The 57,373-nt window shown below is 59.8% G+C and carries 49 protein-coding genes and 1 pseudogene (2 of these 50 cut by a window edge); 16 read left to right on the top strand and 34 right to left on the bottom strand.

What is annotated here, in order from left to right:
* From PSH80_RS12775 to PSH80_RS12735, 9 genes are all read right to left on the bottom strand, one after another.
* Window positions 1-531 carry the start of an autotransporter domain-containing protein gene (locus PSH80_RS12775; protein ID WP_198799256.1) on the bottom strand. 2,601 nt of this gene lie to the left of the window's left edge, so the window shows 531 of its 3,132 coding nt (coding positions 1-531); the start codon lies at window positions 529-531; its stop codon lies beyond the left edge, outside the window.
* A gap of 31 nt (window positions 532-562) precedes the next feature.
* The gene (locus PSH80_RS12770; RefSeq protein WP_305420578.1) at window positions 563-3,487 is read right to left on the bottom strand and encodes an autotransporter serine protease; all 2,925 of its coding nucleotides are present in this window, start codon (window positions 3,485-3,487) and stop codon (window positions 563-565) included.
* Window positions 3,488-3,553: 66 nt separating this feature from the next.
* The gene (locus PSH80_RS12765; protein WP_198817355.1) at window positions 3,554-4,891 is read right to left on the bottom strand and encodes a TolC family outer membrane protein; all 1,338 of its coding nucleotides are present in this window, start codon (window positions 4,889-4,891) and stop codon (window positions 3,554-3,556) included.
* Window positions 4,892-4,893: 2 nt separating this feature from the next.
* Window positions 4,894-6,216 (bottom strand): HlyD family type I secretion periplasmic adaptor subunit, encoded by a 1,323-nt coding sequence (locus PSH80_RS12760; protein WP_305420433.1) that lies wholly within the window; start codon window positions 6,214-6,216, stop codon window positions 4,894-4,896.
* Complete coding sequence (locus tag PSH80_RS12755) at window positions 6,213-7,964, bottom strand: type I secretion system permease/ATPase (RefSeq protein ID WP_305420431.1); 1,752 nt, start codon at window positions 7,962-7,964, stop codon at window positions 6,213-6,215. Before PSH80_RS12755 ends, PSH80_RS12760 begins: the two co-directional genes overlap by 4 nt.
* Window positions 7,965-8,141: 177 nt before the next feature.
* On the bottom strand, window positions 8,142-8,510 hold the full coding sequence (locus PSH80_RS12750) for an AprI/Inh family metalloprotease inhibitor (protein WP_081044256.1): 369 nt from the start codon (window positions 8,508-8,510) through the stop codon (window positions 8,142-8,144).
* Window positions 8,511-8,582: 72 nt separating this feature from the next.
* Window positions 8,583-10,031 carry a serralysin family metalloprotease gene (locus PSH80_RS12745; protein ID WP_057438454.1) on the bottom strand — a complete coding sequence of 483 codons (1,449 nt, stop codon included), beginning with the start codon at window positions 10,029-10,031 and terminating at the stop codon, window positions 8,583-8,585.
* A gap of 428 nt (window positions 10,032-10,459) precedes the next feature.
* Window positions 10,460-11,557 carry a P1 family peptidase gene (locus PSH80_RS12740; RefSeq protein ID WP_057438453.1) on the bottom strand — a complete coding sequence of 366 codons (1,098 nt, stop codon included), beginning with the start codon at window positions 11,555-11,557 and terminating at the stop codon, window positions 10,460-10,462.
* Window positions 11,558-11,566: 9 nt separating this feature from the next.
* On the bottom strand, window positions 11,567-12,931 hold the full coding sequence (locus PSH80_RS12735) for an APC family permease (protein WP_057444785.1): 1,365 nt from the start codon (window positions 12,929-12,931) through the stop codon (window positions 11,567-11,569).
* A 212-nt stretch (window positions 12,932-13,143) separates the two neighbouring features.
* Between PSH80_RS12735 and PSH80_RS12730 the strand changes: the two genes are divergently transcribed.
* Complete coding sequence (locus PSH80_RS12730; protein ID WP_057959676.1) at window positions 13,144-13,938, top strand: helix-turn-helix transcriptional regulator; 795 nt, start codon at window positions 13,144-13,146, stop codon at window positions 13,936-13,938.
* A gap of 200 nt (window positions 13,939-14,138) precedes the next feature.
* Here the strand turns inward: PSH80_RS12730 and PSH80_RS12725 are convergent, their stop codons facing one another.
* Genes PSH80_RS12725 through PSH80_RS12710 form a run of 4 tightly spaced genes read right to left on the bottom strand, consistent with a single transcriptional unit; the run spans window position 14,139 to window position 17,927 of the window.
* The gene (locus tag PSH80_RS12725; protein ID WP_186625748.1) at window positions 14,139-15,218 is read right to left on the bottom strand and encodes a polyamine ABC transporter substrate-binding protein; all 1,080 of its coding nucleotides are present in this window, start codon (window positions 15,216-15,218) and stop codon (window positions 14,139-14,141) included.
* Between the two features lie 60 nt (window positions 15,219-15,278).
* Complete coding sequence (locus tag PSH80_RS12720; protein WP_057438450.1) at window positions 15,279-15,620, bottom strand: cupin domain-containing protein; 342 nt, start codon at window positions 15,618-15,620, stop codon at window positions 15,279-15,281.
* 27 nt (window positions 15,621-15,647) lie between these two features.
* Entirely contained in the window at window positions 15,648-17,054 is a 1,407-nt protein-coding gene (locus PSH80_RS12715) for an FAD-binding oxidoreductase (protein WP_305420424.1), read from the bottom strand.
* Window positions 17,055-17,102: 48 nt separating this feature from the next.
* On the bottom strand, window positions 17,103-17,927 hold the full coding sequence (locus PSH80_RS12710; protein WP_057438449.1) for an AraC family transcriptional regulator: 825 nt from the start codon (window positions 17,925-17,927) through the stop codon (window positions 17,103-17,105).
* A gap of 257 nt (window positions 17,928-18,184) precedes the next feature.
* Between PSH80_RS12710 and PSH80_RS12705 the strand changes: the two genes are divergently transcribed.
* Window positions 18,185-18,457: a DUF1652 domain-containing protein gene (locus tag PSH80_RS12705; RefSeq protein ID WP_057438448.1), complete on the top strand. Its 273-nt coding sequence runs from the start codon at window positions 18,185-18,187 to the stop codon at window positions 18,455-18,457.
* A 47-nt stretch (window positions 18,458-18,504) separates the two neighbouring features.
* On the opposite strand, the gene PSH80_RS12700 is transcribed toward PSH80_RS12705, so the two are convergent.
* A complete protein-coding gene (locus tag PSH80_RS12700; protein WP_305420422.1) occupies window positions 18,505-20,970 on the bottom strand; it encodes a UvrD-helicase domain-containing protein in 2,466 nt (821 codons plus the stop codon).
* A 227-nt stretch (window positions 20,971-21,197) separates the two neighbouring features.
* Here PSH80_RS12700 and PSH80_RS12695 point away from each other — a divergent pair, with 227 nt between their 5' ends.
* A complete protein-coding gene (locus PSH80_RS12695; protein WP_057959680.1) occupies window positions 21,198-21,893 on the top strand; it encodes a pirin family protein in 696 nt (231 codons plus the stop codon).
* A gap of 130 nt (window positions 21,894-22,023) precedes the next feature.
* Here PSH80_RS12695 and pgm read toward each other — a convergent pair whose 3' ends face one another.
* The 4 genes from pgm to PSH80_RS12675 form a co-directional block, all read right to left on the bottom strand.
* Entirely contained in the window at window positions 22,024-23,670 is a 1,647-nt protein-coding gene (pgm, locus tag PSH80_RS12690) for a phosphoglucomutase (alpha-D-glucose-1,6-bisphosphate-dependent) (protein ID WP_057959681.1), read from the bottom strand.
* Between the two features lie 114 nt (window positions 23,671-23,784).
* Window positions 23,785-25,191, bottom strand: a complete 1,407-nt coding sequence (locus PSH80_RS12685; RefSeq protein ID WP_120733068.1) for a PLP-dependent aminotransferase family protein — start codon at window positions 25,189-25,191, stop codon at window positions 23,785-23,787.
* A gap of 37 nt (window positions 25,192-25,228) precedes the next feature.
* Window positions 25,229-26,638 (bottom strand): hypothetical protein, encoded by a 1,410-nt coding sequence (locus tag PSH80_RS12680; RefSeq protein ID WP_305420419.1) that lies wholly within the window; start codon window positions 26,636-26,638, stop codon window positions 25,229-25,231.
* A 701-nt stretch (window positions 26,639-27,339) separates the two neighbouring features.
* The gene (locus PSH80_RS12675) at window positions 27,340-28,362 is read right to left on the bottom strand and encodes a zinc-dependent alcohol dehydrogenase family protein (protein WP_057438444.1); all 1,023 of its coding nucleotides are present in this window, start codon (window positions 28,360-28,362) and stop codon (window positions 27,340-27,342) included.
* Window positions 28,363-28,609: 247 nt separating this feature from the next.
* Here PSH80_RS12675 and PSH80_RS12670 point away from each other — a divergent pair, with 247 nt between their 5' ends.
* Entirely contained in the window at window positions 28,610-29,524 is a 915-nt protein-coding gene (locus PSH80_RS12670; protein WP_057959684.1) for a LysR family transcriptional regulator, read from the top strand.
* A gap of 313 nt (window positions 29,525-29,837) precedes the next feature.
* Here PSH80_RS12670 and PSH80_RS12665 read toward each other — a convergent pair whose 3' ends face one another.
* Entirely contained in the window at window positions 29,838-30,743 is a 906-nt protein-coding gene (locus PSH80_RS12665) for a LysR family transcriptional regulator (protein ID WP_120733062.1), read from the bottom strand.
* A gap of 130 nt (window positions 30,744-30,873) precedes the next feature.
* On the opposite strand from PSH80_RS12665, the gene PSH80_RS12660 reads away from it, so the two are divergent.
* The 3 genes and pseudogenes from PSH80_RS12660 to PSH80_RS12650 all read left to right on the top strand — a co-directional run.
* The gene (locus PSH80_RS12660; protein WP_186625738.1) at window positions 30,874-31,704 is read left to right on the top strand and encodes an oxidoreductase; all 831 of its coding nucleotides are present in this window, start codon (window positions 30,874-30,876) and stop codon (window positions 31,702-31,704) included.
* A gap of 79 nt (window positions 31,705-31,783) precedes the next feature.
* Window positions 31,784-32,785: an aldo/keto reductase gene (locus PSH80_RS12655; RefSeq protein WP_057959686.1), complete on the top strand. Its 1,002-nt coding sequence runs from the start codon at window positions 31,784-31,786 to the stop codon at window positions 32,783-32,785.
* Between the two features lie 107 nt (window positions 32,786-32,892).
* Window positions 32,893-33,081 (top strand): annotated as a pseudogene (locus PSH80_RS12650) (transposase); the annotation flags it as partial.
* A 41-nt stretch (window positions 33,082-33,122) separates the two neighbouring features.
* Here PSH80_RS12650 and PSH80_RS12645 read toward each other — a convergent pair.
* The 8 genes from PSH80_RS12645 to PSH80_RS12615 all read right to left on the bottom strand — a co-directional run bounded on the left by PSH80_RS12645 (window position 33,123) and on the right by PSH80_RS12615 (window position 40,230).
* Entirely contained in the window at window positions 33,123-33,710 is a 588-nt protein-coding gene (locus PSH80_RS12645) for a hypothetical protein (protein ID WP_057959687.1), read from the bottom strand.
* A 95-nt stretch (window positions 33,711-33,805) separates the two neighbouring features.
* Entirely contained in the window at window positions 33,806-33,976 is a 171-nt protein-coding gene (locus PSH80_RS12640; protein WP_120733054.1) for a ribbon-helix-helix protein, CopG family, read from the bottom strand.
* Window positions 33,977-34,444: 468 nt separating this feature from the next.
* Window positions 34,445-34,801, bottom strand: coding sequence for an NTP transferase domain-containing protein (locus PSH80_RS27370; RefSeq protein WP_057959688.1), 357 nt, complete (start codon window positions 34,799-34,801; stop codon window positions 34,445-34,447).
* A 54-nt stretch (window positions 34,802-34,855) separates the two neighbouring features.
* On the bottom strand, window positions 34,856-35,836 hold the full coding sequence (locus PSH80_RS12635) for a GTP 3',8-cyclase MoaA (RefSeq protein ID WP_305420414.1): 981 nt from the start codon (window positions 35,834-35,836) through the stop codon (window positions 34,856-34,858).
* Window positions 35,826-36,809, bottom strand: a complete 984-nt coding sequence (locus tag PSH80_RS12630) for an XdhC family protein (protein WP_120733050.1) — start codon at window positions 36,807-36,809, stop codon at window positions 35,826-35,828. Before PSH80_RS12630 ends, PSH80_RS12635 begins: the two co-directional genes overlap by 11 nt.
* 2 nt (window positions 36,810-36,811) lie before the next feature.
* Entirely contained in the window at window positions 36,812-38,998 is a 2,187-nt protein-coding gene (locus PSH80_RS12625; protein ID WP_198817441.1) for a xanthine dehydrogenase family protein molybdopterin-binding subunit, read from the bottom strand.
* 11 nt (window positions 38,999-39,009) lie between these two features.
* Window positions 39,010-39,468 carry a (2Fe-2S)-binding protein gene (locus PSH80_RS12620; protein WP_029290699.1) on the bottom strand — a complete coding sequence of 153 codons (459 nt, stop codon included), beginning with the start codon at window positions 39,466-39,468 and terminating at the stop codon, window positions 39,010-39,012.
* 144 nt (window positions 39,469-39,612) lie between these two features.
* Complete coding sequence (locus tag PSH80_RS12615; RefSeq protein WP_120733046.1) at window positions 39,613-40,230, bottom strand: hypothetical protein; 618 nt, start codon at window positions 40,228-40,230, stop codon at window positions 39,613-39,615.
* 479 nt (window positions 40,231-40,709) lie between these two features.
* On the opposite strand from PSH80_RS12615, the gene PSH80_RS12610 reads away from it, so the two are divergent.
* The 4 genes from PSH80_RS12610 to PSH80_RS12595 all read left to right on the top strand — a co-directional run bounded on the left by PSH80_RS12610 (window position 40,710) and on the right by PSH80_RS12595 (window position 45,764).
* Complete coding sequence (locus PSH80_RS12610) at window positions 40,710-41,636, top strand: AraC family transcriptional regulator (protein ID WP_169990119.1); 927 nt, start codon at window positions 40,710-40,712, stop codon at window positions 41,634-41,636.
* A gap of 126 nt (window positions 41,637-41,762) precedes the next feature.
* On the top strand, window positions 41,763-43,028 hold the full coding sequence (locus tag PSH80_RS12605; RefSeq protein WP_198799250.1) for a low temperature requirement protein A: 1,266 nt from the start codon (window positions 41,763-41,765) through the stop codon (window positions 43,026-43,028).
* A gap of 931 nt (window positions 43,029-43,959) precedes the next feature.
* Window positions 43,960-44,796 (top strand): oxidoreductase, encoded by an 837-nt coding sequence (locus tag PSH80_RS12600; protein WP_305420409.1) that lies wholly within the window; start codon window positions 43,960-43,962, stop codon window positions 44,794-44,796.
* 26 nt (window positions 44,797-44,822) lie between these two features.
* Window positions 44,823-45,764 carry an AraC family transcriptional regulator gene (locus PSH80_RS12595; protein WP_057959773.1) on the top strand — a complete coding sequence of 314 codons (942 nt, stop codon included), beginning with the start codon at window positions 44,823-44,825 and terminating at the stop codon, window positions 45,762-45,764.
* A 408-nt stretch (window positions 45,765-46,172) separates the two neighbouring features.
* Here PSH80_RS12595 and PSH80_RS12590 read toward each other — a convergent pair whose 3' ends face one another.
* Entirely contained in the window at window positions 46,173-46,799 is a 627-nt protein-coding gene (locus PSH80_RS12590; protein ID WP_305420407.1) for a hypothetical protein, read from the bottom strand.
* Window positions 46,783-47,562, bottom strand: coding sequence for a helix-turn-helix domain-containing protein (locus PSH80_RS12585; RefSeq protein ID WP_305420405.1), 780 nt, complete (start codon window positions 47,560-47,562; stop codon window positions 46,783-46,785). The genes PSH80_RS12590 and PSH80_RS12585 overlap by 17 nt, the downstream gene beginning before the upstream one ends.
* Window positions 47,563-47,660: 98 nt before the next feature.
* On the opposite strand from PSH80_RS12585, the gene PSH80_RS12580 reads away from it, so the two are divergent.
* Together PSH80_RS12580 and PSH80_RS12575 are read left to right on the top strand one after the other, a co-directional pair.
* The gene (locus tag PSH80_RS12580; protein ID WP_057438437.1) at window positions 47,661-47,912 is read left to right on the top strand and encodes a hypothetical protein; all 252 of its coding nucleotides are present in this window, start codon (window positions 47,661-47,663) and stop codon (window positions 47,910-47,912) included.
* A 141-nt stretch (window positions 47,913-48,053) separates the two neighbouring features.
* Entirely contained in the window at window positions 48,054-49,544 is a 1,491-nt protein-coding gene (locus PSH80_RS12575) for an MFS transporter (RefSeq protein ID WP_305420403.1), read from the top strand.
* 29 nt (window positions 49,545-49,573) lie between these two features.
* On the opposite strand, the gene PSH80_RS12570 is transcribed toward PSH80_RS12575, so the two are convergent.
* Entirely contained in the window at window positions 49,574-50,188 is a 615-nt protein-coding gene (locus PSH80_RS12570) for a helix-turn-helix domain-containing protein (RefSeq protein WP_057959698.1), read from the bottom strand.
* Window positions 50,189-50,333: 145 nt separating this feature from the next.
* Here PSH80_RS12570 and PSH80_RS12565 point away from each other — a divergent pair, with 145 nt between their 5' ends.
* The 3 genes from PSH80_RS12565 to PSH80_RS12555 all read left to right on the top strand — a co-directional run bounded on the left by PSH80_RS12565 (window position 50,334) and on the right by PSH80_RS12555 (window position 53,077).
* Window positions 50,334-51,506, top strand: coding sequence for an FAD-dependent oxidoreductase (locus PSH80_RS12565; RefSeq protein ID WP_233093254.1), 1,173 nt, complete (start codon window positions 50,334-50,336; stop codon window positions 51,504-51,506).
* A 26-nt stretch (window positions 51,507-51,532) separates the two neighbouring features.
* A complete protein-coding gene (locus PSH80_RS12560) occupies window positions 51,533-51,913 on the top strand; it encodes a RidA family protein (RefSeq protein WP_057959700.1) in 381 nt (126 codons plus the stop codon).
* Window positions 51,914-52,009: 96 nt separating this feature from the next.
* Complete coding sequence (locus tag PSH80_RS12555) at window positions 52,010-53,077, top strand: hypothetical protein (protein ID WP_120733031.1); 1,068 nt, start codon at window positions 52,010-52,012, stop codon at window positions 53,075-53,077.
* A gap of 66 nt (window positions 53,078-53,143) precedes the next feature.
* Here the strand turns inward: PSH80_RS12555 and PSH80_RS12550 are convergent, their stop codons facing one another.
* The 4 genes in view from PSH80_RS12550 to benC are tightly spaced (at most 53 nt apart) and all read right to left on the bottom strand, a layout consistent with a single transcriptional unit that may run on beyond the window.
* A complete protein-coding gene (locus PSH80_RS12550) occupies window positions 53,144-54,391 on the bottom strand; it encodes an OprD family porin (RefSeq protein ID WP_305420400.1) in 1,248 nt (415 codons plus the stop codon).
* 39 nt (window positions 54,392-54,430) lie between these two features.
* Entirely contained in the window at window positions 54,431-55,765 is a 1,335-nt protein-coding gene (locus PSH80_RS12545; protein WP_169960289.1) for an MFS transporter, read from the bottom strand.
* A gap of 53 nt (window positions 55,766-55,818) precedes the next feature.
* Window positions 55,819-56,580, bottom strand: coding sequence for a 1,6-dihydroxycyclohexa-2,4-diene-1-carboxylate dehydrogenase (locus PSH80_RS12540; RefSeq protein ID WP_057959704.1), 762 nt, complete (start codon window positions 56,578-56,580; stop codon window positions 55,819-55,821).
* A gap of 10 nt (window positions 56,581-56,590) precedes the next feature.
* Window positions 56,591-57,373: the 3' portion of a benzoate 1,2-dioxygenase electron transfer component BenC gene (benC, locus tag PSH80_RS12535; protein ID WP_120733027.1), read on the bottom strand. The gene runs 240 nt beyond the window's last position; the window shows 783 of its 1,023 coding nt (coding positions 241-1,023); its start codon lies beyond the right edge, outside the window; its stop codon occupies window positions 56,591-56,593.

Below are 57,373 nucleotides of genomic sequence, written 5' to 3'. Positions count from 1 at the left end.
CACGCCGTGCATCGGCCCACCGTTACGGTCGCCGGCGGCAATGCCACCGACATGGGTGCCGTGGTCGCCCAGCTTGCCATTGGAGCCCTGGGACGGTGTGCCGTCATAGCGGAACGGGTCACCGGCCTTTACCGGGATGTACGGGTCGGTGTACTGGCGGATCCCTTCAGTGACCAGGGTCTGCACCTTGCCCGGGCTGGAGAACTCAGGGTGCAAGGCGTACACCGGCTGGTCGAAAATCCCCAGCTTCACGCCCTTGCCGCTGTAACCGGCGGCATACGCCACATCGGCATTCACCGCCCCCAGGCCCCAGTCGGCCTTGAACTCATTGCTGCGCCAACTGGCGACATCCCCCAGCTTGCCGGTTTCGACGTAGGGTGCGGCCTGGGCGGTACCCAGGCTGGCCAGGCAACACAGCAACGCGCCGTATGGCACGCGACTCAGGGCCTTGAGCGGGTAGCCCGGGCCTGTTGGGATGGCGGAGTGAAACCCTCGTTGTTTTACGTTCACGGTGACCTTCCTTAGTTTCATTGCGTTTGTTGTTCTTTTTGTTGGCGCCGCTTCAGAACTGCCAGTCGAGGCTCAGGCCCACGCCCTGGTTGTTCTCCTTCGCACCCAATTGGCCGCTGTAATCGAGGTTGACCCGCGTGGTCTCGCTCAATGCCAGGCTGGCCTTCAAGCCCACCAGCGCGGCGTTGCGCTGCAACGGCGTGCTTTGCACGGCAAACGATGGGCCACCGGCAACAAAGGCCAGGTGCTCCTCGGATTCAACCGGTGTCAGGCTGTGCTGCCAGCCGAGCGAGCCGGAGAGTTCCAGTTGCTGGCGGTCATTCAGCGGCACTGTTTTAAGGGCGCGCAGGCCCAGGGTGCTCAAGGTCGCGTCGCGGCGATCACTGCCGCGCTGCAGGGCGGCGGCATCGCCTTTTTCATGGAAGCTTTCGCTGTCCAGGTGCACATAGGCCAGGTTGGCAAACGGTTCCAGGGCCAGCGCTTGCATGTTCAAGCGGTAGGCCGCCTCGGTGAACACCTGCAGGCTGCGTGCATCCAGCTTGGCCTTTTGCTTGGCGCTGACGTCGCCGTATTGCAGGTCGCGCTGCACATCGCCGCGATGCCAGCTGTAGGCGCCGCCCACACTCACGCGCCAGTTGCCCAGCTCACGCCCGGCATAGGTGCCCAGGTGGTAGCTGTCGACATCGGCCGACGAGTGCGTGCCATCGCCCATGTTCAGCGAGCTGTCGCTGTAGCCCGCCATCACGCCGACGCGGGTCTGTTCGTCCCACTGGCCATCGACCCCCAGCAGCATTCCGCCGATAGAGCGGGTGTACCCCGCGTATTCGCTGCTGCTGTCGGCCTTGCCCCAGGCACCGAGGGCCTTGATCCAGAGGTTGCTTTCGCCGGTCGCCGGCACATGGCGCAGGCGCTCACCGACGGCCTCGCGCACATGGCGGCTGTCGTTGATCAGCATCGCGCCCACCGCCGGGTAGATTTCGCCAGACAACTGCTGGAAGGCCTGGCGCGCGACCACTGCGGAGTCGGCACTCAGCACGCTTTCATACACCGGGTTGCCGGCCCCCAACTGCTCGGCAGCGGAAGCCACGGCAAGCTGGTTGCGGGTCGCCGCGACGCTGGCAAAGCTTGCGTCATTGCGCGCGATAGCCAGTTGCACGCCGTTAGTGCCGTAATCGAGGTTGCCGCCCAGAAACAGATAGTTGGGCAATACCGCAGCAAAACTGCCGGTCACTCCGCCCGCCGCCTGCAAGATGTTGTACTGGCGGCCGATCAGGCTTTGCGCCTGGGGCTGGCTGAGCAGGGTCGGGCTGTTTTCCAGGGCCAGGGTCACGGTGCCGCCGTTGAGGGTAGCCTTGCCGCCCGCGACGATACGATCGCTGCTGGCGTCCGACAGCTCCACCGCATAGGTGGAACCGGCCTCGAAGCGCACATCCCCGGTCACGTTCAAGGTGCCGATGGAATTGCCCGGCGCAATCACACTGCCGCTGTTGGCCTGCAATGCGCCGATGCGCCCGGAACCGCCCAGGGTCCCGCCAGGGTTGACCGTGACCGCCGAGGTCAACGAACCATCGACCTTCAAAACACCGCCATTGACCGTGGTCGGGCCGCGATAGGTGCTGTCGCCACTGAGCAGCAGGCTACCGGCGCCGGACTTGATCAGGCTGCCTTGGTAAATGCGCTGGGCCGCCGCCGCATCCCGGGCCATGCCCACCGCGTAGTCGGTCTGCTCCTGCTGGCTGGCGCCGGCGCCAGGACCATTTTCCCAGCCCTTGTCCTGCACGGTCTGTTGCCATGCCAGGTGTTCGGCGCTGTCTTCCGCCTGGCGCTGCAGCAGCGCCTTGTCGGAAATGCCATTGCTCCACACATCGCCCTGCCCGGCCGCCAGATTGACGTCCATGGCGCCCAGTAACTGCCCCGGTCCATGCATCGCCCGGCCAAGGTCCGGCACGCCCCAGCCGACCTTGGCGTTCGGCGCGTCGGTCACCGAACCGTCCAGTTGCGTGGCCGTCGTCAGCAACACCTGCAAGGCCTGCTCGTTGTTCAAGTACGGGTAGCGCTCCATCACCAGCGCCAAGGCGCCTGTGGCATGGGGCGCCGACATCGAGGTGCCGGACTTGACCGCATAACCGCCGCCCGGGATGGTGCTGTCGATCTTCGCGCCGGGGGTGGAGATGCACCAGTACTTGGCGATGCCGCACTGGTTGTACTTCTGGTTATTGGCCTGATCCAGGCCCGACACCGCTAGCCAGTGGCCTTCCAGCGCCGGCTCAAAGTACGGCAAGGCCGAACGCACGCTGGCGTTGGCATACCCGCTGTTGCCGGCGCTGAACACGTTGATCACCCCGGCGCGGGCCACATCGGCGGCGGCGTCCAGCCAGGTGCCCTGGTTGAAGTGTTGCGCGTAGGCGGCGTGCAGATCACCCAGGGTCTGGTAGCTGACATCCTTGGGCTGGCTGCCCCAGCTGTTATTGATCACGCGTACCCCGGAATCGACCATGGCGCTGTACACCGCCTTGAAGTACTTGGGGTCGGGCGTCGGGCCAAACAGGAAGCTGTCGTTGGCGTTGGTATTGCCCACGTAAATCTGCGCTTTGTAGGCCACGCCATGCATACCGTTGCCGTCCCGCGCAGCCGCCATGGTGCCGGTGACGTGGGAGCCATGGGAGTCGTTGTTGGGGTTCAGCGCGCCGGTGGTGGAAAACGGGCTGCCATCCACATAAGTGCCGCTGGCAGTCACCGGGTGAAAGCGCTGCGGGGAGGCTTCCGGGTGGCTGGCATCAAAACCCGAGTCCAGCGCGCCGATCTTCACCCCGGCACCGCTGATCCCGGCGGCATAGGCTTGATCAGCCTGCATGCGGCCCAGGCCCCAGTCCCTTTGATATTCCGCCGAGCGCCAACTGGCGGGGTCGCCCAGCTTGCCGGCCTCTACATAGGGCGCGGCCTGGGCAGTGCCCAGGCTGGCCAGCCCACACAGCATGACGCAGTGATAGCCTCGTTGTTTCGCGTTCACGGTGACCGTCCTCACTTTTATTGTGTTTTTTATTCAGCGCGGGCCTGGGCCAAAGGCTTCGTCGACCTTGGCCAGGTCGGTGTCACGCAAGTTGCCCGCGTAGTAATGCAATTTGGTCCAGGCCATCAGGTAGTCGTAACGGGCCTGGGCCAGGTCGCGACGGGTGCTGTACAGCTGCTGCTCGGCGTTGAGGGCGTCGAGGTTGACGCGCTCGCCGCCAAGGATGCTTTGCTTGGTCGACACCACCAGCGCTTCAGCCGAGGTCAGGGCCTTTTGATAGGCGCGCAGCTTGCTGACCCCCGACAGGCAGGCACTGAACTGGCGCCGCAGCTCGATCAGGGTCTCGCGGGTCTTGCCCTCCAGCTCGTACTCGGCCTGCTCCATGGAGCGACTGGCCTGGCGGGTGGACGCCGAGACGCCGCCCCCGGCATACAACGGCACGCTGACTTCAATGCCGATGGTGTTGGTGTCGTAGCGCTGGTTGTAGGTGTTGCCACTGTCGGACTCCTGCTGGCGCGAACTGGCGTACGCGGTGATGCGTGGCAGGTGCCCGGCGCGGTTGCGTTCCACCTCATAGCGCGCCACTTCCACGGCCTGGCGCTGGGAGGCCAGGGTCGGGTTGTTGGTCAATGCCAGTTCGTGCCAGCTGTCGTAGTTGGCCGGGGCCAGGGTCAAGGCGGCGAAGTCCTGGTTCAGTGGCGCGAGGTCGGCAATGTCGACGCTCTGTACGCCAAGCAAAGCCCCCAGTTCGCGCAGTGACGCGTCCTGCTCGTCGAGCGCCTGGATCTCTTCGGCCGTCGCCAGTTCATAACGGGACTCGGCCTCCAGAATGTCGGTGCGGGTGCCCTCGCCCTGCTGGAACAGGTGCTGGTTCTGCTGGAACTGTTGCTCGTAGGCCTTCTTCTTGGCCCGGGCGATGTCGATCTGGTCCTGGGCGAACAGGGCCTGGGTGTAATAGGTCAGCACCCGCACCAACAGCGCCTGGCTCTTGTCGCGAAAGCTCTCATCGGCAAACAGCGCCTGGGCCACGCCCTTGCGGTAGTTGGCATAGGCTTCGTAGTCGAACAGCGGCTGTTGCAGGGTGAAGGTCGAACCGAAACTGTTGTAGTTGCGGTCGTCGTGATAGTGGCCGCCACGGCCATCGGGCAGGTTGGCCTGGGAGTTGTTGCGGCCCTTGTTGTAGTTGTACGACAGCCGGGGCAACAGGCCGGCGCGGCCGATGGTGCGGTTTTCCAGGCCGGCGTCACGCTCCTTGATTGCGCCGAGGAAGGCTGGATCGTTACGCAGGGCCTGTTCATACACATCGAACGGGCCCATGGCAGCCTGGGCGCCGGTGCAGGCGAGAAACAAGGCGATGAACACAGGCTTCATGCTCATTCCTCGGTCAACGCAGAGCCGGCACGGTCGAGCAGCGGCTTGAACAGGTAGTTGAGCAGCGAGCGCTCGCCAGTGCGCACGAACATCTCGGCGGGCATGCCCGGCTTGATCACCAGGCCCTGGAGTTTTTCCAGGGCGTCATCGCTGACCGTGGTGCGCAGCACGTAATACGGCACACCGGTTTTTTCGTCGAGCAACTGGTCGGCGGAGATCAGGCTCACCTCCCCCGGCACCCGGGGCGTGCGGCTCTGGTTGAAGGCGGTGAACAGGATATCCACCGGCAGATCGGTGCCGACCTTGTCCACCAGGTTCACCGGCAGCCGCCCTTCGACTTCCAGGCGCGTGCCCTGGGGCACGATTTCCAACAGGGTTTCCCCGGCCCGCACCACCGCACCGATGGTGTGCACGCCGAGGTTGACCGCAATGCCATCGGCCGGCGCGTTGATTTCACTGTGTTGCAGGTCAAAGCCGGCGGAGGTCAGTTGCTGCTCCAGGGTCAGGCTGCGCAGTTGCGCGTCGGCCAACTGGCTGCGGACTTCCTTCTGGTACTCCTCGCTGTGCTGTTGCAACTTGAGGCGCGATTCGAGGATGCCCTGCTCCAGGCGCCCGCTTTCGCCGCTGTTCTGCGCCAGGTCCTGTTGCACCTGGGACAGTTGGCGCTGGTACTCCAGCAGGCGGTTGCGCGGGATATAGCCGTTGTCTGCCAAAGGTTGCAGGTTGGCCAGTTGATCACGCAGCGATTGCGCCTGGGCGCTGAGGTCCGTGCGGGCGCGGCGCATGCCGTTGAGCTGGGCGCTGGCGCCTTCGATATTGGCGCGGATCCCCGATTGCTCGCGGGCAAAGGCCTCGCGCCGGCTGCTGAACAGTTGGCGCTGGCCTTCAAGTACCAGGGCCAGCGCAGGATCGGGGTTGGCACCCAGTTCAGCGGGAAAGGTCACGGCAGGCAAGCTGTCGCGCTCGCTCTGCCAACGGGCGACGCTGGCCCAGGCCATGCGGTACTGGGCTTGCAGGGAATGCACATCGGCCTGGCTTTGGGTCTGGTCGAGGCGAAACAACGGCTGGCCCTGTTTGACCACCTCGCCTTCGCGCACCAGGATCCGGCTGACCACGCCGGGGCTCAGGGTTTGCACGGCCTTGCGCTTGCCGGACACCACCACCGTGCCCTGCACCGGGATCCCCTGGTCCAGCGGCGCGAGGCTGGCCCAGAGGAAGAATCCCCCGGCGCCAACCACCGTCATCACCCAGCCCAAACGGGAGAAAAAGCGCGCATCGCGCTCGGGAAAGGTCTGCTCGAGTGGCAGGCTGTTATCGGTACTCATTGGCCTGGATTCCTTGCCGCAGGATATTGACGGTTCAAGCTGACGCCGGCCTTTTCACGGGGGGGCTCCGTGTGGCCGGACAGTGCCCGCAGCACCTCCTGGCTGGGGCCAAAGGCTTGCAGGCGGCCTTCATTGAGGACCAGCAATTTGTCGGCCTGGGCCAGGGCCGAGGAGCGATGGGTCACCAGGATCACGCTGCTGCCCTGGGCTTTCATCTGCATGATGGCGCTGGCCAGGGCGGCTTCGCCTACGGTGTCGAGGTTGGAGTTGGGTTCGTCGAGCACGATCAGGCGCGGCCCGCCATACAACGCGCGGGCCAGGGCCACCCGCTGTTTCTGCCCGCCGGACAAGCCGCTGCCGTCGTCGCCCAACACCGTATCGTAGCCCTGGGGCAAGCGCAGGATCAGGTCATGCACCCCGGCTTGCTGGGCGGCCTGCACCACCCGCTCGGGGTCAGCCTGGCGAAAACGCGCAATGTTGTCGGCGATGCTGCCACTGAACAATTCGATGTCCTGGGGCAAGTAGCCGATATGGGGGCCGAGGTCGTCGCGGTCCCAGCGATGGATGTCGGCGCCGTCCAGGCGCACCGTGCCGGCCAGGGTTGGCCACACCCCCACCAGCACCCGCGCCAGGGTCGACTTGCCGGAGCCGGAGGCGCCCAACACCCCCAGCACTTCACCGGCCGCCAGCTTGAAGCTGACCTGATGCAAGGTCGCCGCCCGCCGCCCCGGCGGCCCGGCGCTGACCTGCTCGAAACTCACCTGGCCCTGGGGCGCCGGCAACGCCATGGCCTGCGCCCCAGGCGGGAACTCCTGCAACAGCTCATCGAGGCGTTGATAGGCCAGCTTGGCCGAACTCCATTGCTTCCACACGGCGATCAACTGGTCAATCGGGCTCAGCACCCGGCCCATCAGAATGGTGCCGGCAATCATCATCCCGGCCGTCATCTGACCCTTGATCACCAGCAAGGCGCCCAAGCCCAGCACAAGGGATTGCAGGAGCAGGCGCAGGGATTTGCTCAAGGAACTGATCACCGAACCGGTGTCGCTGGCCCGGTTTTGCAGGCCGAGGAATTGTGAATGCACTTGGAACCAGCGACTGCGCAGCGCCCCCAGCATGCCCATGGCCTGGATGGTCTCGGCGTTGTGCAAGTGGCTGGTGGCCAGTTGGGTGGACTGCTGGGAGTAGCAGCTGGCTTCGCGCAACGGCTTTTTGGTCAGGTATTCGTTAAGGCACGCCAGGCCGATAAACAGCACCGCACCCGCCGTGGCCAGCACGCCCAGCCACACGTTGAACAGGAAGATCACCAGCAAGTAGATCGGGAACCACGGCGCATCGAAGAACGCAAACAACGCCGGCCCCGTGAGGAACTGGCGGATATGGGTCAAATCCCCGAGCGATTGCCCGGCGTGCCCCTCACCCCGTTGCAGGTTGCGTTCGAAGGCGGCCTTGTACACCTGCAGGTTGAACCGCCGCTCCAACTGGCTGCCGATACGGATCACGATAAAGCTGCGGACGATTTCCAGGGTGCCGATAAAAGCAAAGAAGCCCACCACCATCAGGGTCAACATCACCAGGGTGGTTTCATTCTGCGAGGACAGTACCCGGTCATACACTTGCAGCATGTAAATGGACGGCACCAGCATCAGCAGATTGATCAGCGCGGTAAAGCAACCGACGCTGATCAGGATACTTTTATAATCGCCGAGGGCTTTAAACAGTGGTGCAGTGGGAGTGGTCTTCGCCATGTTGCCTGATCTTCCCTGGACTGAAATACGCGCAATAGTCTGCCGAGCACCCCAAACAATGGGGCGGGCAACTATTTCAATAGTGTTTAATGCGTTGGAAGTGACAGGTCGATAAAGGTCACGACCAACAAATGTCTCTATACCCGGCAGTTATAAGCATATAACCGCAATACTTAATTAGTGTGTGCGTCGCAGTAACAGCTCTACTCCAGAAGCAGAACGCGCGGTGTATTCGCCTTCTTTCTGTCGATTCAAATGGGTAATACCGGTGCCCTCGGTATTCATCAGCCAAATGCCATCCGGGGTGGGCAGCCAAGTCAGGGGTTTTTGCCCCAGCCACTGTTGCGCGCACTCAATATCACCGGCCAGGCTGTTGGGTTCGGCGATCAGATCCAGCTCGCACACCTGCTCCTGCTGGCGCAGTTGCCAGTGCCCCGCCAATTGCGTGGTGCTGGGTAAAACAAGACTGCTTGCCATTGCGTTGGCTCCTGCCGACACGAGCAATGCCAGGATCAACCAGGCGATTGCGTTGCGAAAATTAGTCATCACCATTACCCGTTTACGGGGCTGTTGCAAGGGAAGAGCAGCGCCGGGGCGCCACCCTTCGTTACGCCTTGATCAAGCCACGATGTCGCTATACATCGCCTGGCCTACGGTGGTGACGAGGAAATCCGCCACGCCGTGCCCGGAGAAGTCCACCGCCAAGGTACCCAGGTTGGTACCCGAGGCATAAGTCAGCACGGCATCACCGATAGCGCCAGTAAAGGCGTTGACGAAATGCAGGCCGCTGCCGTTGGTGATGCCGGTCAGGTCGATCTTGTCCGAACCCGAGGTGAAATCAAGAATCTGATCCGCCGCACCCGGCTTGGAGTCAGAGCTGGCACCGAACACAAAGGTGTCCGAACCCGCGCCGCCCCACAGTTTGTCGGCACCGCCACCGCCGTAGATCAGGTCATTGCCGGCGCCACCCTTGAGGGTGTTGGCCACGGCGTTGCCGATCAGCAGGTCGTTGCCCGAGCCACCAAAGGCGTTTTCCACGGTCACGCCCTGGGCGATCGACACGTTACCCACCAGGCCACCCACGTCGGAGAACGAAGTCGCGTTGAGGTTGATTTTCTGGTTCTGGGTAAAGCCGGAGAAGTCCAGGGTGTCGTTGCCGCCACCGTCCCATACCGAGAACACCAGCTTGTCGGCGTTGGACGTGGCGCTGAGGTGATCGCGCCCGGTGTTGGAGTTGAAACCGTAGGTGGTGTCACCGGCACGGGTGTTGTAGTTGGCACCGTAGAGCTTCTGGATCGCCGCAATATCGTCGATCAGCGGGCCGGACGCATAGGCCTCGACCCCGCCTTTGGTGAAGTTCTGGTTGGTGTTGTTTTCGCCCCAGTAGCTCATGACGCTGTAGCCACGGGTGTCCTGGCCGTAGTCCGCGTCTTTGTAAGACGGGTTGCCGGTCCCGGCGTTGTAGTCGCCAGGGTGATCCAGGCCCAGGGTATGGCCGATCTCGTGGGTCAGGGTCTGACGCCCGTAGTTGTTCAGGCCAGGGTTGATGTTGGCGGTGTAGCTGTTGTTGATCAGGTACCACGAGGTGCCATCCGTGCCACTCGTGTGGTACTTCTCATTGGTGCCAGGCAGGTAGGCAAACGCTGCGGCGCCGTCCTGGCCTGCGCTGTAGTTGCCGAAGGTCATGTGGAAGTCGCCGCCCGAGGCTTTCTCGGTGAAGGTGACATTGGCCACATCGGCCCAGGATTGCATGGCCAGTACGGCTTGGCCTTTTTGCAGGTTGCTGAACTGGCTGAACCCGGAGATACCATGCTTGTTCATGGTCGCCGAGGAAGCCGAGGTCAGGAAGGTGTAGGTCAAGTCGATCCTGCCGTTACCGTCAACGTCCCGGTATGCCGCGTTTTCGCGCAGCAAATGGTCGGCTGCCTGGTCGACAGAGAACGAGGGTTTGCCATTGACCGTGAGATTGCCGCCACGGTCATACAAATGGCTAAAGCTATCGACTTGTGAATAGGCACTACTTGCTTGAGCTGCCGAGACAATAGCTTTGTCTTTTACTTTCGACATAAACGTACTTCCTTGTTTGCAAGTGGAACAGTTTTTGTCCGATAGCGACGTTCTCGGGCGAGATCGTCCTATCACTCGCCTCTTATGAAGGCGAAAGGAAACTGACACAATTCGAAATCACACGTCCAGTATTTTTTTTGTTGGAAAAGTGCGTGGACGGAATAACGACTGCAAACATTGGGAATTAAGTGTTTATATTCTTTGCTTTGGGCTGGATGGCGGCAAGCGGGCTATTTAAATATTAAATAGTGCTAAATAGTTAAATGCCAGACACGTCACACTTTAGAGTGATAAGTGGATCCAATATATTGAGTGGGGTGCACTTTTAAAGTGCCACCGTGTCATTGGTAAATATTAAATAGCCACTGTTTAAATATCGACAGCTTGCGCCCGCTATCACCGGCAAGCCGGCGATAGCGAGGTCACGACTAGCCACGCCACCCTGTTTGGCGCAAGGCCTCCAGCAGCGTCTGCCCCTCCAGCCCTGGTACCAGCACGCCATCGGCGGTGGTCATGTCCTCCCCGGCGAGTATCGCGTTGATGATCGCCTCTTCCACCGCCTCGGCCGCGGCGCTGAACAAGGGCGAAATATGATCGTTATTGACCATGCTCAGCGTTGTGCTCAGGGGCAGGTCCTTGCGCCCGTAATCCGCCGGCGGCAGGTCGTGGTTGCCGGTGGCAAACGCGAGGAACAGATCACCACTGGAATCCTCGGTGCCACCGCCGGTGCGGGCAATGCCGATGGAGGCGCGTTGCGCCAGGCGCTGGCACTGGTGCGGCAGCAACGGCGCATCGGTGGCGATAATCACCACGATGGAGCCCATGCCCGGCGTACCACGCTCGGCAAATGGCGAGGCGATTTCCATCAGGTGCCGCCCCACCGGGTAGCCATCCACCCGCAGCTCCTGGCGCTTGCCGTGGTTGGCCTGCACCAGCACGCCGACAGTCCAGCCGCCCTGCTCCGCTGCCAGCTTGCGCGAGGCGCTGCCGATGCCGCCCTTGAATTCATGGCAGATCATCCCGGTGCCACCGCCCACGGCACCCTCCTGTACCGGGCCGGATTCCGCGTTGGCCATGGCCTGCAGCACATGCTCGGGGCCGATATGCTGGCCCCAGATATCGTTGAGCAGGCCGTCGTAGGTTTCCATCACCACCGGCATGCACCAGTACACCGCCGGGTCCGCCAGGCTGTCGCGCTCCAGGGCAATCAGGGTGTCGCGCACAATGCCGATACTATGGGTGTTGGTGATCGCCAGGGGCGTGGTCAGCAGCCCCGCTTCGCCGATCCACTCAAGGCCGGTGGCGTCGCCGTTGCCATTGAGCACGTGGTACCCGGCAAAACACGGCTGCAGCCGGGCTGCACCGGCCCGTGGCTGGATCAGTGTGACCCCGGTGCGCACCTGTTTGCCGTCGATCTGCTCCTTGAGCGTGCTGTGGCCGACCCGAATCCCGGGGACGTCGGTAATCGCATTCAATTCGCCGGGCGTACCCAGCCCCAACGTGATGCCCAATTGACGTGCGCGCATAACCACTCCTTACAGTTTCTGAAACGCCGGACTCGACCGGCCGCTGATGCAGTACAGGATCACCGACAAGGCCAGCAGGCCGATGATAATCATGATGTCGCGCATGGACGCCGCGCTAAACAAGGTAAACAACAGATAACCCGCGCCCGCCACGGCCAGCAGTGCCGGCACCGGCCACAGGGGCATGCGGTACGGGTGCTCGCGGTCGCGCAACAGCACCCGGCTCATCAGCGCGCTCAGGGCGACGATCAGGTACACCAGCATGATCAACAACACGCTGAAGGACGTCAGGTCTGCCAGGTTGGAGCTGAAGCTGAGCAGTGCCGATGGGATCGCCAGAAACAGCGTGGCCAGCCATGGCGAATCCCAGCGCGGGTGGATGCGGGTGAAGAGTTTATTGATGGTCGGCGTCCACAGCGCATCACGGCCGCTGCTGAACACCACCCGGCCGATCTGGATCACGATGGCTACGATGGCGTTGAACACCGAGAGGAAGATCCCGGCGCTGACCAGGCGTGACAGGGTTTCATTACCATGGCTGGTCAGCAGGTAGCCGATGGGGTCCGGGCTGCTGATCATCTCGCTCAGGGACGGGGCGCCGATCAACAGCGCGGTGATTGGCACCAACTCGATCACCACCACCAGGCCCAGGGACCACAGCACCGCCTTGTGCACGCCCTTGCCGCCGCATTTCATGTCTTCGGCCAGCAGCACCGCCGGGCCGTAGCCGTTGAACGAGAACAGGCCGATGCCCACCGCGCCGATCACCAGGGCCCAGGGCGCCAGGTGCAGCACGCCGTTTTCGACGATCTGCGGTTGGAACAGCACACTGGCCGGCTGTACCGGGTTGCCAAAGCCGATAAACACAATCACCAGCAACGCCGCCACTTCCAACAGCAGGCAAGTGCCGGTGATCCAGGCGTTGAGCTTGATATTGAGAATGCCCAGGGCGTAACTGCACACCACAATCACCAGGGCCACGGTTTGTGAATCGAACTTCGTGCCCAGGGCGTTATTGAGGTAGGTCGCGGCGCCGGTGGCCAGGACCGGCGGGATAAACAGCAGCATCACCAGTACCGTGAGGAACGTCGCGTAGCCGGCCATGCCGCCAAACACGCGCTTGGCGTACACGTATTCGCCACCGGCACTGTTATGGGCACGCCCCAGTTCCGCGTAGCAAAAGGCAAACATCAGCGCCAGTAGCCCAGCCATCACAAATGCCAGGAACACCCCGCTGCCCGCTTGCTGGATCGCGAACGGTGCAATAACAAATACGGAACTGGCCGGGGTTACCGCCGAAACGGTAATGGCCACCACATCGAACACACTCAAGGTAGGTTTCAGCACGCCGTCGGGTGCGGGGGTTGCGCTCATGTCGTTATCCTCGTGGTTATTCTTTTTATTGGAAAGCTGGTTGAGGCAGGAACGAAAAGGGAATGCGTGTGCGGGATATGTTTCCCGCTGAATGCCAGGGAATCTAGGCGCTGCGCCGGCACCCGCCAATTCCCCTATTGGAGTACTCCCCTTGACGGGCTCGTGCAAAAGCCGAACCCTTGGCCGATCTTTCAGCCATCGGAACCCATCACATGAGCCTATTCAGGGAAATCGGCATGCATGCGGGGCTGGGTCGGACGGTGTCGCAAATTGGCACCGAGCGTTTCTGGAAGCAACTGGTGTTGCTGCTGCACCAGAACCTGGCGTTCGATAACGCCCTGGCAATCTTCTACCCGCTGGATGGCCCGCCCCAGGCGCTGGAGGAGTACGACGCGCAGCCCACCAGCAAGCCGGCGTCGATGCTGGTGTACCTCAATGGTTTGTACTTGCTCGACCCGTTCTTCCAGGCCTGCCGCGAAGGCTATGCCAGCGGCGTGTATCGCCTGGAAGAGGTGGCGCCGGACCATTTCCGCCAGAGCGAGTACTTCCTCAATTACTTTCACGACAATGTGCTGGAGGATGAGGTGCAGTTCATCCTGCAACTGCCGGGGGTGGGCACCTTGTCGTTGTCCCTGGGGATGCAGCGGGTGTTTACCGCGTCTGAAACCGGGCTGCTGACCCTGCTGGCGGCGTGGGTGCTGCCACTGATGCAGCAGCACTGGCAGCAGAGCACCCGGCGCGCACCGGCCGGCGAGGCCATGGCCAGCCAGATTCGCGATGCGTTGAGCCATTTTGGCAGTGGGGTGTTGTCCGAGCGCGAACTGGAAATCGCCCGCCTGGTATTGCGCGGGTTCTCATCCAAGGCCATGGCCGAACGCCTGAGCATCTCGCCGGACACGGTCAAGGTGCATCGCCGGCACCTGTACGCCAAGCTGGATATCTCGTCGCAGCCGGAGTTGTTTTCGTTGTTTATCCAGTCGTTGGGGCATGACCTGGATAACCCATAGGGCAGGCACGCGGGAGTGGTGGATCAAGTAAGGATATGTCGACTGGCCTACCGCTATCGCAGGCCAGCCAGCTCCCACATTTGACTTGTGGTGTGGACACAATTCTCTGCTCGCCGAGTTCCCCCTGTGGGAGCGGGCGGTGTGTCAGTCACATTTATCTAACCTGACACTCCAGCCCCCTCCAGGCTAAGCGTGCTGCCTTAGCGCCCGGTACGGATAGTGTTCCATATCCGCGTGCGAACACGGTCGATCTTCATCGGCATGGCTTCGAGGGCGAAGAGCTTGCCCATCATTTCCTCGCTCGGGTACACCTTGGTGTCGCTCTTGATCAACGGGTCTACCAGGCTGTCGGCGGCGCTGTTGCCGTTGGCGTAGTGCACGAAGTTGGTGATGTCGGCCATCACGTCCGGGCGCAGCAGGTAGTTCATAAAGGCATAGCCGGCCTTCTCATCCGGGGCATCGGCGGGCATGGCGACCATGTCGAACCAGATCGCGGCGCCTTCCTTGGGGATGTTGTAGCCGATCTTCACGCCATTCTTGGCTTCCTTGGCGCGGCTTTCGGCCTGCAGCACGTCACCCGAAAAACCCACTGCCACGCAGATGTCGCCATTGGCCAGGTCGCCGGTGTATTTCGAGGAGTGGAAGTAGGCAATGTACGGCCGCACTTTGATCAACAGCGCCTCGGCCTTTTTATAGTCTTCGGGGTTCTTGCTGTGGTGCGGCAAGCCCAGGTAATTCAGGGCAATGGGCAGCAGTTCCGGGCCGTTGTCGAGGATCGCCACCCCGCACTTACTGAGTTTTTCCATGTATTCGGGCTTGAAGATCAAGTCCCAGGAGTTGACCGGCGCGTCGTCGCCCAGCACTGCCTTGACCTTGTCGATGTTGTAGCCGATGCCGGTGCTGCCCCACAGGTACGGGAAGCCGTGTTCATTGCCCGGGTCGTTGGTTTGCAGGGCCTTGAGCAGCACCGGGTTGAGGTTTTTCCAGTTCGGCAGCTGGCTCTTGTCGAGCTTTTTCAGGGCCCCGCCCTGGATCTGCCGGGCCATGAAGTGGTTGGACGGGAACACCACGTCGTAGCCCGAGTTACCGGTCATCAACTTGCCGTCCAGGGTCTCGTTGCTGTCGTACACGTCGTAGCTGAAACCGATCCCGGTTTCCTTCTGGAAGTTCTTGGTGGTGTCCGGCGCGATGTAGCTCGACCAGTTGTAGATTTTCACCGTCTCGGCGGCCTGGGTCAGGGACGCCACCAACATCAAGGGCAACAGGGCAATGGGTCTCATGGTTCGATTTCCTGGCGGTTATAGGGCTGTTTTTATGGCAGGCGATCAAGGATCAAAAGATTAGAGGATCAACACATAGGTCTTGCGTACGGTCTCCTGGATATCCCAGATGCCCGTGCTGTTGGCCGGCAACATCAGTGCATCGCCGGCTTCGATATGCAGGGTTTCGCCGTCATCGGGGGTGAAGGTGCAGCGGCCCTGGATAAAGTGGCAGAACTCCTGGGCCACGATCTGGCGCCGCCAGCGGCCCGGGGTGCATTCCCAGATACCGGTTTCGACGCCGTCGTTGCGCTCTACGCTGAGGGTGGAGGCCACGGCAACCGGGGTGCCCAAGGGCACGGCGACCGGGTTTGAGTCCGGCAAGTGGCGGTTAAGGGTGTCTTTGAATTGGGTAATGCTCATGGTCATACCTGTGGTGATTGAAGCGACTTAGTGCATGAAACCTTCCATGAAACCGGCAATCCCGCTGGCCAGCTTGCGCCGCCAGGGCGCGGTGTTCGGGTCGGCCAGGGTCTGGTCCTCATGGACAAAACTGCGAATGATGGCGTTGTAGCCCAACCAGCGGCACGGCTCCGGCTCCCAGCCCCGGAGGGCACTCAGGCCGCCGTCGCGCAACACCCATGGCTGCTGGACCAGCGGCGTGTCGCGCCCCAGGATCAGGTCAGCCAGGGTCCGGCCACCCAAGTTGCTGGCGCCCACGCCCTTCCCGCCATACCCGCCGGACAAGGCGATGCCACTCTGTTGGTCGCACAGCATGTGCGGCCGGAAGCGCCGCGACATACCGAGGTTGCCGCCCCAGGAGTGGGTGACCCGCACATGCTTGAGTTGCGGGAACAGCTCGCAGAACAGGTAGCGGCGCAGTTCCACTTCGCTGTCGGTGAGGTCGAAGTTGTGGCGCAGCTTGCCGGCAAACTGATAGCCACCGCGCGCCCCGAACACTAGGCGGTTATCGGCGGTGCGCTGGCCGTAGGTGACCTGGCGGCTGCTTTCACCGAAGGCCTGGCCTTGATTCAGGCCGATTTCCTCCCAGGTACTGGCCGGCAGGGGTTCGGTGGCGACGATCAGGCTCTGCACCGGCAGTTGATAGCGACCCAGGGGCTTGAGCGTCGGCGCATAGCCCTCCACCGCCGGCACCACCCACGAGGCGCGGACCTGGGCCTGCTCGGTGCGCAGGCTGCCGGACTGCCAGTGGGTGACCGGGCTGTTCTCGTAGATCGCCACGCCCATGGCCTCGACCACCCGCGCCAACCCGCGCACCAGCTTGGCCGGGTGGATCGTCGCGACGTGGGGGGTGTAGACCGCACCATAGGCCGAGGCGATGCGGATCTGCCCGGCCAGTTGTTCGGGGCTGAGCCAGCGATAGTCGTCGTCGGTCAGGCCCTGGCCATGCAGTTTGGCCAGGTATTCGCGCAGGCTGGCTTCCTGCTCGGGGTACCGGGCGGCGCAGTGCAGTGCGCCGCCTTTGCGGTAGTCGCAGTCGATACCTTCGCGCTGCAACACCTGCCCGACTTCATCGGGGATGCCGTGCAGCAGGTCAAACGAGGCCCGGCGCTGCTCGGCGGGCAGCCCTGCCAGCAAGCGATCTTCGCCCAGCAGATTGCCCATCAGCCAGCCACCGTTGCGCCCGGAAGCGCCAAAACCGGCGGTCTGCGCCTCGATGATCACCACCTTGAGCTGCGGCGCGTGGCGCTTGAGGTAATAGGCGGTCCACAACCCGGTGTAGCCGGCGCCAATAATGGCCACATCGACATCCAGGTCCTGCCCGAGGGACGCACGCGCCTCCAGCGGCTCTTGCAGCTGGTCCATCCATAAACTGATCTTGCGCCATGCCGGCATGCCGAACTCCACCACCAAACGTCGATGGCGTGATCCTAGTGCCTGGCTTCAGTCGTCGTCTTGCGCGCGTGCACGCAGGGAAATTTGTTTGACGTAGGCCTTGGGCGACAAGCCAGTGTGCTGGCGGAAACAGCTGTAGAACGCCGACAAGGAATTGAAACCGGCGGCAAACGCCAGCTCGTCGATACGGATCGGCGGCGTGGCGCCGTCCAGCGCCGCCAGTAAATGCTGCAGGCGGGCCTGATTGACGTAGCGGTAGAAGCTCTGCCCCAGTACCTGGTTGAGCAGGTAGGAAATCTGGTTGCGGCTGTAACCACATTCCTTGGCCACCCGCTGCAGGTCCAGTTCCGGGTCGAGATAGGGTTGCTGGCGCTGGAAGTACTGCTGCAGATCGTTGGCCAGGTAACTCAGTTGCTGGGGCGACAGGCCCAGGCGGCTGACGGTCGGCCGCGTAGCCTGGGACTGGGAGCGGCTGGTGGCGGGCTCGTGCACCAGGGACGCGTATTCGTTGACGCGCCAGATCAGCCCGTCACGCACGGTGATCGCCTCACTGGTGCGAAACGACACCAGGCCCTGGCCGCCACGCAAGGTCACGCGATACTGGATAAAGGCGGTATCGCCGTCGGTGCGAATGCGGTCGGTGTGTTCAATGCCTTCGTCGGGGTCGCGGGGCATGCTGGCTTGCAGGTACTCACGCAACTGGTCGAAGCACACCACGCGGTTCTGGAAGAAGTCGTGGTACTGGATATCCGGGTGATAGTGCGCCATCACCCCGTCCAGGTCCCGGTGTTTCCAGCAAAGATGATGGCGCAACACCACCTCGGCAGTCGCTTGCGTCTGTTGCGGGCTATCGGCCGGGGCGGTCTGTGGCATACAACGCTCGAAAACGGCTAAAGCCTGGAGCTTGCACAACTTTACCAAGGGCTTCAATGGCAACGTGACAGTTTTAAGTGGTGGCCTTTTGCCTAAGTATTTGTAAGACATGACCCACGTCAAACTTCTTGCAAGCAACTGCCGAACGGATAGAAAAAACTCCGCTGCTCACTGCAAGTGAGTGCTATTTTTTAAGCTTCACAGTCAGCACCATTGATGGTTCTGACACCCTTGCCGCGAGCTAAAGGAAGTGCTCAATGAACAAGGTGGGCCACATGAACAAAGTGACGTTCCCCAACGCATGTCAGTTGATGCGCTGGCATTTTCATCCGGTCGGTTTTGAAGGCAGCATGGACGCACCCGGCAGCCTGATTGCGCGCCTGTTTGACCGAGAGAGTGGTGAAACCCTGATTGCCATCGCTGGCATTCCCTGCGCCACGGTGATGAATGCCACGGATGTGGAGCGGATTATCGAAGCGATCGAGGCTGAGCTGGAATCGTTTGTGCGGCCAAAGTTGCTGCAGGCCTGAAGGGTGTGGGAGCTGTCTCGCCCGGCGAGACAGCTCCCACATTTGATTTATTGCGCTTTAATGGCGCGGCGATCATCAAAGAACGCCTTGCCCCCCGCCACCCGATCCGACGCCCTGGGCGCATGCCCCACCTGGCCATCCTGCCCTTCGACATACCAATAGCAATGGCTCACCGCCCGGGTAATCCCGACATAGGCCAGGCGCAGCACTTCGTCTTTTTGCGCATTGTCGTAAGGCTCGGCATCCCCGTCCTTGCCAAGGCCGGCCATGCGGTACACCTGGTTCTTGTAGGGCGAACGGGTCAGGTGCTGGCAGTCGCCGAGCAAAAACACGGCATCCGCCTGCAGCCCCTTGGCGCTGTGGTAGGTCAGTTGCTTAAAGCGGCGCATGCCCGGCGGCAAGCTAGAATCAAGGTTAACTACAGACTGAATATGCTCCTGAATCAATAGCTTATCGCTGCTTTTTCGATACAACATCAATACCGATTCGCCCCGTTGATAGTGCGCCAGCAACTGCTGCGCCAGGCCCGCCTCGTCACGATCCAGCACCTGTACCGGCACCAGCGCCCTGGCTGCGCCGCTGGCCTTGGCCTTCTTGCCGCTGATTGCCGGTGCGGCTTTAACGATATGTTCGGCCGCATCAATGATGTGCTGATGACTGCGGAAGTTCTCCCCGAGCATCACCCGCGTGGTGGTCGGCGACGGGAACTCCTTGTTGAACTCCATGAAGTACTTGGGCGAACTGCCGCGCCAGCCATAGATCGACTGCCAGTCATCACCGACACAGAGCAGCGAAGAATGCTGGGCCGCGCGCCCCACATGCAGCGCCGGCCCACGGCTGCGGATCTCGCGCAGGCTGGCGCGGATCCACGATACGATCTGTGGCGAGACATCCTGGAATTCGTCGATCATCAAGTGCGACAGCGGGCGCAACAGCCCGTCGCTGAGCAGCTTGAGGTTTTCTGGCGTGTTCTCGCCAAACAGCGAAAACATGCGGTTGTAGGTCATGATCGGCGGCGACTGGTCCAGCAGATGATCTTCCAGGGCCTTCCAGAAAATACTCAGGGCCTCGAAGAAGCCGCGATCCGGGTCATCCTTGGCAAAGCTCATCTGGCCCACCGCCGTGGGCACGTCCAGGCCGAGGTTCTCGATAAAGCCGGCGGCGCTCACAAAACAGTCCAGCAATGGCGCCGAAGCCAACTCACCCTTGACCTTGTAATCAAACCCGGGGCCGGAGCTGGCATCCCCCGCCAGGCTGCTCAACAGGCGCTTGGATGATTCGTAGTTATCCAACCAAATCAATGGCTTGCGGCAGAATGCTTGAAACAGGGTGCGCTTGACCGCCCATTCAGCCCGCACCGACAGCTTGGCCCCGGGGCGGGCGATCTGTGGGTTTTCCCTGGCGTCGAAGCCCAGCACCACCCAGGCATCCAGTTCGGCGCTGTAGCCATGGCAATGGAACGACGCACCATTGATTTCAACACGCTGGCGGTTCGGCTCGATGCCCTTGATCGGCCATGCGCCGGCCCGGAACCACAGATCCTCGATCACATCGCACAATTCTTCATCGCGCTTGGCCGCCAACTCGGTGACGGCCACGCGTTTTTGCACATCCGGGTGGTCGCGCTCCAGCTCCTTGAGCTGCAAGGCATGGCGGGCCATCGGTGCAATCAACTCGCGAAAACGTGCATGCCGGCCGTAGAGGCCGTGGTAGCAGGCATTGAGCTGCTGGCGCTGGGCATCGTTGATGCGCAGGTCGAAGGGGTTGCTGTCGGCCTCGTCATCGTAGAGGCCGCTGCGCAGGTTTTCGAAGGCCTGCAACCGCTCAAAGCCCGGAAGGCTGCGAACCATGGGCAGGATGCGCGAGTGAAAGGTCCGCACTACCGCCTGGGCTTCTTTCAAAGCAAGGGGTTGGCCCCACAGGTGGAGAATCTCCATGAGCTTGCGGATAAAGTCCTGGCGCGACTCGCGGGTGAAGGTCACCACGGTCATGGCGCTCAGCTCAAAGCCCAGGTAATGGGTCAACAGCAGGATCCGCAGGACCAGCGAGGTAGATTTGCCAGCCCCGGCCCCGGCAATCACCGAAGTTGAAGGCGTATCGCTGAAGATCATCTTCCACTGCGCCGTGCTGGGCTGCGCATGGGCCGGCAGCAGGCGCGCCACATCGGCTTTGATGCGTTTTTTCAGTTCGGCGGTCAGTGGCAGGCGCCAATCGTCGAACAGGCCGTCATCCACGCCCGGGGCGCGGTGTTCATCGCTACGGAAGTCGCGAATCAACAGGACCTGACGGCCCTCTTCGATGCCATCGCGCCGGCCTTCCTGGTAGCCATACTCCACGCCGGCCTCATGCCCGCTGCGAAAGCCATCGGCCTGACCGTGCAACCACGAAAAACGATGCTGGGCCCGCAGGCGCGTCAACCCGTGGCCAAACAGCCGCGCAGCCAGGCGTTTGAACAGCGGCATTTGCGCCAGGGGGCGCAGTTCGGGAGGCAGATCGGGGGTGTGTTGCGGCACGCGGACTCCTGCGGGGGCTTGAGCGAACAGAGGCCCTATGGTCGCCGGAATCCCCCGACAGTTCCAGCCAATTGCTTTGGCTTCATGCAGTTAGGCGATGAACTGAAGCTGGGGTCTAGTTCTGGGACTGGAAAAACAATCGAATAATCTGATGAGAATTAGGCATTTTTTACGCTTTTTGTCGATGATGCCCTGGCGGATGATAGGCCCATCAACAGGAGACGATCATGCTTGAACTTCGACCTTTTACCTCCCTGGGCGGCGCCAATCACGGTTGGCTGGATGCTCATCACCACTTCTCGTTCGCCGAGTACCATGACCCGCAACGTATGCACTGGGGCAACCTGCGGGTGTGGAACGACGACATCATCGCGCCGGGCACCGGCTTTCCGCAGCATCCGCACCGGGACATGGAAATCATCACCTATGTGCGTGAAGGTGCCATCAGCCACGCCGACAACCTGGGCAACAAGGGCCGCACCGAGGCGGGCGACGTGCAGGTGATGAGCGCCGGTACCGGGATCGCCCATAGCGAATACAATCTGGAAGCCACGGCAACCAAGATTTTCCAGATATGGATCATTCCCAATGAAGCGGGCTTGCCCCCTTCCTGGGGCGCCAAACCTTTTCCCAAGGGTGAGCGCGAAGGGTTCGTGACCTTGGCCAGCGGCAAGCACGGTGACCATGAAAGCCTGCGGATCCGTGCCGACGCACGCCTGGTGGCGGCCAATCTGAAGGCTGGGGAAAGTGCCGAGTATCACCTGGATGCAGGCCGCCGGGCGTACCTGGTGCCGGCGACCGGGGTGATCGAGGTCAATGGTCTGCGAGCGCAGGCGCGTGACGGCATTGCGGTGCAGGATGAGCGGGTGTTGCGGGTGACGGCGGTCGAAGACAGCGAAGTGGTGCTGGTGGACCTGGCCTGATCTCGAGCCAGACTCAAAAACCAATGTGGGAGCGGGCTTGCCCGCGATGACGATGGGTCAGTCACACATGTATTGACTGATCCACCGCCATCGCGAGCACGCCCGCTCCCACATTTTTTACAACTGTGTGTCAGTTCGGGGTGATGGCGCCATCCACCAACACCTGAGCCTCTTCCACCAGGCGCTTGAGGTGATCTTCGCCAACAAAGCTCTCGGCGTAGATCTTGTAGATATCCTCGGTGCCCGACGGCCGTGCGGCAAACCAGCCGTTTTCGGTCATGACTTTCAGCCCGCCAATCGCCTGGTCATTCCCCGGCGCATGGCTGAGGATCTGCTGGATGCTCTCCCCGGCCAATTGCGTGGACGTGACCTGCTCCGGTGCCAGTTTGCCCAGCAGCGCCTTCTGCGCCGGCGTGGCCTTGGCATCCACCCGAATGGCGAACGGCTCGCCCAGGGCGTCGGTCAGGCCACGGTAGATCTGGCTGGGGTCCTGGCCTTTGCGCGAGGTCATTTCTGCGGCCAGCAAGGCCGGGATCAGACCGTCCTTGTCAGTACTCCACACGCTGCCGTCCTTGCGCAGGAACGAAGCGCCCGCGCTTTCTTCGCCGCCAAAGCCCAGGGAACCGTCGAACAGGCCGTCAGCAAACCATTTGAAGCCTACCGGCACTTCGTACAGGCGGCGGCCGATGCGTGCGGCCACGCGGTCGATCAAACCGCTGCTGACCACGGTTTTACCCACGGCAGCATCCGCCCGCCATTGGGGACGGTTCTGGAACAGGTAGTCGATCGACACCGCCAGGTAGTTGTTCGGCGCCAACAGCCCGCCCGACGGAGTGACGATGCCGTGGCGGTCGTGGTCGGGGTCGCAGGCAAACGCTACATCGAAGCGTTCTTTAAGGCCGATCAGGCCTTGCATCGCGTAGCTGGAGGACGGGTCCATGCGGATCTGGCCATCCCAATCCACGCTCATGAAACGGAAGGTCGGGTCGACTTCGGTATTCACCACGTCCAGGTTCAGACGGTAATGCTCGGCGATGGCCGACCAGTAGCGCACCCCTGCTCCACCCAGCGGGTCCACGCCCAGGCGCAGATCGGCGCTGCGGATGGCGTCCATGTCGATGACATTCACCAGATCGGCCACATAGGTGTTGAGGTAGTCATGGCGATGGGTGGTGTCGGCTTTCAGCGCCTGCGCGTGGGTGATGCGCTTGACCCCGGCCAGCTTGGCCGCCAGCAGTTCGTTGGCCTTGGCCTCGATCCATTTGGTGACGTGGGTATCGGCCGGGCCGCCGTTGGGCGGGTTGTACTTGTAGCCGCCGCTCTGGGGCGGGTTATGGGAGGGCGTGATGACAATGCCGTCGGCCAGCCCGCTGGTGCGGCCACGGTTGTAGCAGAGGATGGCGTGGGAAATCGCCGGGGTCGGCGTGTATTCATCGCCTTCGGCAAGCATCACATGCACACCGTTGGCGGCCAGCACTTCCAGGGCGCTGGCGCCGGCCGGCGTGGACAGCGCGTGGGTGTCGAGGCCGACAAACAGCGGGCCATTGATACCTTGCGCCTCGCGGTACAGGCAAATGGCCTGGCTGATGGCCAGTACGTGCCATTCGTTGAAGCTCAAGTCAAAAGAACTGCCACGGTGCCCGGACGTACCGAAAGCCACGCGCTGAGTGGAGATCGCTGCATCGGGCTGGCCGGTGTAATAGGCCGTCACCAGTCGCGGGATGTCCACCAGCAATTGAGCTGGCGCCGGTTTGCCCGCAAAAGGACTGAGAGTCATGCAAAAACCTCTGAAAAGAAGGATTCGGAAAAGGAATGCAGTTTACTGGGTGTTCGACCGCCACGCGACGGTATCTATCCCACAACAATCAGTGATATTTCCCACAAAACCAATTCATCCGTGCTGCCCCTGCCTGAGGGCCTGGGCCAACTCCTCCAGCACCAGGTCCAGGCTGTGATGAGTGCTGACCACATGGCTCAAGCGAAAGTGCTGCTGGTACAGGCCCGTCACGCTGAACAACTCGCCCGGGGCGATCACCACCTGGCGTGCCAGCATGTTCTGGAACACCCGGCGCATATCCACGGCCTCGGTCGAACGCAACCAGAAGGTGGCGCCAGCCTGCGGCGTCCGGTACGTCACGCGCTCGCCCAGATGCTGGGCCAGGCGTGCCTGCATCGCTGCAGCGTGCTCCTTGAGCACCATGCGCAAATCATCCAAGTGCTGGTCAAAGCGGCCACTGTGGTAAAGCCGGGCAATCGCACGCTGGCGAATGGACGATAAACGAAACGCACGCAACAGGAACTGACGCTGCAAGGGCGTGCTCAGGTGCCGCGAGAGTAGATAACCATAGGGCGCCTCCGGGCCCATGGCTTTCTCGAAACTGGAAAACACCATCAGCCGCTCGGGGTTCACCAGGTCCCGCAGGTAGCGGGTGCACGCCTCAAACGCCAGCCCGCCATGGGTGTCGTTTTCCAGCAGCCAGCAGTCATATTGCTCCAGTAACCTGGCCACCTGCGCCTGATCCGCCACACTCAAGGCGTTGCCCGTGGCAAGGCCTGGAGTCGAGGACAGCAGCGCCAGTTGCACCCCCTCGGTCCGCAGTTGCTGCTCCAGATACGCAGGATCGAGCCTGCCCTGCTCGTTGCATGGCCACTCGATCACACGCACTCCGGCATCTTGCAACAGGCGCAGGATAAGCCAGTCACATGGCGACTCCACCAACACCGCCGCCCCTTTGAGCGCCAGCACTTCGATCAGAATGGCCAGGACACCTCGCAGGTCCGCGCCGATGTACACGTCATCCGCCTGCCAGCAACGTGTGGGCGAACGGGTATAGCGCGCCGCCAGTGCCGCACGCAGTTCCCAGATACCACACGGCTGGGAATAGGGTTGCAACTGGCGCGGATACTGGCGCACCAGTTCACGCTCCAGTTGCAGCAGCGGCGCGTCCAGGGACAACAGCTGTGCCGGCTCATCGGCACTGAGTACCAACATCCCCGGCCTGCGTGCCCCTACATACAAGCGTTCCAGCAAATCCCCCGTGGTACAGCACGCAGTGCTACCGGCAATGGGCAAGGCGTAGTAGCCGGACTTGGCTACCGAGTACACCCTGCCCTCCTTTTCCAGGAGCGAGTAGGCGTACTGAATGGTGGAAATCGACACATTCAACCGCTCTGCCAGGTGTCGCAAGGACGGCAGCTTGACCCGGCCTTCGGTGCCCACTTCATTGATCAGGTTGATCATGTAGCGATACACCGCCTGATAGGCGAAGTCTGCCTGTTTATCGTCCCTCATGAGGATTCCTGCCCGAGCAACGGCTGCCGTCGCGCAACCACCCTCAGTACCCTGTTACGCCGCACGGTCCTGTGGCCGGCTCCTCGACATTGATACAGGCCGCATTGGCCGCGACATGGGTGCCGTACAAATGCTGCAAAAGCGCCAGGGGCAAACCGCTGGTATCGACCATCCAATGCTGGATCAGCTCTGCCGACGCCTTGCCCTCAAGGGCTTTGTGCAGTTCGGGCAGCACCACCAGCATGCCCGGGTGACAGCGACGCAAGAAGGCTTCCAGCCGCTGTCCTTGCTGGATAAACGGTGAAAACAACAGGCACACCAGTTGGCTCTCCTCCAGGCCAAAGAACTCGCGGGCGTAGGTCGCCGCCAGCATGCGCCCATCCTTGGTGCCGGCTTGGGCAATCAGCAATTCGGGGATTTTTTTACGGCGCATAAAGCCGCTGGCGTGTTCGATAAAGCGCGTGACGCCCTCTCGATAATCAAGGCCCAGCAGCACTTCAGCCTGCAGGCCATGCATATGCGCCATCAGCAAGGGGTTGGCGTAGGCCGGGGTGCTGAACTGAAAGGCGAATTCATCCTGTTTGTAACCCATAAAATCGTAAAGCAGTGCCGTGAAATCCTGCCCGGCCGCGCGTAACAGATCGGCGACGCCGATATAGGTCAGGTGACGATGCACCTCTTTGGAAGCGTTATCCTCCGACGCGTAATGTTCGCCATAGACATCGCGGTAATAGCCGGCGCTGCAATCATCCATCCGGCAAAACAGGGCATTGAGCGCCAGTGGCTGGCCGGCGTGGCCTTTCATGCCTGCAGCGCGGGTGGTCCTGAACAGCCACGCCAGGTATTGGTTCTGCTGGCGCGGCGAATCACTGCTGACCAGGGCGTGCACCCCACCGTCCCATGCCGTGATACGGCGATAGAAATCCCCCAGGGACAAGTATCTGTCGTTGCACACGCTGGCGCGGATATCCCCTGAACGCTTATGCCCGATCATCAACATGTTGCGCCGGCCGATATCCTGGCCCGCTGCTGAAGCGGGGCGCAGGTGGTTGAAGGGCAGAACTTCCTGGTTTTCCACCATCAGCAGCTCGACCCTGGGGTCGTCGTGGAAAAACAACGCACTGTAGCCCCGATGAATGCTGTCCAGCGCCGCTTGCGTCATCCCGGTATGGCGCAGGGTGGCGACTCGCAATTGAAAACTCCTCGGCGCCCGGCCGGCGATGGTCAATTGGGCGGCGCGCAAGAAGGCCAGTGCGTAACTGCTGCCTTTGCCGCCCCCGTGGGTGACCAGTACTTTGTAGTCGCCGATCTGCTCGATGCCACCTGCCGCTACAATCAACCGCTGAATCAATAACTGAAGTGCGGTGCGCTCCGCTCGCGAGAAGTAGCCCTGCAACCGTTGCAATACCTGCTGGTAAACATAATTCATGGCTTGTTCGTGAATAGCGCTCATAGCTTTACTACCTGAGGTTAACTGTCAGTTCCGAGCAAGCAGTTGCGCGTGCCTGTCCGATCTGCTGTTTGCTTAGAGTTGACGTCTGTTGCGATTAAAGCTGATAGCTAAATGTTAGCACCGCACAACAAAACGCCAGTTGGAACATCCCGACGAAGATGCCACCACCTGCTGAAGAAAGCCCCTACAGCGGCCCAATGACCGCCTTAGGAACGGTCTTACAACTTCCTACTAGTCTTTAATTCAAACATTAAAGAATGATCTGACATATGCAGTACAGGGCAAGGTCGGGATTCAGTTCGCGCGCACCTTAAGCCTCTCTCTACAGGCCAACGTCCTTGAGCCGGTATACAAGACGACTTGTTAGTTACAGCGAACTGCTGTTTGGATTTGATTTCTGCAATCATTGCTCAGTCCTTGAGATGAAAGTGACTGGGCAATTATCAGCGCTTGTTTGATGATTAAAAGATACAGACTCGGCGCAAAAACCAGTGCAGTTTGGCGAGCCGGTGTTTACCGCAGTGCCCATGTAAAACGCCGCTGCTCTGGGATTCAGGGCAGCGGCGGCATTAAAGGCAGGTTTTGCAGGGGAAGAATCCCGGCGGCAGATTCAGCAGGTGCGGAGATCCTGTCCTTCTAAATGGCGTATTTGCCCCATGGCAAACACCGGCGAAATGTCCGTTTACGAACATTCCCACAGATCAAACGGCTTCAACCTGCAACGCCACCCGCTCGCGACATGGGCATTCGTCCATATAGCGATGGGCTTCGACGAACTGGCTGAACGCAAACACTCGGGTCTTGAGCGGCACCAGCATGCCGTCGGCGGTCAACTGGTTGATCTCGCGCAGGGCCCGTTGCAATGCGGCCTGGTCCTGGGCAATGCCCAACTCCGGCTTGCCGGTGAAGTTGCCGATGCAGTGCACAAAGAACTGGATGTTTTTCTGGAACGCGGCACAGGCCGGGAACGGGGTCTGGTTGCCACCTTGCAAGCCATACAACACCAGACTGCCACGGGGTGCGAGCACATCGCCCAACAGCGACATCTGGGGGCCACCGAGGCCGTCGAACACCACATCCACACCGCGTCCATCGGTGAACTTGTTGATTTGCATCAGCAAGTCCTGCTCTTCAGTGACGATGACCTTTTCCGCGCCCAGGGACAGCAGGTATTCACGCTCGTCCGGCGACTTGGTGGCGGCAATCACCCGCGCCCCCAGGGCCTTGCCCAATTGTACGAACGAAGGCCCGGCACAATGGCTGGCATCCGTGACCAGGGCGAATTGACCGGGCTTGACCCGCGCCAAATCGACATAGGCAAAGTAGGCAATCAACAACGGCGTGTAATGCACACTGGCCTGCACCGGGCTCAAGACATCCGGGTAACGGGTCAGGGCTGAACGGGGCAGGACAATCAGTTCGCCGTACACTGGATAGTCATTCGGGCTTTCGGCCGGAAAACTGGCAACCTTGTCGCCAATGGCCAGGTCTTCAACGCCCTCGCCCACTGCCACCACCACACCGGCCATTTCATGGCCAAGGCCCGACGGCAAGCGCGCATGGGAAGACGCCAGGTTCTGCCGCCAGAGAATGTCGTACCAGCTGATGCCAATCGCTTCGACACGCACCTGCACTTCGCCCGGTGCGGGCAACGTGGCTTCATGCTCTTCGCACTTGAGCACCTCGGCCGGACCAAACTTGTGAAAACGGATCGTGCGGGACATCGCAAACCTCGCCAAAGTAACCTCTAATGCCATGAACTTTATCTGGGCTTTCGGGGCAAGGCCACCAGTCGCCATTAATAGTCGTCATGTCTGTCATTGATTCCGCCACCTCGGAAAATACCCCAGGCAGCGTAGGAAATCTGAATTAGCCGGTGCAGAGTACCAGCCTTTCCCCGTAAGATTCATGCCGGCCATTGTTATCATGTGGCCGCTCACGTCAAGTTCGCTGAATCTGCCAGGACACAAGATGAACCGTAACGACCTGCGTCGTGTCGACCTGAACCTGTTGATCGTATTCGAAACCTTGATGCATGAGCGCAGTGTGACCCGCGCTGCCGAGAAGTTGTTCCTCGGCCAGCCGGCCATCAGCGCCGCCTTGTCGCGCCTTCGCGGGTTGTTCGATGATCCGCTGTTCGTGCGCACCGGGCGCAGCATGGAACCCTCGGCCCGGGCGGTGGAGATTTTCGCCCTGCTCTCGCCGGCCCTGGATTCGATTTCCACCGCCGTCAGCCGCGCCGCCGAATTCGATCCGGCCACCAGCACCGCAGTGTTTCGCATCGGCCTGTCGGACGATGTCGAGTTCGCCTTGCTGCCCCCCCTGCTCAAGCGCCTGCGCGCCGAAGCGCCGGGCATTGTGCTGGTGATCCGCCGCGTCAATTACATCCTGATGCCAGGCCTGCTGGCTTCCGGGGAAATCTCCATCGGCGTCAGCTACACCGCCGACCTGCCGGCCAACGCCAAACGCAAGCTGCTGCGCCGCAGCCTGCCCAAACTGCTGCGCGCCGACAGCGTGCCCGGCTCCCTGAGCCTGGACGACTTCTGCGCCCGCCCCCACGCCCTGGTCTCGTTTGCCGGCGACCTCAGCGGGTTTATTGATGAAGAGTTGGAAAAACTCGATCGCAAGCGCCATGTGGTGCTGGCCGTCCCGCAATTCAACGGCCTGGGCACCCTGCTGGCGGGCACCGACATCCTCGCAACCGTGCCCGACTACACCGCCGAAGCCCTGACCGCCGCCGGCGGCCTGCGTGCTGAAGACCCGCCGTTGCCTGTGCGCAGTTTTGAATTGCATATGGCGTGGCGTGGTTCGCAGGACAATGATCCGGGGGAGCGCTGGTTGCGGTCGCGGATACAGATGTTCTTCGGCGACCCTGAGAGTCTTTAGGCGTTGTCGGGCAGGCTGTTTAGCTGATCATTTCTGGCTTTTCATAGGCCATGGAGATCCATTCACTTCCAGTGGATTGCTACATTGGGGGCAAATCTGAGGGCATGCTTTGGATGGTTTGAAAAGGATGCCCCAGGCTGAAGTCCAACAGCCACTTCTCGGAAAAGTCATACGCTGCCGCTCCCAAACCGCCGTCGAGCGCTATCCGATCACCTCAATTTGTAGACTTGAAGCGATCTTCTGGCGCCTCTGAAATCCTGACAATTCCGTCCAGGAACGCCAACTACAGAGGTCGTTGGAAAAAATAATAACGCTATAAATTTTTGATCTGGCGGGTAGAGCGAGTGAATTCAATAAATGCCTTTAGCGGAGCGGGAGTATGTCGCCGGCCAGGGTAGTACAAGTGCAACCCTGGATAGTATGGGCACCAATCGGCTAAGACCTGTTTCAGTCTCCCATCTGCTAAATACTCAGTCACCATGCCTTCAAAGACATAAGCCAACCCCAGCCCATCTATGGCTGGTCCGAGCATAAGGCTGACGTCACCCAGAGTGAGTGGACCGTTAACTTCGATTTCTTGGGCGATTCCCCCCCGCTCGAATTCCCAGCGATAAATCGAGCCACTGGGAAATCGATGGCGAATACAGGGGAGCCGATGCAAATCCTCGGGTTTTTGCGGCGCAGCATGGCGTTCGAAAAGCGAAGGTGCCCCCACAACAATTGACCGCATGTTGGGCCCAATAGCCAGAGAAACCATGTCTGCTTCTAGACGATTACCGAAGCGCACCCCAGCGTCAAACCCTCCAGCTACTACGTCTACAAACGCATCACTTTCGACAATCTCTACTCTGATATCCGGGTACTGCTGGAGAAACGGGCTAACAATTGGGAGCAGCACCAATTCGCAAGCTTGGCGTCCTGCGGTGATGCGCAAACTGCCAGAAGGCTTGTCACGAAAGCTATTGAGATCTTCAAGGGCATCATCGATATCTCGAAACGCAGGCCGCAAACGAATGTACAGCCGCTCCCCCGCCTCCGTAAGGGCGACGCTACGAGTCGTCCGATTGAATAAGCGCACGCCGAGACGACTCTCCAGTACTCGCAGCGAATGGCTCAATGCTGAGGGGGTAAGGCCAAGATCTATCGCCGCTCTACTCAGGTTTAGATGCTGAGCGATGCTCAAAAAGATCGATAAATCGGCGGGAGATGGAGATTTCATTTGTGAGCCGCTTTCACAGAGTCAAGTAACCTTCATGGTATTAACACATCAGTAATGCACATTTAAAGTTGCGTCAACTTATCAGTAAGGCCCGGCAATGCCGCACGGGCTACTGGCAGGAGGAGTTAATATGCGTACTTGGTTCATTACAGGCGCTTCTCGTGGTTTTGGCACACTCATCGCAGAACAAGCTCTGCGTGCTGGTGATGCAGTCATCGCTACCGCTCGCAAGCCTCAAGACATTACCAGTCGCTTGGGAGATCACCCGAATCTGTTGGCTGTACGCCTGGACGTAACCAGTGAAGAAGAAGCACATCAGGCTGTTGCCGAAGGTATCAAGCGATTTGGCCAGATCGACGTGGTCGTCAACAACGCCGGCTTTGGCGTGTTGGGCGCCGTTGAAGAAACCAGTGCTGAAGAGACGGAACGCCTGTTCGCCACAAACGTCTTCGGTGTGCTCAACGTGACGCGCGCTGTTCTGCCGCACCTGCGTCGGCAACGTAGCGGGCACATCATCAATATTTCCTCTGTAGGCGGATATCAGTCGTTTATCGGTTGGGGTGTGTACTGCTCCACCAAGTTTGCTGTGGAAGGCATTACCGAGGCACTGCATCAGGAATTGGCACCTCTGGGAATTCGAGTGACGGTCGTTGAGCCCGGTTTCTTCCGCACCGACTTTCTTGATGAGCAGTCGTTGATCAAGACCGCGCTGGAGCTGTCTGACTACGATGAGACGGTCGGTAAAATGCGGCAGTTTGCTGAGGGCGCTAACCACGCGCAGTCCGGTGATCCATTGAAGTTTGCAGAAGCCATGTTGACGCTGGTCAATGCACCTAACCCTCCACAGCGTTTGACGATGGGTAGTGACACGGTAGCCATCGTTGGCGAGAAGAATCGTTTTGTGAACGCTGAATTGGCTGAATGGAAAGAGCTGTCTATCTCGACCGATTTTAAAGTCTAAACACGCAATGATATGGAAACCGAGCTTGCTCGGTTTTTGCGTATCTTGACTACCCAATTAACGATCTGCTGGAGGGTTTATGAAGTACGTGAAACTTGGTAGTACGGGCCTTGATGTTTCCAGACTGTGCCTTGGATGCATGACCTTCGGTGATCCTGATGCTGGCATGCATCCCTGGACATTGGGTGAGGAAGCAAGCCGACCGATCATCAAGCACGCAGTGGAGCAAGGGATCAACTTTTTTGACACAGCAAACAGCTACTCCGCTGGAACGTCGGAAATTATCGTTGGCAAGCTGCTGAAGGAGTTCACACGTCGAGAAGAGACCGTAATCGCCACGAAGGTATTTTTCCCGGCAAACATGAGGGAATGGGAAGGCTCCGCAAAGCCAAACGAGAAAGGTCTTTCTCGTAAAGCCATCATGGCCGGCGTTGATGCGAGCCTGATTCGCTTGGGCACCGACTACATCGACCTGTACCAGATTCATCGTTGGGACTACGACACGCCTATCGAAGAAACGATGGAGGCCCTGCATGACATCGTCAAAGCAGGCAAAGCCAGGTACATCGGCGCCTCATCCATGTATGCATGGCAGTTCGCTAAAGCACAGCAGGTCGCCATGGCAAACGGATGGAGCAAGTTTGTGTCCATGCAGAACTATCTGAACCTGGTGTATCGAGAAGAAGAGCGGGAAATGATCCCATTCTGCCTCGATCAGGGCGTGGGGTTGATGCCATGGAGTCCGATGGCACGCGGCAGGCTGACCAGACCATACGGCCAGCAGACCGAGCGCACCAAAACCGATCTCTCAGGGCAGTCGTTTTACCAGGCTACTGAAGTCGAAGACGGTCGGGTGATTGACATTGTTGAGCAGATTGCTGGGGAACGAGGCGTGCCTATGGCGCAAATTGCGTTGGCATGGGTGTTAGCCAAGCGTGGCGTCTCAGCACCTATCGTTGGCGCCTCTAAAGCAACCCAACTTGACGACGCAATCGCTGCGCTGGAGTTGGTACTGAGCGAAGAGGAAGTCAAACGCCTTGAGGCCCCATATGTACCCCATGCGGTGACTGGATTCTCCTGATGCGGCAGTAAAAGAGATACCGGCAAACTTATGCCGGTATCAGCTTATCGCCGCTGATCGACTCCTACTCTGGCACAACCTGCGGCATGACTTTCTCGCCTAGCCTCGATCAGATGCCCAATGGATCAGCAACGGCCAACACCCTGGGTTACAGACTTAAACGCTGGGTAGCGCTGACGCGCTACCCGGAAGACGAGGCCGTGCCCATCGACTACAACCCGGTGGAGAACCATATCAGGCCACGGGTACTTGGGCTCTCAAACCGGTGGTTTACCGGGCCGCCGCGTGCAGATCGAAGCTTGCGGCGCCCGTGGGAGACACGCGGGTGCGTGCCTTGTCAAAGGATGACATAAAGCCTCAAGATCCAACTCACCTGATAAGTAATGGCCGCGAGCACCAAAACCATCTGGAGTTTCTTTGAAGTGATTGCTACTGCAATTATGCAAAGGAGGACGAACGCAATCTGTCGGATCAAGTACTCGACCCCGAGTGAGTACAGGTAATCCTCGCCTTTTATTAATGTATCTCCAACATCTAGCAAAAACGCAAAGGCAAGTAGTCCGAAAAACCAGCGCTTGCGCTGCTCGAAGTAGTCCTCGAATCCCTTGTACTCATACATTTGGTCGGGAAACAATAATGCCGTGAGCGCTGCAAACACCATCGCGTAGAAAAGCAGGAACCCATAGAGTGGGAATGTCCAGACAGGGATCCGCGACAAATGGAATTCGTACCACCAAAAGTGCACGATCGTGATGAAGAGGAATATCACCCACCCAAGGTGGACAGGATAAACTTTAATTATTCCTGGGTGCTGTACGAAGCGTGTCAGGCCGTTTACCAGTCGCGCAAGGCTTAGGCCCAAGACCATGCCGATAATCGTGCGCACATGCGAAAAATACTCTGGATGAGTTGAGGCCACTTCCATAGATAGTTCCATCCTTGATGAGCAGTACAGTTTTTGGGGCCAAGCGGCCGAGTATTCCTATATGTAACTCCAACGCGATCTTGCCCGAAAGAAAATTACTCCGGCTCACCGGTCAACCTCCGAGTTTCGGCTTCTATGAGGTATAGCTTTATCAGCCTCCGAATGATTTGCGACGTTGTTTTGTCTTCTTCTTCCGCGACCTGCTCCAGACGCTGTTTAGTCGATGGGGCAATCAAGATTGTCAGCCTTTCAGTATTCTTTTGCATTTGTGTCCACTCCTCCGGCGCCTATATTTCGTCACTCCGCCTAGGCTTTTTGATTGTAGTGCATGCTGCCTCGCAAGCCAGTCCAGCTATTCTGGCTCGGCCATATACCGCTGCCAGCTCTTCCGCTCTTTGTCAGGCAGTTGGAGCAGTTCGGGAAGCACCATGGCGACGCGGGTGGGTATCTGCGATTCGTTTTTCCAGGCGAGGACTTGCGCTTAGAAGGGATATGTAAAACTGCAGGCACCATGAGTAGATATATTTTCCACCGACTAGGTAAAAAGAGCGCCCCGAGGGGCGCTAAAGATTCATCTCTTTCCAAAGGAGCTCTACAGAAAAGCTTCAGAGATGAATATTGCTCGATGTGTAGCTTGTAGACTTGGATGTTTTTATTCGCATTTAACCAGCTTAAAAAAGGTAGAACGTCGTACTTGTACAGCTAAGCGAACGATGAAAATTCTAAAGGCGTGATCACCATTCGATGAACTCTTCGATTTCGACACGCCGCCGGGAATCGATATCGCTTAGTTCTGGGGGCCATACAGGGTGCGGAGCCACCTGCAATTGGTCTTTTTCATCGAAGTCCTCAGCAAGCAACTTTAACGTTTGCCAGAACTGCCGCTTTAACAAGAAATTAGCCCCTTGCACCCTCCTAAATGTCGGAATAACTATGCGTTCAGGCGAGACTACTGACACGAGATGATGCAGAGTGTCGCCAGTGATCCAGGGCATGTCACTAAGAAAGCTCGCCGCTGACAATGCATCCGCGTGCTCGATCGCCCGTATACCACTTAGCAGGCCCTGGCTCCTAGCCCGGGCAGAAACCATGCTGCGTATTACCCATACCCGAGGTGGCGATTCAGTTTCAGGGATCATTGCTTATTACCCACCAATGACTTTCATGATCATGAGGTCGCCCGTGAAATGAGTCGGTTGTTTGTCCAGTAAGGCGTGCCTCGACAATTCGCGAATACGTGACAAGGCAAGATCGCGTGGAAGTTCAAGGGCATCGCCCAAGTAATGGCTTTGGCTGGAGGAAAGGCACCCATGCAGCCACCCGCTCGAACTTAGGCGCACTCGGTTACAACTGCAGCAAAAAGGCGCGCTGGCGTTGGCGATCACGCCGAAGTCACCTCGCCCCGGTATATTGAAGCGCAATGCCGTGGCGCTGGGCGCACTCGGTACTGCGCTGAACGGATGGTGCTGACCGATAACCTCAAGAATCTCGGCCATGCCATAGAACTGCCGACGAAAAGTTTCATCATCGCGCGCCAGATGCCCCATGCGCATCAACTCGATGAAGCGCAATTCCACCCCCCGGGCCAGACAGTACTCAAGTAGAGGTAAGATCTGATCATGGTTGTGCCCACGAAGCGGCACCATGTTGATTTTTACCTGCAAACCAGCCTCCAGGGCCTGGTCAATGCCATCGAGTACTGTGGCCAGATCCCCACCCCGGGCGATGCGCTGGAAAGCCTCTGCATCCAGTGTCTCGAGCGAAATGTTGATACGCTTGACGCCAGCCGCCAATAACAGAGGAAGCTTGCGCGACAGTAATTGACCATTGCTGGTCAGCGATACATCTTCGAAGCCCAGCCGCCCTACTGCCCCGAGAAAGCCATCGAACAAAGGGCTGATCAGCGGCTCGCCGCCGGTGATCCTCAGGCGCCCCAGTGGGTTTACGGTTTTCAGGTATTCCACCGCCAGCAACAACTTGTCCAGCGACAAGCTATCGTTGCGAGCCTGAAGCCGTTTGCCATCAGCCACACAGTAGATGCACGCGTAATTACATGCGCTGGTCAGGCTCAGACGCAGGTTTCCCAAACGCCGCCCTTGCCCATCGACGATCGGTTCAGAGCGCATCGCGTGACCTTCCACGCTGGACTCGAATGATATCCGCCATCACCGCCAGTGCGATCTCGGCAGGCGTCTTGCTGCCCAAGGACAACCCTATCGGCATGTGCAGTCGAGCAATTTGCTTGTCGCTTAACCTCCCGATACGGCGCAGTCGCTCCGCGCGCAGCTTAGAGGTTTGTAGCGAACCCATGACGCCGATGTAGAAGGCCGACGTGCCTACAGCCTCCATCATCGCCAAGTCGTCGATGCGCGGATCATGGGTCAGCGCCACTACGGCAGTGGCAGCATGGCATCCGCCGGCACTGATGAACATCGACGGCAAGATAGTTTTAACCTCTATGCCGGGTAGCTCGACACCTACTAGAGCTTCCTCCCGTGGGTCACAAAGGATGACTTCGAAACCAAGCGTGCGGGCGAACTCGGCGCACGCCACCGATACCGGCGACATACCTGCGATGATCAGGCGCGCAGCCGGACCGATCCGCAAATGCACGATTTCACTTTCGACCTGTTCAACTACCCGCGGGCCAAGGCCGTCGTCGACCTCGAAACGGGCATCGCCGCTGCTTAAGTTGACACAACGCAGCAGATGGCGCTGCCCGCGCAGTGTCGAACGCATGATCTCCAACTGGTCCAGTGTCGCCGGGTCGGCCGGCAGACGCTCGATCAGCACTTTCAATATTCCACCGCAAGGCAGAGTGATTCGCGAATCCCGTGGTCCACCGTGGGCATCCCCGTAACGCACGACCTGAATACGATCCCCGAACTCACCCTCCTGCAAGCGTTCAAGGAAATCCTCCTCGACACAGCCACCCGACAGTGAGCCAACGTAGCGCCCATCGCTGCGGGCCACGAGCCAGGAACCTGGCCCTCGCGGAGAGGACCCGAAAGTGGCGAGCACTGTGCACAGCCAAACATCCTCGCCACTGCGGGTCCAGGTCAACGCTTGCTCAATAACCTGCAAGTCCAAATGCTGCATGGTCAAGCCGACAACTGGTCACTGATAGGCAAGCGCCGAATACGCTTGCCGGTCGCCGCAGCCAAGGCGTTCACCAGCGCCGGCGCGAGAGGCGCAACGGGCGGCTCACCGATACCGCTTGGCGGGCTTGCCGACGGCACTATATGTACCTCGACCTTAGGCATGTCATAGATGCGCAGCGGTTCGTTGTTATGGAAGTTGGATTGATCAATCTTACCGTCGGTCAAGGTAATCGCTTCGTGCATGGCCGCTGAAAGAGCGAAGCCAACGGAGCCCTCGACCTGAGCACGGATTACATCCGGGTTGACCGCAATGCCGCATTCCACCGAGCAAACCACACGGTCCACTTTGAATTTGCCGTCGCTTTGCACCGTAACCTCGACCACTTGCGCCACCACAGAGCCAAAGGCTTCGTGCAGAGCCACTCCCCGGCCACGACGTTCACCCTGCTTGCCAGCTGCCAACGGCGTGTCCCAGGCAGCCTTTTGCGCCACCAACTTGAGCGTTTCGATGTGACGTGAATGCCCTTCGAGCATTGCCAGGCGCCAGGCCACTGGATCCTGTCCCGCCATCTGAGCGAGCTCGTCAAAAAAACACTCAGTGGAGAAAGCGTTATGGGAATGTCCCACTACCCGCCACCACTGTATGGGTACTGGAATATCGCTTGGGGTATGCAGATCAACACGCAGATTGGGGATTCGATAAGGAAGCGTCGACCCTCCCTCTACCGATGTGGAGTCGATGCCATCCTTAATAAACGCAGCGAAAGGTGATCCTGCGAACACGGATTGACCGACCAAGCGGTGCTGCCAGGCCACCAGTTTGCCTTGCTCATCTAGCCCGGCAGTCAGGCGATGATGGTACATCGGTCTGTAGTGGCCGGCCTGCATGTCGTCTTCGCGTAACCACACCAGTTTTACCGGCGCCTTCCCACCGATAGCTTTGACGATATGGGCATTTTCCAAAACGTAATCAGCATCTTTACTAGCCCGCCGGCCGAAACTGCCACCGGCGTAAAGCGTGTGGACCCGAACCTGCTCCGGTTCCAGGCCGAACAGATCGGCCAACACCGTCTGCACATGTGACTGCATTTGCGCACCATGCCAAGTTTCACAACCGTACTTAGTCAGGGCGACCACGCAGTTCATCGGCTCCATGGCCGAGTGGGCAAGAAAGGGAAAGTCGTACTCCGCTTCCAACGTACGCGTTGCGCCCGCAAGACCGGTATTAACATCACCATCGTTGCGGACAACCGTACCCTCCGTTTTGGCTAACTCACGGTAGCGCTTGAACAACTGCTCGGAGCTTTGCTTGAACGCACCACTCTCGTCCCACTGGATCGCTACTGCGTCACGCCCCTTCTTTGCGCTCCAGGTGTCTTTCGCCACAACAGCGACGCCGCTGGGGATCTGCACCACATGTACCACTCCAGGGATGGCAAGCGCCGCCTTGGCATCAAAGGATTTCACCTTGGCGCCAATGCGCGGCGGATGAGCAACCACAGCCGTTAGCATGCCGGGCAAGTGAATGTCCTGGGTATAGATCGCCTTGCCATTGACCTTGTCAGCCGAGTCTTTACGCGCCAACTGCTGCCGACCGATCAGTTTGAATGCACTGGGATCTTTGAGCTTGACCTGGGCCGGGACCGGCTGATCGGCGGCGAGCTTGGCAAGTTGGCCGAATGTTGCCTGCTTACCCGACGCAGCATGCCGCAGTACCCCATCTACCACTTCGATTTCTTGCGCCGGCACTTTCCACAGCCAAGCCGCGGCCGATACCAGCATGGCGCGAGCGGTAGCTCCGGTCATGCGCAGTTGTTCCCAAGAGTTGGCGATGGAGCTGCTGCCACCGGTACCTTGAATACCCAATAGCGAATTTTTGTAACGCGACTCTGCCGGGGCGCTTTCAACACGGACTTGCGCCCAGTCTGCATCCAACTCCTCAGCAACCAAAGTGGCCAGACCAGTGTAAGCGCCTTGTCCCATCTCCAAATGTTTGGAGATGACGGTGACGACATTATCTTCGCCTATGCGCAAGAAAGCGTTGGGTTCAAACTCTCCCTCCTTCTTTCCCACGCGCGCGGTGCTGTCAGCCAGCGACCAAGGCATATAAACGGCCAAAGTGAGGCCTGCTGTACCTTTGAGGAAGCGGCGACGACTTTCGTTCTCGATAGACCGGATCATATTCATTACCTCGTTGCTCAAGCCAGCGACTTGGCAGCATCATGGATGGCCGCGCGAATGCGTACATAGGTTGCGCAGCGGCAGACATTGCCACCCATTGTTCGATCGATGTCGGTATCTGAAGGTGAGCGATTGGTTTGCAGCAAAGCCACAGCGCTCATGATCTGACCTGACTGGCAGTAACCACACTGCACCACGTCGAGCCGTTGCCAGGCCTCCTGAACTACCTTACCGGTCGGGGTCTCGCCGACACCTTCAATCGTGACGATCTTCGCCTCGACTGCTGCCGAGACAGGTGTAACGCAAGAGCGGACGGGCTGACCATTAAGGTGAACAGTGCACGCCCCGCACAGGGACATACCGCAGCCGAACTTGGTACCGGTAAGCTGCAAACTATCGCGCAGCACCCACAGCAGAGGCGTATCGGGGGCAACGTCGACACGCAGGTCCTTGTTATTGATATTAAGCGTGATCATGAAATCCTCCGACCCGTAGGTGTTTAAATGGCTGGCGCCAGGCCAGCCTTGCGAAGCGTTTGCCCGAAGGCTGTTTAAAGGGCGAATGCCAGACACTCGCAGATCGCTCGCCAAAAACTGTTTGGCAGCACATCAATATGTTCATCATTCGGGACAAGGCTGGCCTGCAGCACCCCACACGGTCATGTCCTGCACGTGCGTCTCGAAACTGCCAGGCGGTGTAGAGCGCCCAGGTCCAGGAACCCAGGCCCAGGGAATAAAGCCCTTTATCTTTGCGTCATGATGAAGGTGCTCAACCAGGCCAGCGGCATCACGTCCCCCATTACGCTTGGGGTCGCGCAACTGGGTACAAATCTCCGCGCCGGTCTTTGCGAACCACTCGAACGCCACTGGGGCGAGCTGCCAGGGAAGACCCACATGCGGCGGCATGTTGGGGGCAACGTTTGGTGTGTCCGAACTTGCGTGACAAGCAACGCAAGACACTGTTTCAACGCCTATTCGAGAGTCACCCGCGTGGATATTCATGCCGTGCGGGCGGGTCTTGTTCTCACTGGCGATGGTCCACATTGGAATATTGTTGGGGCCGACGTGACAGTTGGCGCAGCGCGGGTGAGTCACCACGGCTTCAATCCGCTGCCAAGCCTTTAACCCCTCGGCTTTACTGACACTACCTGCCGGAGGCATGGAACTGCCTGCGCTGTCAGCCAGTGCCGTGCCCGAAATAGGCAATGCCAGTAATAATGCGATCAGTCCTATTTTCATTATAAAGGTCCTTCAGGCGAACTCACGGTGTTGGACAGACGGCTTGGTGGATACTTTCTCCAGAACATGCCAGGTTATTCAGGCGGCATCTTTTTGCGCCGCTCTTGATTGATCCGGTGACAGCCAATGGATAACCCACGGCGCAATTTCTGATGATGCAATCACCACTTTGTTGTCCACGCAGATGCTTAAGAGTAGGTGAGCAACGTCTCGACTGTTTGCACAAAAGTTATGATTACTTGCCTGATTAATCGGATTCGGCAATTAGGGACGCGGGAGGCGAATGATCTTGCGATGCTGGACGGCCAGGCAATAACGGTCGGGCATGGCTTGCATCTAGTGGACTGCATTACAACCAATACCAAATTGCCTGATTCTTAGATTTTTTTACCTAAAAGACGGAAATTTCAGGGGGGCTACAACTTCCAGCGGCGCCTGCTGCTACCATTTTCCGTTTAGTTAGCTAAGGAAATTACCAAATGCACGGCGATCAGGGATCTAAAACCGCAAATGTCCCTCAGGCAGTAGAGTTGTCCGCCGCGATTCAGCGCTTTGCCAGCACGGACGGTGATTTCACTACAGCGCTTCCCGCGCTGACGATGCATCGCCGTCATGGCGTTAGCGAGCCGATGCCTTGCATCTATAACCTGGGCATAGGCGTCATTACCCAGGGCTACAAGCAAATCATGGTCGGCGACAAGGTGCACAATTACGGGCCTGGCCAATTGATGCTGTCGACTTTCGACATGCCAGTGACTGCCCACGTCACGCGGGCATCTCGCAGCGAACCACTGCTGGGTATGATGCTGAAGCTGGACATTCGCCAGATTGCGCAAGTGGCCTATGAGATGGAGTTGCCGTCTTCGCCCGAGACCGCCTATGAGCCAATCTCTGTCCACAAGCTGGAGCCTGCTTTATTCGATGCGTTTTTGCGACTGGTACGGCTACTGGACGAGCCGCAATTGGTAAGCCCACTTGCGCCACTGCTTCAGCAAGAAATCGTCGTCCGTTTGTTAGCTGGTCCCCAAGGTTCCCAACTTCGCCACATCATTGCCGATGGCACGCCGCGTCAGCGAATGGCCCAAACCCTTTCCTGGCTCAGGAAGAATTTCAAACAAGCTTTGAATCTGGATGACCTGGCCGCTCACGCGCACATGACTCCATCAACGTTCCGTCAGCACTTTCGCGATATCACCGGTATGAGTCCTCTGCAGTTCCAAAAGCAAATGCGCCTGCAAGAGGCTCGGCAATTGATGTTGAACCAGGCTTTCGACGCAGGCGAAGCCAGCAACCTTGTCGGCTACGAAAGCGCCTCGCAATTCAGCCGGGAATATAAGCGACTGTTTGGCTCGCCCCCTTCGCGCGATATTCGGCGCATGCGTCTTGACGCGGACGTGTCTGAATAGCCGACTCCTTGAGCCAACCTCTTTGTGGCGTCACGCGCGGGAAGCGAAATGACCTATGCGAGTCACGTTGAACATAACTTTTCAAACCACCTTTGATACATGGCGCTTGCCAACGAGGGATCACGCATGAGCACATCGGCGTCTGTTACTAAAGCTCTTCACCATCACCTACGGCGGATGTCCGGGCGCGATCCGCACGAAACACACCGCGTTGCCTCGTCTCTCGAACTATTGTTCGACCTGACCTTCGCGACCTGCTTCGCGTTTGCTGCTACCCAACTCGCACATGCATTGGCAGCAGGCCACTACTCCACTGCATTGATTGGGTTCGGATTCGCGAGCTTTTGCATTTGTTGGGCTTGGACCAATTTCTCGTGGTTCGCATCAGCCTACGATACTGACGATTGGATTTTTCGCATTACCACAATGGTGCAGATGGCTGGTGTCCTCGTGCTGGCGATCGGATTGCCACGGCTGTTCTCCTCAATAGAGGAGGGTCACCAGCTGGATGCTTCAGTTATGGTACTGGGCTACGTGATCATGCGCATTGCGATGATATTTCAGTGGTTGCGAGCAGCGAAACAAGACCCTTCAAGGCGCCGCGCCTGCATCACTTACGCTGTCGCGATCGCGGTGGCGCAACTCGGCTGGATAGCACTTTTCATTTTTCCTCTTTCGATAGACGTCACCATCACACTGTTTTTTTTGTGGTTTCTAGTCGAGTTTGCAGGTCCGATATTGGCGGAACGCAGGGACGGCGGCACGCCGTGGCACGCGGAGCACATTGCAGAGCGCTACAGCTTGTTCGCAATTATTGCCCTGGGCGAAGGGTTGGTGGGGACGGTCGCAGCCCTGTCTGCGGAAATGGAGCATGTGGGATGGACGGCTGAAACGGCACTGGCCTGCGTTGCAGGTGTCGGAATCACCTTTGGAATGTGGTGGGTCTATTCAATTCTGCCATCGGCTAACGTGCTGCACGCTTATCGCTCGCGCGCTTTCGTATGGAGCTATGGGCAAATACTGATTATTGCCTCGATTGTCGCAACGGGTGCGGGACTGGACGTCGCGGCGAACTTTATCGAGAACAAAGCCCACATTGGAGTGCTACCGGCTCTGCTCGCCACAGCTATTCCGCTTGCGATCTTTCTTGGGCTGATTTACGCGCTTCATTATTTTCTAGTGCGCCACTTTGACCTACTGCACGTATGGCTCTTGCTGGCGACCGTTGTGGTCATCGCGGTTGCGATCGGCGCAGCTATGTTGGGCATGAGCATCGTAGTGTGCCTGGTCGTGCTCATGTTTGCGCCTATCATCACAGTAGTCGGTTACGAGGTTCTAGGGCATCGTCACCAGGGAGAAATGCTCAGTGAACGATTAGCGGAGACCGCGTAAGTCGGCGTTATCTTTCGACTCCTTACCTCAACAGCTTGGGCCTGGAGGCAACGATCCCCGCGGGAGAAAAACACTGAGTACCAGCCACTGCCACACTGGAGTTCGTCGGAAGCCGCCCTTCGCGTTCATTCGCGTATTCGGTGCGAGTGGGGGCAAAAACAAACTCGTTCGACCTGGAAACACCGTCCTAGAGCCAAGTCAAAATGTTTTTTGGGGATCCTGAGAGTCTTTAAGACTCGTAGGACAGGCAGTTCTTCTGATCATTTTTGCCTTTTCACAGACCATGGAGCTTCATTCACTTCCAGTGGATTGCTACATTGGGGGCAAATCTGAGGGCATGCTTTGGATGGTTTGAAAAGGATGCCCCCACTGCCCGCAATCTTGCCTAAGCATCAGTGTGTCGCTAAGCGCCAAGAGAACTTTAGCGAAATCATCGGTGCACGATTTCCGGCTGGAGCACCCCCGCTACAGGCATGCGCACTACCCAAGGGAATCGTTTGGGATCGGCCTGTTCGGACTGATTGCCCTCAAGGCGAGGGAGATTCCGCTTGTCATACATTGCCAATCTCTCAACCCTCTGGCCTCGATCACGATGACCTTCTTACGGCTCACTCGGCGGATAGGCCAATGATCCAGGCTGATGGCTGACAGCACTCCAAATGCATTGTCACTCTCACATTCATGGGCACCTTCGGCCAGACCGCATGCACATCAGCGTTACCGAAAAACCACTCGCGACACGAAGCAGAGATTAGAGCAGGTAAATAAGCCCGTCGTTTTTTTCCTTTGGCCTCGTTTTTTGCCACCAGATTTCAGGTTGCTCGCCGATCACTCCGATAGAATCAGGCAATACTAAAATCGAATCAGGCATAGTTCCCAACCACTCCCCGCCCTAGCATAGCCTGACCTTATATATTCAGGAGTGCGCCCCATGCGTGCAGACAAAACCATTTTTATCACGGGCGTTAGTAGCGGCTTTGGCCAGGCCCTGGCTAAAGAAGCTCTCGCTCAGGGCCATCGAGTGATCGGCACTGTTCGCAGCGAATCCTCTCTGGCAACGTTCCAGGCACTCTTGCCTGAGAGAGCCCATGGCGTGGTGCTGGACGTTACCCACTTTAATGCCATCGACGCCGTCGTCGCCGCTGTTGAGGATCAGTATGGCCCGGTGGACGTGCTGGTTAACAACGCGGGTTATGGGCACGAAGGGGTTTTCGAGGAGTCGTCGTTGGAGGAAATGCGCCGTCAGTTCGACGTCAATGTATTCGGCGCGGTGGCGATGACCAAGGCGTTTGTGCCCTTTTTTCGCCAGCGACGGGCGGGGCATATCCTCAATATCACGTCCATGGGTGGCTATATCACCATGCCAGGTATTGCTTACTACTGCGGCAGCAAATTTGCCCTGGAGGGCATCTCTGATACGTTGAACAAGGAGCTTGCACCCTTCAATATTTTTGTAACGGCCGTGGCGCCGGGGTCTTTCCGAACGGACTGGGCAGGTCGTTCGATGCAGCGTACGCCGCGCAGCATCAGTGACTACGATGCGACTTTCGACCCGGTGCGAAAAGCACGTGAGGAAAAAAGCGGCCTTCAACTGGGCGACCCGCAGAAAGCCGCACGCGCCATGATGACTATTATCACCAGCCCTAACCCGCCGGCTCAACTGCTGCTGCTGGGCAGCGACGCCCTGGCTCTGGTGCGTGACAAGTTGCACCGGACGGCGGAGAGTATTGAGCAATGGGAAGCGCTGAGCTGTTCCACGGACGGCTGAGCATAAAAGTGGAGAACGTGCAATCGATGCCGAAACCCAAGAACCCGAGCACTGCGCGTATGGTGCAGTTGATGGGCCAGCTTGCACCGCTGGAGGGTTACAACCTGAGTCCGCTGGATGATGTGCGTTTTCTGCGTTCCAACCGGCCGCTGAAGCGCACGCCGGTTCTATATGAACCGGGCATCGTCATCCTCTGTCAGGGGCAGAAGCGCGGCTATCTGGGTGATGAGGTTTACATCTATGACGCCCAGCATTATCTGGTGGTCTCAGTGCCAGTACCTTTTACAATGGAGACCGACGCTAGCGAGGCGGAGCCAATGCTGGCGGTGTACATACGTCTGGATTTCAATCTGGCCGGCGAGCTGATTCAGCAGGTAGATGAGGTATGGAACATCCGCGTGGCTCAACCTATGGGTATGTACGCCTCGCCCATGGACGAACCGCTGCGCCAGTCGACCCTGCGTTTTCTGGAAGTCATGGGCGACTGCACCGACGCGCAAATCCTCGGGCCAGCGATGTTGCGCGAACTCTACTACCGCATCCTCACTGGCGAACAAGGCGGCACCCTACGCGCGGCTATCGCCCAGCAGGGTCAGTTCGGCAAGGTGACGCGCGCCATTCACAAAATCCACCGCTGTTACCACGAGCATCTGGATGTAGAAATACTCGCCCAGGAAGCGCAGATGAGCGTGCCTAACTTTCATCTACATTTTCGCAAGGTGACCGATTCCTCGCCTATGCAGTACCTCAAGTCGACGCGGTTGCATCAAGCGCGATTACTGATGCTGCGTAACGACCTGACAGCGGCCAAGTCGGCATTTCTGGTGGGGTATGAAAGTGCTTCGCAATTTAGCCGCGATTTCAAGCGCCTCTTCGGACGCACGCCGATAGCGGAGGTGGCGTGGATGAAGCAGGCTTATGCGTTGCCGGCACCGACAATCCCGTCGCCCTTCGTGTCATCACACTGAGTTCCAAACAATCCTGCCTTGCCCGTCGCCAGTAGGCTTGGGAACGTGCGGATGGCGTGACTGCCGACACAGTGGGGGAGTGAAGTTTCACATCTGCGGCCGCATAGATGAACAGGTCGCGGCAGGGATGGCAGTTGCCTGCCACCCCCCGCACAGATCCGTACGTGCGGAACTACCGCATACGGCTCCTGCCGTGGGTGCGTGACGCGAAGCGATCCTCAGGATACGGATGTGCATTCTTTGGGCTCGGTATGTAGTGATCTGTGAGCAACCCGAAGCTAGACCATTGCAGCCGATTTCGCTGGCTGCGTCGCCCGAGAGCCTGACGCCAGTATCGGCATATGGCCTTCCTGAAGCCACTCAATAGCTTCAAGTTTCCTGGCACCGCGTGGTAATTGAAGTAACCACTTACCACCCGAGTGAACCATTGCCCTTGAGCCCGGATGGGTTCGTGACGTCGGCGCTTGAGCTCATCCCGAAATAGCCAGCAGCGTCGCACGCATTCGACGCCCGGTCACCGAAGTTCTCGGTGGTGTTTTCCACGCGCTGGCGGCGGGCGCCCACGGTCCATTGCACGCGGTCATCGGCGAAAGACAGGGTATTGGCCAGTGCATAACTGCCCAGGGTCGCGCGGGTCTGCGAGGTGGTCACGCCATAACCCGGGAAGGTCGGTGTGTCGCCAAAGTCCAGGTTGTCGAAATGGGTGGTACCGGGAATACCGGCCCTGGCGTCCTTGAAGCTGTTGTCGGAGGTGAAACGGGTGGTGGCGAGGGTCCAGGCGTGGCCCACAGGCCCGGTCTGGAATTTGCCCTTCAGGCCAACTTCACCGGATTGCTGGGTGCCGCTGCGGGTCGAGCGAATCGCCGAAGAACTGATGTCACCCACATTGTTGATCAGGGTGCTGGAGTTGATCAGCGCGTTGTAACCCCCATCGCGCTGCCCCCATGCCGCGTAGGCCGTGACGGAATCTGACAGGTCGCCCGTATTGGATCGGATCCCGGCTAGGGCGCGCCCGGCCTCAAAGGCAGTTTGCAAAGTAGCGACCCGGTGTAACACCGAACGTGCGACGAAACAGTGCAATAAAAGCGCTGACATTTTCGTAGCCCAATTCCAGGGCCACACGGGTGACCGACATGTCCGCCGCAAGCATTTCCAGGGCCCTTAGCAGGCGCACCCGCTGACGCCATTCGGTAAAGCTGAAACCGGTCTCCACCACAAAGCGCCGTGTCAGCGTGCGCGGTGCCATCCCCACCCAGGTCGCCCAGGCCTGCAGGCCGCGCTCGTCATCGGGGTGATCCGACAGCGCCTGGGCAATCTTGCGCAACCGGGCGTCCTGAGGTATCGGCAAACCCAGGGCCACCCGGGGCAGAGTCTGTATTTCATCAAGCACTACACCGGCCAAACGCGACTGCGCCTGGTCCAGAGGCTTGGCTCCCCACCCGGCGGCACGGGCAACTACCTCTCGCAAAAGCCCGGACACTGCAAGGATGCATGGCGTTTCAGGTAAATCAATGCACGCCAGTTCACTCACGTAAACGCTCCACCCGGCAAACGGCCCATGGGAACGCAAGCCGTGGGGGATATTGGGCGGGATCCACACGGCATGTGTCGCGGGCACCACCCACTGACTGGTACCGGCATCCACCGAAAGCAGGCCCGACGTTGCGCCAAGCAACTGGCCCCGCGCATGGCCGTGGCGCTCGGTAACCCGTGGTTCAAGCTCCTTGCGGATCACTGCAACAATCAACGGATCCTCGGCCGAGGAGGCCTCGGCGGGGGAAATCAAGGCAGTTGGCATGAGTGGCCTCATTGGGTTATTGATTGTCTTCAATAACGTAAATCAGCCAACACTACGCCCTTATAGTCAAGGTCTTCAACACCTAGCGAGGAAACACCATGCGCGCCGAAGATATGCTGCCCGATGACAAAAACCAGGTACAACGCAACGGCGTCATGATTCGTAAAGGCAGCGTTGGCGCCTTCCTGATCAACGCCAGAGTGTGGACCGCCCCTACCTCCACGCCCGCGGCGCGCAGCGCTGCCGAGCAGGACCTTATCGACAGCCTGCCGGCCCTGCGTGCCCTGGGACTATTTGAAGTGCTTGCGATCCGTGATGGCGCCTTGCAGCGTCTGGTGGATGCACATTGATGGGCTTTTGCCCAGAGAGCTATCCCTTGCAAGGTCTTTTGAAGGGCCAGTTGTACTTGGAGATGGAGACTGACCTGGGTCTTGACCTTAACCTTACTTGAGGTTTTATAAGGAGTGCCTGAATCGCAACGTGGCCTCCCTATGAATACCCACCACACCTCACCAGATCAACGTTCGCAACCGGTACCAGAGGTCGATGATCCTCCAAATGCAGGTTGGGCCACCCTCCTCTCTGGCGCCAATGGCGTGCGCTCCCTGGCGTTGGCAGGGGGCGTCGTGCTCCACGCGATCAACGTCTACATTGCGACTACGATCCTGCCCTCAGTTGTCCGGGACATCGGCGGCATCGACTACTACGCGTGGAACACCACACTGTTCGTCACCGCCTCGATCCTTGGCTCAGCATTGTCAGCCAGGCTCCTGGTCGGCTTGGGGGCACGCGGCGCCTACACCCTCGCCACGCTGGTGTTTGCAGCCGGTGCGCTGATCTGTGCGTTTGCCCCATCCATGCCCGTGATGCTGGCCGGCCGTCTGATCCAGGGGTTGGGTGGCGGTTTTCTGTTCGCGCTCTCTTACGCGATGATCCGCCTGGTGTTCCATGAAACCTTGTGGCCGCGAGCGATGGCGTTGGTGTCGGGCATGTGGGGAGTGGCCACGCTGATCGGCCCGGCGGTCGGTGGCGTCTTCGCTGAACTCGGCGTATGGCGCGCGGCTTTTTGGTCGCTCATCCCTGTCGCCGGGTTGTTCGCCCTGTTGGCTGCCGTGGTGTTGCCCAAACGCAACGCCATCAGATCACAACGCTTGCCGCTCCCTCTGGCCCAGTTGGTGTTCCTGACGTCGGCCGTGCTCGCTGTTTCAGCCGCCAGCGTCTCGTCAACACTCTCCTGGAACATCGCCGGCCTGGGTGCCGCCGCGCTCCTGACTGGCCTGCTGATAGTCACAGAAAGCCGCGCCCGCCATCGACTGCTGCCAACGGGCGCCTTCAGGATCACCTCCGCGCTGGGAGTGCTGTATGCAACCCTGTCCTTGCTGGCGGTGGCCGTTACCAGTGGCGAGATCTTCGTGCCACTTTTCCTCCAGGTCCTGCACCATCAATCGCCGCTCGCCGCCGGCTACCTCGCGGCGCTTATGGCGGGCGGATGGACGCTGGGCTCAATCGCAAGTTCCGGGGCACATGGCAAAGGCATCAGGCGCGCGATCCTTGCCGGCCCAATCCTTGGCTTGACGGGCATGGCTGCACTGGCCGTTTTGATTCGCGTCGAAAGTAGCGGTGGCTGGCTGACGGTCACGCCGATCTGCCTGGCGCTCGTCGCCGTCGGGTTTGGCGTCGGGCTGGCGTGGCCGCATTTGCTGACCCGGGTATTTCAGGTGACGCCTGCCAGCGAGCAGGACTTGGCAGGCGCGTCGATTAATACTGTGCAACTGTTCGCCACCGCCCTCGGTGCGGCCCTCGCCGGCATGGTGGCAAACCTTGCCGGCCTTACGCATCCCGCAGGCATCGCCGGCACGGCCAATGCTGCCGGCTGGCTGTTCGGTGTGTTTGCGGTCGCGCCCGGCGTTGCCATTTTTACCGCCCTGCGGGTGATCCGGTGTTACTCCAAAGACCAGGCAATCACTGCAGGGCACCGGTAGAGGTCACTGCCCAAAAACGCCTTGGTGCCTCAGGACTCCGACATCACCACCATCACTTCGGCGGCGGTGCCATCCTCGCCTTCCGCCAGGTAAATATGGCCGATTGCACTATTGAAATAGGCCGTCTCACGACAGCCGATGCTAAGGGATTCACCGGTTTCAAATTGAATGCGCACGCGGCCTGACAGGACGACCGCGAACTCTTGCCCCGGGTGCCGGATGTAGTCTTCGAATTGACCCAGTTCCCGCGCATAGATCCGCGCATACATGGGCGTCATGCTGCGCCCGGGGAAATCCCCGGCCATCGGGTGATAGTCATAATTGCCCGTGCTGTAGCCGGCCGCACCGTCGATGGCGGTGCTGACCACCGTAGGCTGTTGGGCGCTGACACCTTGTCTGGTCGGGCTGAACAGCTGGGCAATATCTATATTCAGGGCCCGCGCCGCAGCCGCCAGTTTTTCATAACTGACCGACACCTGCGCCAGTTCCATCTTCGACAAGGTCGACAAAGCCACGCCTGAGCGCTCGGACAGTTGTTTGAGCGTCAACTTCTGGTGCTTGCGGATCACACGCAGGCGGGCGCCAACCTGGGCGCGATCTATCAAGGGATGGGTTGTGGAACCCGAGGCGCAATCGGAACTCATGCAGGCTCTCTGTCGTACAAAAAACGGTGCCTGGAGCTGAGCCAGGGCATGGGCAGGAATAATACCTCATGGTTGTGGGTTGACTGGAAAATTCTCATATCTTACATTTCTCTTATCTGAGAATTATAAAAACACAGGAAAGGGCATGTCGTTCCTTCCCCAGAGACAGGAGGTACTCGCAGTGCCCAACAGCGAATGTTTCGATTTCGCCATCATCGGCGGTGGTATTGCGGGGGCCTCCCTGGCTTATCGCCTGGCCGGCCAGGCCAGTGTCGTGGTGCTCGAACGTGAAAGCCAGCCGGGTTACCACGCCACCGGGCGCTCTGCTGCAATGTTCATGGAGAGCTATGGCACGCCACAGATCCAGGCCCTGACCCGCGCCAGCCGAGGCTTCTATGAGCAGCCGCCCGCCGCGTTCACCGAACATGCACTCCTGGAACCGCGCGGCTGCCTGTACATCGCCGGCCAAGAGCAGCAATCCCTGCTGCAACAAGCCTTCGCCACCAGCCGGGCGCAGGCCGGCAACGTGTCATTGATTGATACCGAGCAGGCCCTGGCATTGGTGCCGTGCCTGCGCCCCGAGGCGGCTGCCGGGGCGATGCTCGAGACCGATGCCCGCGACCTCGACGTGCATGCGCTGCACCAGGGCTTTTTGCGGGCCATGCGGCGGGCCGGCGGGGTGCTGCACTGCGATGCCCAACTGAATGGCGCCACCCGCGAAGGCCTTCAATGGCACCTGGTACTGGCCGACGGCCGCCAACTGCGCGCGCGCCACCTGGTCAATGCCGCAGGCGCCTGGGCCGATCAGGTCGCACAGCAGTGCGGCGTGCCGCCCGTGGGGTTGCAACCGTGCCGACGCTCCGCCTTTACCTTCGACGGCCCCGAAAACACGGACTTCTCCCGCTGGCCGGCGGTGATCGGTATCGACGAAAGCTTCTACTTCAAACCCGACGCTGGCCAATTGCTGGGCTCACCGGCCAATGCCGACCCTGTCCCGCCACAGGATGTAATGCCCGAAGAGCTGGATATCGCCACCGGCATCTATCACATCGAGGCCGCCACCTCCTTGACCATTCGCCGCCCACGCCATAGCTGGGCCGGCCTGCGCTCATTCGTCGGCGACGGTGACCTGGTGGTCGGCTGGGACAATCATTGTGAAGGCTTCTTCTGGCTGGCGGCACAGGGCGGTTATGGCATTCAGTCCGCAGCCGGTGTATCGCAACTGGCCTGCAGCCAATTACTCGATCTTCCCCTTCCCGAGACCCTGCGCCACCAGGGCGTCGAGCCACAACGCCTGGCCCCTGGCCGCTTGCGTTAATTCATCCCCCCAATGAGGTGCATAGCATGTCTGACACTTTCCAGCGTTACCCCAGCCACCTGCCCTACCCGTTCTCCAAGGCCATTCGGGTCGGTGATTTCCTGTACCTCTCCGGGCAAGTCCCCATGAACCCTCTGGGCGAAGTGGTGCTCGGTGATATCCGCGAGCAGACCGAGGCGGCCATGGCCCGCATCGGCGAAACCCTGGCCGAATGCGGAGCAAGTTTCGAGCAGGTGATCAAGGCCACCGTGTGGCTGTCGGACATGCAGCATTTCGCGGGTTTCAACGACGTGTATAAGCGCCACTTCGACGGCGGTTTCCCGGTGCGCTCCACGGTCGGCGGCGCCCAATTGGCCTTGGGCGTCGATGTCGAGATCGAAGTCCAGGCGTGGGTCGGCGCCCGTTGATCCACCCCTGCCGTTTGCCAGAGCGATGCCCCGGTAGGCCATGAGCAGTGGCCTTCCCCCCTGAGCGATAACAACAATAATTTGAGGGAAGTCGTCATGAAAGAAAGTCTGAAAATAGCCGGCGCATTTGTCGGCGTCATTGTCGGTGCAGGGTTCGCCTCCGGTCGGGAGCTGCTACTGATGTTCGTGGATTTCGGCGTCTGGGGGCTGCTGGGTTCGGTGGTCAGCGCCGCGCTCTTCATCTTTCTCGGCATGGCGTTGGCGGGCATGGGCAGCCGGCTGCGGGCAAAGTCCCACAAGGACGTAGTGCATGCATTGTGCGGACGCTACCTGGGGACCTTTGTCGACCTGATGATCACCTTTTTCATGTTTGCGGTAACGGTGGTCATGCTGGCCGGGGGTGGCGCCCTGCTGGAACAGCAGTTCGGCATTCCCGCCCTGTTCGGCAGCGCTGGGGTGACGCTGATCGTGGTCGCCATCGTGTGCCTGGATGTGAAGAAGGTCATTGGCATGATCGGCGCCGTCACGCCGCTGCTGGTCCTGACAGCGGCAGGCGTGGCCCTGTATGGCGTCGCCACCCGGGGCCTGAGTTTCGGCGAACTCAACCAACTGGCCAGCCAGCAAGACCCTGGCGCGAGCCATTGGCTGCTGGGCGCGTTGTTGTATGTGTCCTACAACATCGTGGCCGGGGTGCCGTTTCTGGCGATCATGGGCGGTGCCGCAAAGTCCGAGAAACAGGCAATCTGGGGTGGTATTTTCGGCGGAGCATTACTGGGGCTGTTGATGTTGGTAATGAGCCTGGGTCTGCTGTCACGCCTGGACAGCGTGGCGGACCTGCCCATGCCCATGCTGTCCATCGCCACTGAGGTTTCGCCGGCCCTCGGCCTGCTGATGGCGTTGATCATTTTCCTGATGATCGTCAATACGGCCGTGGGTACCTTGTATTCCTTTTCGGCCCGATTGCTGCCGGCAGGCACACGTACATTCCGCATTGGCTCGGCAGCCTTCGGTGCATTGGCATTCGCTGGCAGCCTGGTGGGATTTGTCAGCCTGGTGGGCCAGGTCTATCCGCTGTTCGGTTACCTGGGCTTTTTGCTGATTGGTGCAGTGGTCGTGGGTTGGCTACGCGTAGGGGGATTGTGGCTGGCCAGTAACGGTAGATGATTCGGTACACCTGCGCCGCACACAAAAGCTAACCGAGCAAGGCCTGGGGCCCTGCTCGGTCAGGGTCTAACGCAGCGTCCAGGTGTAACTGAGGATCAGCCGGTTCTCATTGATATCGCTGCGGTAGTTTGAGCGCGCCATCACATTGCGTACCCGAATCCCCAGGCCACTGAGTACGCCGCTTTGCACGGCATACCCGATATCCAGGTCACGCTCGCGGTCCCGGCCCTCGTAGCCGCTGCCGGTGCTGACGTTGTCGCCGGTGATATAGCGCACCGTGGTAGTCAGCCCCGGCACCCCGAATGCCGCGAAGTTGTAGTCATAGCGCACCTGCCAGGAGCGCTCGTCGGTATACGCAAACTCGTAGGTGGGGACTTCGTTGCCCAATGGCGTGACATTGGCAAATACCCGGGGGAAGGCGCTGTCGCCGTACATCGCCTGGTACCCCACGTAAAAGGTATGGCCACCGCGCCTGGCCGACAGCAGCGAGAAAAACGCCTGGTTGTCGATCTTGCCGAGTAACTGCTCGCCCTCCTCGCGCGCTGTGTAGTAACCCAGGTTGGCGCCCAGCACCCACGTCCCGAACGGCTGGCTATGCTTGAGGCCGATAAAGTCCTGGGCGTAGATGTCCTGCAACTGGCCATGCCAGAGGCTGACACTGGTGCGTTCGCGATTAAAGGCGTAGTCGCCGCCGACATAATTGAAGGCATTGCTCTGAGCCCCGCGCTGCGGCACATGGCCGAGCATCGCGATCATCTTGCCGTCACCGGCCTCGTTGCGCAGGCTGGTGGTGCTCAGGTGCCCCGCCTGCAGGGTCAGCCCCGTGATTTCATTGGAGCTGAGACTGAGCCCCTGATAACTCGGCGGCAGCAAGCGTATGTCGCTGAACGCCAGCACCGGCAGGTTCGGCTGCAACTCCCCAACCTTCAGTTCGCTACTGGACAACCGCGCCTTGAAGGTCAAGCCCAGGCGGCTGTAGTCGTCGGCAGCGCGGCCGTCGCCCTTGACCGGCAACAAGCCGCTATTGACCCGGTCCGGACTGCTGTCGAGCTTGAGGCCCAGGGTGCCCAGCGCATCCAGGCCAAAGCCAATGGGGCCGGGGGTATACCCGGATTTGTAAGTCAGGATAAACCCCTGACCCCACTCCTGGGCCTGGGACTGTTGGTTGGCGCCGACAATATCGGAGAAGTCGCGGCTGAAGTAATAGTTGCGGCCCTGCAAGGTAGCCGTGGAACCCGCGAAAAAACCACCCTCGCCCGCCGTTGCCGCAAGGGGCAGCCCTAGCAGGGAAAGCCAGATACGTTGTGTGTGCATGTCGTTGCTCTTTGTTTTTATTATCGACAGGTCGGACAGTTACAGCGCCTGGGCGGCGGGCAACCGGATAGCGGTGCGCCGCTCATTCAAGGCGAACACCGTCATGGCCAGGGCCGCAATGGCACCGGGCACGGCAAAGGCCATGAAGTTCAGTTGCAGCGGCAGCTCGATCGCCATCAGCGCGCCGCCTAACAGTGGGCCGACGATGGCGCCATTGCGCCCGATGCCGGAGGCCCAGCCCAGGCCGGTGGCGCGAATCGACAAGCCATAGAGTTGCGCCGCCCCCGCATACAGGAGGATTTGCGTGCCGATGGTGGTGGCACCCGCAATAAAGATCAGCAGGTACAAGACCGGCATCGGGCTGTTGATGCCCAGCAGGCTGATGGAAACCACGGCGGCAACAAAGAAGCAGATCACCACTTTCACCAGGTTCAGCCGATCCCCCAACCGCCCGCCAATCAACGCCCCGGCCATACCGCCCAGGTTCAGGGCAATCAGGAACGACAAGCTCGACCCGAGGCTGTAGCCAGCCCCGGCCATCAGCTTGGGCAGCCACGAACTCAAGGCATAGACCATCAACAGGCAGCAGAAAAACGCAGTCCAGATCATCGCCGTACGCATGGCCAGGCCATGGCGGAACAACTCCACCACCGACGCGCCCTTGCTCTTGACGTCCGCGATGAGCAGTTCATCCCCGGCGTTGATCGGGGTGTCTGGCGACAGGCGATTAAGCAGCACTCGGGCCTGCTCTACACGGCCCTGGCGGATCAGAAAGCCAATGGATTCGGGCAACCACAGCACAATCACCGGCAACAGCAGCAGCGGGATGACGGCGACAAAAAACATCGACGACCAGCCATAGGCCGGCAACATGAAAATCCCCACACTGGCGGCGAGCATGCCACCCAGGGAATAGCCGCTGAACATGAAGGCCATCAAGGTGCTGCGCACTTTTTTCGGCGCATATTCGTTGATCAGCGCCGCCGCGTTGGGCATCAGCCCACCACAGCCAAGCCCGGCGATAAACCGGCAGATGCCGAACTCCGTGGGGCTGCTGGCAAAGCCGTTGATCACCGTGGCAATGCTGAACAACGCAAAGCAAAAGACGATGCCTTTCTTGCGCCCGAAGCGGTCCGCCAGGGTGCCGAAGATCAGCGCGCCGAACATCATGCCGAACAGCGCATAACTGCCCAGGGCGCCGGCCTGCAGGGGCGTCAGCCCCCACTCGCGCATGATCGATGGCAAGACCACGCCATAGATAAACAAGTCATAGCCATCAAAGATCAACAGCAAGGCACACAGGCTGACAACCAGCCAATGGAAGCGATTGAAAGGGGCATTGTCGATAATCGAATGAACGTCATGGGTACGCATGGCAGTGCTCTCTTTATTGTTGTTGTGAGTCAATGTCTGCAGGTAACGGTGAATCAGCCGAGGTCGCCACCTCCTACCGGCAAGGTCACGCCGGTGATATAGGAGGCCTCGTCAGAGGCCAGGAATAGAATCGCGCCCGCTTGCTCGTCGATGCTGCCGTAGCGTTTCATCGGGCTGCTGTCGAGGGTCTGGTCGACGATCTGCTGGTACCACACGCGCTCCTGCTCGCTTTGCGGCTGGCTGTTGCGCGGGATGCGCCGCGGTGGGGCCTCGGTGCCGCCCGGTGCGGTGGCATTGACACGGATGCCGCTGCCGGCGGTCTCCAGGGCCAGGCACGCGGTCAGGGCATTGACCCCGCCCTTGGCCGCGCCATAGGGCACCCGATTGACCCCGCGTGTGGCGACCGAAGACACATTGACGATGGCCCCACTGCCCTGCTCCAGCATGTAGGGCAGCACGCAATGGCAACACCACAACGTGGGGAACAGCGAGCGGCGCACTTCGGCTTCGATTTGCGCTACCGCGTAGAACTCAAAGGGCTTGGCCCAGATAGTCCCGCCGACGTTGTTGATCAGAATGTCGATGCGCCCAAACCGCACCTTGGCGGCGGCCATGACCTCGGCACACGCGGCATGTTGCTCAAGGTCGGCGATCAGGGTCAGCAGCCGTGCATGCTGCAACTCATGCACCAGCTCCGAGCGATCGACCGCGACCACCCAGGCGCCCTCCGCCAGCAACCGCTCGGCCACGCGCCGGCCGATGCCCTGGGCGGCGCCGGTAACCAGCGCTACCTTGGTGTCAAAACGTGGATTCATGCTGATCTCCTCACGCGGCGTCAGAACTTGCGACGGCATTGGCGGTGAATTTCTCGTAATGGAAGCTGGCCGGGCTCACGCCTTGGTGCTTGAAGTGCTGGCGCACCGCATCGACCATCGGCGGCGGCCCGCACAGGTAGACATCGACATCGCCGTCGTGGAGCGCCTCGCGGGCCATATGCTGGGTGACATACCCCTGGCGCGGGTGCGCGGTCTGCGGGTCGGCCACGCAAGTGACAACCGTGAGCTGGGGCAAGCGCGCGGCGAAGGCCTCCAGAGCCTCAACCAGCACCAGGTCCTGATCCCGCGTTACCCCGTAGATCAGTGTGATCGGCCGGGTTTCCCCGCGCTGTGCCAACACCTCAAGCATCGACAGAAACGGCGCCAGACCGGTGCCGCCGGCCAGTAACAACAGGGGCCGCACCACCTCGCGCAGGTAAAAACTGCCCAGTGGTCCAGTCATCGGCACGCGATCGCCCGGCCGGGCGCGCTCCAGCCAGCCGCTCATCAAGCCGCCCGGCACATGTTTGATCAGGAAACTCGCGTGCGTATCGCCAGGGCGGCTGCTGAATGAATAGGAGCGCGTCTGCCCACTGTCGGGCACACCGATATTCACGTACTGGCCGGGTAAAAACACCGGCGCCTGGTCCAATGCAAAGCTCACCTCCAGCGCGGCATCGGCGTGGCGGGTAATGCTCGCCAGCGTCGCGGCAAACTGCGTGGTGCCGGTCTTGCACGCACTGGACGGCAGCGGCACGGCAATCACGCAATCGGATTGCGGCACCATCTGGCA

Source organism: Pseudomonas sp. FP818 (assembly GCF_030687335.1).
Classification (GTDB): Bacteria; Pseudomonadota; Gammaproteobacteria; order Pseudomonadales; family Pseudomonadaceae; genus Aquipseudomonas; species Aquipseudomonas shahriarae.
The sequence above is the reverse complement of the archived record's forward strand: the minus strand, read 5'-3'. Positions and strand labels throughout refer to the sequence as shown.

What these genes read in the sequence shown, in the direction of transcription:
- PSH80_RS12770 (WP_305420578.1), bottom strand. Translation starts at nt 3,487, where the DNA reads ATGCTGTGTGGGCTGGCCAGCCTGGGCACTGCCCAGGCCGCGCCCTAT.
- PSH80_RS12765 (WP_198817355.1), bottom strand. Translation starts at nt 4,891, where the DNA reads ATGAAGCCTGTGTTCATCGCCTTGTTTCTCGCCTGCACCGGCGCCCAG.
- PSH80_RS12760 (WP_305420433.1), bottom strand. Translation starts at nt 6,216, where the DNA reads ATGAGTACCGATAACAGCCTGCCACTCGAGCAGACCTTTCCCGAGCGC.
- PSH80_RS12755 (WP_305420431.1), bottom strand. Translation starts at nt 7,964, where the DNA reads ATGGCGAAGACCACTCCCACTGCACCACTGTTTAAAGCCCTCGGCGAT.
- PSH80_RS12750 (WP_081044256.1), bottom strand. Translation starts at nt 8,510, where the DNA reads ATGACTAATTTTCGCAACGCAATCGCCTGGTTGATCCTGGCATTGCTC.
- PSH80_RS12745 (WP_057438454.1), bottom strand. Translation starts at nt 10,031, where the DNA reads ATGTCGAAAGTAAAAGACAAAGCTATTGTCTCGGCAGCTCAAGCAAGT.
- PSH80_RS12740 (WP_057438453.1), bottom strand. Translation starts at nt 11,557, where the DNA reads ATGCGCGCACGTCAATTGGGCATCACGTTGGGGCTGGGTACGCCCGGC.
- PSH80_RS12735 (WP_057444785.1), bottom strand. Translation starts at nt 12,931, where the DNA reads ATGAGCGCAACCCCCGCACCCGACGGCGTGCTGAAACCTACCTTGAGT.
- PSH80_RS12730 (WP_057959676.1), top strand. Translation starts at nt 13,144, where the DNA reads ATGAGCCTATTCAGGGAAATCGGCATGCATGCGGGGCTGGGTCGGACG.
- PSH80_RS12725 (WP_186625748.1), bottom strand. Translation starts at nt 15,218, where the DNA reads ATGAGACCCATTGCCCTGTTGCCCTTGATGTTGGTGGCGTCCCTGACC.
- PSH80_RS12720 (WP_057438450.1), bottom strand. Translation starts at nt 15,620, where the DNA reads ATGAGCATTACCCAATTCAAAGACACCCTTAACCGCCACTTGCCGGAC.
- PSH80_RS12715 (WP_305420424.1), bottom strand. Translation starts at nt 17,054, where the DNA reads ATGCCGGCATGGCGCAAGATCAGTTTATGGATGGACCAGCTGCAAGAG.
- PSH80_RS12710 (WP_057438449.1), bottom strand. Translation starts at nt 17,927, where the DNA reads ATGCCACAGACCGCCCCGGCCGATAGCCCGCAACAGACGCAAGCGACT.
- PSH80_RS12705 (WP_057438448.1), top strand. Translation starts at nt 18,185, where the DNA reads ATGAACAAGGTGGGCCACATGAACAAAGTGACGTTCCCCAACGCATGT.
- PSH80_RS12695 (WP_057959680.1), top strand. Translation starts at nt 21,198, where the DNA reads ATGCTTGAACTTCGACCTTTTACCTCCCTGGGCGGCGCCAATCACGGT.
- pgm (WP_057959681.1), bottom strand. Translation starts at nt 23,670, where the DNA reads ATGACTCTCAGTCCTTTTGCGGGCAAACCGGCGCCAGCTCAATTGCTG.
- PSH80_RS12680 (WP_305420419.1), bottom strand. Translation starts at nt 26,638, where the DNA reads ATGAGCGCTATTCACGAACAAGCCATGAATTATGTTTACCAGCAGGTA.
- PSH80_RS12675 (WP_057438444.1), bottom strand. Translation starts at nt 28,362, where the DNA reads ATGTCCCGCACGATCCGTTTTCACAAGTTTGGTCCGGCCGAGGTGCTC.
- PSH80_RS12670 (WP_057959684.1), top strand. Translation starts at nt 28,610, where the DNA reads ATGAACCGTAACGACCTGCGTCGTGTCGACCTGAACCTGTTGATCGTA.
- PSH80_RS12665 (WP_120733062.1), bottom strand. Translation starts at nt 30,743, where the DNA reads ATGAAATCTCCATCTCCCGCCGATTTATCGATCTTTTTGAGCATCGCT.
- PSH80_RS12660 (WP_186625738.1), top strand. Translation starts at nt 30,874, where the DNA reads ATGCGTACTTGGTTCATTACAGGCGCTTCTCGTGGTTTTGGCACACTC.
- PSH80_RS12655 (WP_057959686.1), top strand. Translation starts at nt 31,784, where the DNA reads ATGAAGTACGTGAAACTTGGTAGTACGGGCCTTGATGTTTCCAGACTG.
- PSH80_RS12645 (WP_057959687.1), bottom strand. Translation starts at nt 33,710, where the DNA reads ATGGAAGTGGCCTCAACTCATCCAGAGTATTTTTCGCATGTGCGCACG.
- PSH80_RS12640 (WP_120733054.1), bottom strand. Translation starts at nt 33,976, where the DNA reads ATGCAAAAGAATACTGAAAGGCTGACAATCTTGATTGCCCCATCGACT.
- PSH80_RS27370 (WP_057959688.1), bottom strand. Translation starts at nt 34,801, where the DNA reads ATGGTTTCTGCCCGGGCTAGGAGCCAGGGCCTGCTAAGTGGTATACGG.
- PSH80_RS12635 (WP_305420414.1), bottom strand. Translation starts at nt 35,836, where the DNA reads ATGCGCTCTGAACCGATCGTCGATGGGCAAGGGCGGCGTTTGGGAAAC.
- PSH80_RS12630 (WP_120733050.1), bottom strand. Translation starts at nt 36,809, where the DNA reads ATGCAGCATTTGGACTTGCAGGTTATTGAGCAAGCGTTGACCTGGACC.
- PSH80_RS12625 (WP_198817441.1), bottom strand. Translation starts at nt 38,998, where the DNA reads ATGAATATGATCCGGTCTATCGAGAACGAAAGTCGTCGCCGCTTCCTC.
- PSH80_RS12620 (WP_029290699.1), bottom strand. Translation starts at nt 39,468, where the DNA reads ATGATCACGCTTAATATCAATAACAAGGACCTGCGTGTCGACGTTGCC.
- PSH80_RS12615 (WP_120733046.1), bottom strand. Translation starts at nt 40,230, where the DNA reads ATGAAAATAGGACTGATCGCATTATTACTGGCATTGCCTATTTCGGGC.
- PSH80_RS12610 (WP_169990119.1), top strand. Translation starts at nt 40,710, where the DNA reads ATGCACGGCGATCAGGGATCTAAAACCGCAAATGTCCCTCAGGCAGTA.
- PSH80_RS12605 (WP_198799250.1), top strand. Translation starts at nt 41,763, where the DNA reads ATGAGCACATCGGCGTCTGTTACTAAAGCTCTTCACCATCACCTACGG.
- PSH80_RS12600 (WP_305420409.1), top strand. Translation starts at nt 43,960, where the DNA reads ATGCGTGCAGACAAAACCATTTTTATCACGGGCGTTAGTAGCGGCTTT.
- PSH80_RS12595 (WP_057959773.1), top strand. Translation starts at nt 44,823, where the DNA reads ATGCCGAAACCCAAGAACCCGAGCACTGCGCGTATGGTGCAGTTGATG.
- PSH80_RS12585 (WP_305420405.1), bottom strand. Translation starts at nt 47,562, where the DNA reads ATGCCAACTGCCTTGATTTCCCCCGCCGAGGCCTCCTCGGCCGAGGAT.
- PSH80_RS12580 (WP_057438437.1), top strand. Translation starts at nt 47,661, where the DNA reads ATGCGCGCCGAAGATATGCTGCCCGATGACAAAAACCAGGTACAACGC.
- PSH80_RS12575 (WP_305420403.1), top strand. Translation starts at nt 48,054, where the DNA reads ATGAATACCCACCACACCTCACCAGATCAACGTTCGCAACCGGTACCA.
- PSH80_RS12570 (WP_057959698.1), bottom strand. Translation starts at nt 50,188, where the DNA reads ATGAGTTCCGATTGCGCCTCGGGTTCCACAACCCATCCCTTGATAGAT.
- PSH80_RS12565 (WP_233093254.1), top strand. Translation starts at nt 50,334, where the DNA reads ATGTCGTTCCTTCCCCAGAGACAGGAGGTACTCGCAGTGCCCAACAGC.
- PSH80_RS12560 (WP_057959700.1), top strand. Translation starts at nt 51,533, where the DNA reads ATGTCTGACACTTTCCAGCGTTACCCCAGCCACCTGCCCTACCCGTTC.
- PSH80_RS12555 (WP_120733031.1), top strand. Translation starts at nt 52,010, where the DNA reads ATGAAAGAAAGTCTGAAAATAGCCGGCGCATTTGTCGGCGTCATTGTC.
- PSH80_RS12550 (WP_305420400.1), bottom strand. Translation starts at nt 54,391, where the DNA reads ATGCACACACAACGTATCTGGCTTTCCCTGCTAGGGCTGCCCCTTGCG.
- PSH80_RS12545 (WP_169960289.1), bottom strand. Translation starts at nt 55,765, where the DNA reads ATGCGTACCCATGACGTTCATTCGATTATCGACAATGCCCCTTTCAAT.
- PSH80_RS12540 (WP_057959704.1), bottom strand. Translation starts at nt 56,580, where the DNA reads ATGAATCCACGTTTTGACACCAAGGTAGCGCTGGTTACCGGCGCCGCC.